Annotated in this window: 32 protein-coding genes, 4 pseudogenes and 2 riboswitches; of the genes and pseudogenes, 12 read left to right on the top strand and 24 right to left on the bottom strand. The window is 51.1% G+C overall.

What is annotated here, in order from left to right:
- From GSF01_RS29945 to GSF01_RS27330, 5 genes and pseudogenes are all read left to right on the top strand, one after another.
- Positions 1-221, top strand: a pseudogene (locus tag GSF01_RS29945) (IS110 family transposase); the annotation flags it as partial.
- Between the two features lie 252 nt (positions 222-473).
- On the top strand, positions 474-782 hold the full coding sequence (locus GSF01_RS27345; RefSeq protein WP_159888424.1) for a hypothetical protein: 309 nt from the start codon (positions 474-476) through the stop codon (positions 780-782).
- Positions 769-1,011, top strand: coding sequence for a transposase (locus GSF01_RS27340; RefSeq protein WP_235941765.1), 243 nt, complete (start codon positions 769-771; stop codon positions 1,009-1,011). The genes GSF01_RS27345 and GSF01_RS27340 overlap by 14 nt, the downstream gene beginning before the upstream one ends.
- Before the next feature lie 127 nt (positions 1,012-1,138).
- Positions 1,139-1,729, top strand: a complete 591-nt coding sequence (locus GSF01_RS27335; protein ID WP_159888430.1) for a bifunctional transcriptional activator/DNA repair enzyme AdaA — start codon at positions 1,139-1,141, stop codon at positions 1,727-1,729.
- Positions 1,713-2,249, top strand: a complete 537-nt coding sequence (locus tag GSF01_RS27330; protein WP_159888423.1) for a methylated-DNA--[protein]-cysteine S-methyltransferase — start codon at positions 1,713-1,715, stop codon at positions 2,247-2,249. Before GSF01_RS27335 ends, GSF01_RS27330 begins: the two co-directional genes overlap by 17 nt.
- Before the next feature lie 133 nt (positions 2,250-2,382).
- Here GSF01_RS27330 and GSF01_RS27325 read toward each other — a convergent pair whose 3' ends face one another.
- From GSF01_RS27325 to GSF01_RS27315, 3 genes are all read right to left on the bottom strand, one after another.
- On the bottom strand, positions 2,383-3,882 hold the full coding sequence (locus GSF01_RS27325; RefSeq protein ID WP_235941764.1) for a DHA2 family efflux MFS transporter permease subunit: 1,500 nt from the start codon (positions 3,880-3,882) through the stop codon (positions 2,383-2,385).
- A gap of 75 nt (positions 3,883-3,957) precedes the next feature.
- Positions 3,958-5,214, bottom strand: coding sequence for a Bcr/CflA family efflux MFS transporter (locus tag GSF01_RS27320; RefSeq protein ID WP_159888422.1), 1,257 nt, complete (start codon positions 5,212-5,214; stop codon positions 3,958-3,960).
- A 198-nt stretch (positions 5,215-5,412) separates the two neighbouring features.
- On the bottom strand, positions 5,413-6,195 hold the full coding sequence (locus GSF01_RS27315) for a helix-turn-helix domain-containing protein (protein WP_159888421.1): 783 nt from the start codon (positions 6,193-6,195) through the stop codon (positions 5,413-5,415).
- Positions 6,196-6,317: 122 nt separating this feature from the next.
- Here GSF01_RS27315 and GSF01_RS27310 point away from each other — a divergent pair, with 122 nt between their 5' ends.
- Positions 6,318-7,820 carry an alpha-N-arabinofuranosidase gene (locus GSF01_RS27310; RefSeq protein WP_159888420.1) on the top strand — a complete coding sequence of 501 codons (1,503 nt, stop codon included), beginning with the start codon at positions 6,318-6,320 and terminating at the stop codon, positions 7,818-7,820.
- A 12-nt stretch (positions 7,821-7,832) separates the two neighbouring features.
- Positions 7,833-8,105 (top strand): DUF6171 family protein, encoded by a 273-nt coding sequence (locus GSF01_RS27305; protein WP_159888419.1) that lies wholly within the window; start codon positions 7,833-7,835, stop codon positions 8,103-8,105.
- A gap of 76 nt (positions 8,106-8,181) precedes the next feature.
- Here GSF01_RS27305 and GSF01_RS30630 read toward each other — a convergent pair whose 3' ends face one another.
- The 13 genes and pseudogenes from GSF01_RS30630 to GSF01_RS27250 form a co-directional block, all read right to left on the bottom strand.
- On the bottom strand, positions 8,182-9,507 hold the full coding sequence (locus tag GSF01_RS30630) for a fibronectin type III domain-containing protein (protein ID WP_456238676.1): 1,326 nt from the start codon (positions 9,505-9,507) through the stop codon (positions 8,182-8,184).
- A gap of 3 nt (positions 9,508-9,510) precedes the next feature.
- A pseudogene (locus tag GSF01_RS30625) lies at positions 9,511-9,732 on the bottom strand (fibronectin type III domain-containing protein); the annotation flags it as partial.
- Between the two features lie 24 nt (positions 9,733-9,756).
- A pseudogene (locus GSF01_RS30620) lies at positions 9,757-11,892 on the bottom strand (cellulase family glycosylhydrolase); the annotation flags it as partial.
- Between the two features lie 334 nt (positions 11,893-12,226).
- Positions 12,227-13,528 carry an ABC transporter substrate-binding protein gene (locus GSF01_RS27295; RefSeq protein ID WP_159888417.1) on the bottom strand — a complete coding sequence of 434 codons (1,302 nt, stop codon included), beginning with the start codon at positions 13,526-13,528 and terminating at the stop codon, positions 12,227-12,229.
- Between the two features lie 201 nt (positions 13,529-13,729).
- Positions 13,730-14,566 (bottom strand): carbohydrate ABC transporter permease, encoded by an 837-nt coding sequence (locus GSF01_RS27290; protein WP_159888416.1) that lies wholly within the window; start codon positions 14,564-14,566, stop codon positions 13,730-13,732.
- A complete protein-coding gene (locus tag GSF01_RS27285) occupies positions 14,563-15,438 on the bottom strand; it encodes a carbohydrate ABC transporter permease (protein ID WP_159888415.1) in 876 nt (291 codons plus the stop codon). The genes GSF01_RS27290 and GSF01_RS27285 overlap by 4 nt, the downstream gene beginning before the upstream one ends.
- Positions 15,435-16,793, bottom strand: coding sequence for an ABC transporter substrate-binding protein (locus tag GSF01_RS27280; RefSeq protein WP_159888414.1), 1,359 nt, complete (start codon positions 16,791-16,793; stop codon positions 15,435-15,437). The genes GSF01_RS27285 and GSF01_RS27280 overlap by 4 nt, the downstream gene beginning before the upstream one ends.
- Before the next feature lie 174 nt (positions 16,794-16,967).
- Positions 16,968-18,491, bottom strand: coding sequence for a response regulator (locus GSF01_RS27275; protein ID WP_159888413.1), 1,524 nt, complete (start codon positions 18,489-18,491; stop codon positions 16,968-16,970).
- Entirely contained in the window at positions 18,466-20,313 is a 1,848-nt protein-coding gene (locus GSF01_RS27270) for a cache domain-containing sensor histidine kinase (RefSeq protein ID WP_235941763.1), read from the bottom strand. Before GSF01_RS27270 ends, GSF01_RS27275 begins: the two co-directional genes overlap by 26 nt.
- A gap of 344 nt (positions 20,314-20,657) precedes the next feature.
- Positions 20,658-21,815: a Ger(x)C family spore germination protein gene (locus GSF01_RS27265; RefSeq protein WP_159888411.1), complete on the bottom strand. Its 1,158-nt coding sequence runs from the start codon at positions 21,813-21,815 to the stop codon at positions 20,658-20,660.
- A 1-nt stretch (position 21,816) separates the two neighbouring features.
- Entirely contained in the window at positions 21,817-23,286 is a 1,470-nt protein-coding gene (locus tag GSF01_RS27260; protein WP_159888428.1) for a spore germination protein, read from the bottom strand.
- Positions 23,286-24,383: an endospore germination permease gene (locus tag GSF01_RS27255; RefSeq protein ID WP_235941762.1), complete on the bottom strand. Its 1,098-nt coding sequence runs from the start codon at positions 24,381-24,383 to the stop codon at positions 23,286-23,288. The genes GSF01_RS27260 and GSF01_RS27255 overlap by 1 nt, the downstream gene beginning before the upstream one ends.
- Positions 24,384-24,469: 86 nt before the next feature.
- Positions 24,470-25,315: an AraC family transcriptional regulator gene (locus tag GSF01_RS27250; RefSeq protein ID WP_159888410.1), complete on the bottom strand. Its 846-nt coding sequence runs from the start codon at positions 25,313-25,315 to the stop codon at positions 24,470-24,472.
- A gap of 118 nt (positions 25,316-25,433) precedes the next feature.
- On the opposite strand from GSF01_RS27250, the gene GSF01_RS27245 reads away from it, so the two are divergent.
- Together GSF01_RS27245 and GSF01_RS27240 are read left to right on the top strand one after the other, a co-directional pair.
- The gene (locus GSF01_RS27245) at positions 25,434-27,485 is read left to right on the top strand and encodes a beta-galactosidase (protein WP_159888409.1); all 2,052 of its coding nucleotides are present in this window, start codon (positions 25,434-25,436) and stop codon (positions 27,483-27,485) included.
- 239 nt (positions 27,486-27,724) lie between these two features.
- Positions 27,725-28,594, top strand: coding sequence for a helix-turn-helix transcriptional regulator (locus GSF01_RS27240; protein ID WP_159888408.1), 870 nt, complete (start codon positions 27,725-27,727; stop codon positions 28,592-28,594).
- A gap of 88 nt (positions 28,595-28,682) precedes the next feature.
- Here GSF01_RS27240 and GSF01_RS27235 read toward each other — a convergent pair whose 3' ends face one another.
- Together GSF01_RS27235 and GSF01_RS27230 are read right to left on the bottom strand one after the other, a co-directional pair.
- Complete coding sequence (locus tag GSF01_RS27235) at positions 28,683-29,360, bottom strand: rhamnogalacturonan acetylesterase (RefSeq protein ID WP_159888407.1); 678 nt, start codon at positions 29,358-29,360, stop codon at positions 28,683-28,685.
- Positions 29,361-29,474: 114 nt separating this feature from the next.
- Entirely contained in the window at positions 29,475-30,083 is a 609-nt protein-coding gene (locus GSF01_RS27230; protein ID WP_159888406.1) for an SGNH/GDSL hydrolase family protein, read from the bottom strand.
- Positions 30,084-30,123: 40 nt separating this feature from the next.
- Here GSF01_RS27230 and GSF01_RS27225 point away from each other — a divergent pair, with 40 nt between their 5' ends.
- Positions 30,124-30,846, top strand: a complete 723-nt coding sequence (locus tag GSF01_RS27225; RefSeq protein WP_159888426.1) for a MerR family transcriptional regulator — start codon at positions 30,124-30,126, stop codon at positions 30,844-30,846.
- Positions 30,847-30,933: 87 nt separating this feature from the next.
- On the opposite strand, the gene GSF01_RS27220 is transcribed toward GSF01_RS27225, so the two are convergent.
- The 4 genes from GSF01_RS27220 to GSF01_RS30135 form a co-directional block, all read right to left on the bottom strand.
- Positions 30,934-31,113, bottom strand: coding sequence for a hypothetical protein (locus GSF01_RS27220; protein ID WP_159888405.1), 180 nt, complete (start codon positions 31,111-31,113; stop codon positions 30,934-30,936).
- 491 nt (positions 31,114-31,604) lie between these two features.
- Positions 31,605-32,402: a transglutaminase-like domain-containing protein gene (locus tag GSF01_RS27215; protein WP_159888404.1), complete on the bottom strand. Its 798-nt coding sequence runs from the start codon at positions 32,400-32,402 to the stop codon at positions 31,605-31,607.
- Positions 32,403-32,416: 14 nt separating this feature from the next.
- Positions 32,417-32,504, bottom strand: a riboswitch (cyclic di-GMP riboswitch).
- 35 nt (positions 32,505-32,539) lie between these two features.
- Positions 32,540-32,627: riboswitch (cyclic di-GMP riboswitch) on the bottom strand.
- Between the two features lie 35 nt (positions 32,628-32,662).
- Entirely contained in the window at positions 32,663-33,346 is a 684-nt protein-coding gene (locus GSF01_RS27210) for a class D sortase (RefSeq protein ID WP_235941760.1), read from the bottom strand.
- 71 nt (positions 33,347-33,417) lie between these two features.
- Positions 33,418-39,327 carry an SdrD B-like domain-containing protein gene (locus GSF01_RS30135; protein WP_159888403.1) on the bottom strand — a complete coding sequence of 1,970 codons (5,910 nt, stop codon included), beginning with the start codon at positions 39,325-39,327 and terminating at the stop codon, positions 33,418-33,420.
- 199 nt (positions 39,328-39,526) lie between these two features.
- On the opposite strand from GSF01_RS30135, the gene GSF01_RS27200 reads away from it, so the two are divergent.
- Together GSF01_RS27200 and GSF01_RS27195 are read left to right on the top strand one after the other, a co-directional pair.
- The gene (locus GSF01_RS27200; RefSeq protein WP_159888402.1) at positions 39,527-39,943 is read left to right on the top strand and encodes a hypothetical protein; all 417 of its coding nucleotides are present in this window, start codon (positions 39,527-39,529) and stop codon (positions 39,941-39,943) included.
- A gap of 20 nt (positions 39,944-39,963) precedes the next feature.
- A pseudogene (locus tag GSF01_RS27195) lies at positions 39,964-41,075 on the top strand (IS3 family transposase).
- Positions 41,076-41,264: 189 nt separating this feature from the next.
- On the opposite strand, the gene GSF01_RS27190 reads toward GSF01_RS27195, so the two are convergent.
- Positions 41,265-41,930 carry an immunity protein Imm33 domain-containing protein gene (locus GSF01_RS27190; RefSeq protein WP_159888401.1) on the bottom strand — a complete coding sequence of 222 codons (666 nt, stop codon included), beginning with the start codon at positions 41,928-41,930 and terminating at the stop codon, positions 41,265-41,267.
- Entirely contained in the window at positions 41,900-42,541 is a 642-nt protein-coding gene (locus GSF01_RS27185; protein ID WP_159888400.1) for a hypothetical protein, read from the bottom strand. Before GSF01_RS27185 ends, GSF01_RS27190 begins: the two co-directional genes overlap by 31 nt.
- Positions 42,542-42,651 lie beyond the last annotated feature (110 nt).

The raw sequence follows: 42,651 nt of genomic DNA, 5'->3' as shown, positions 1-42,651 counted from the left end.
AGGGCAATACACATACAAAAGTAGCATTATGCGAGGCGGCATGGGCAGTCGCTCGTACTAGAAACAACCGCATATCTACACGATTTTGGAAGATCGCATCGAGGCGCGGTAAGAAAAAAGCATGTATTGCCGTAGCAAGAACCATTCTCGTCATCGCCTATTCCATGCTTAAGAACAAGGAAATTTATATAGAAGGCGGACCCGAACGACAAGCAAGATAACTGGTATATCCATAAGAATAGCCTTATACATGGACTCATAACATGGAGATCCCGGGCATCCTATTGCCTAAAAACACTTCCCCTGCTACACACCACCATAGCGCATTTTCACAGAAAAATCGTATAAAGAGGCACGTTTGACTGAACGAAGCGTCCGTCTTATATGAAAAATCATACAACTATCCCTGCCTATGATGATACTGAGCCGTCTTTGTACGAATCGTATAAACAGGCACGTTTGGCTGATAGAACATGTCGATGGAGAGATACCATGCCATTTCAATCGAAAAAAGACAAATTGCAACTGACGATGTAGAACAAGAAATGCTACTAAAGATCAGCCAGGCTAGAACGGAACAATACCAACGCGTTGAGCGGGCTCGTATGCTTCTTCACTATGCACACGGACTAGGCGTGGCCAAAATTGCCGATGCCTTGCAGACAACCGTCACCAAAGTAAACCGCTGCGTGGACCGCAGCCGCGATTTGTGGACTTTTTTAAAGAAATTCGATGCGCATTATCAACCTGAACTCCGTATCTATTTAGATGATCCTGGATAATCACTCAGCCCACATCTCCAAAGAAACGAAGGAAGACTTGGAGACGGGTCCGGGGCGTTTTGAATTTGTCTTCACTCCCAAGCATGGCTCATGGCTCAACGTGATCGAGTCGTTTTTTGCGAAGATGACAGAACAGGTACTTCGTCACACGAGCGTCAAGTCCAAAGAAGGACTGAAACAATGTATTGAGCAATATCTCAATAAAGTCAATGAGAGCCCCACATCCTGAAGGGGGAGATTAGGTTTCATTAATTCAGGAACATTCTACTAGACACAAGGAGGTGGTCTCGGTGATCACGGAGCATGACCGCGTACAGGGAGCCTTTATCCGGGAGAGCAGCGAATACGGTGAACCGATCGGTCCGGAGGAGCTGACTGCAGCGAAATGGAAGGCTATCGTGAGCAATGATTCCAAGTTCGACGGCCGATTTTTTTATGCCGTGAGGACGACCGGTATCTTTTGCCGGCCTTCCTGCAAGTCCAAGCCGCCCAAGCGCGGAAATATTTGTATCTTTCGCCATGCGGAGCAAGCTTTATCCGCCGGCTTTCGTCCTTGCAAAAGATGCAAGCCGACCGGGCAGCGCTTGCCGGACGAAGACTGGATTTCCGTAGTCACGGCTTACATTGACCGCTATTATATGCAGCCTCTGAACCTGGAGACTCTTGCGGATGTCAGCCATGGCAGCATGTACCATCTTCACCGGACCTTTAAGAAGCTGACTGGAATCACTCCCATGGCCTATATTCAGCAGAAGCGCATCGAGCACGCGAAGGAGCTGCTGAAGCACTCGACAGCATCCATCGCGGAAGTCGGCCGCCTAGCCGGGCTGTCTAATCTTTCCTATTTCATTACGCTTTTCAAGAAAGTGACCGGTCATACACCGGCCAGCTACCGTCAATTAACTAAACAGAACAGGGAGGAATCGACAAATGGAGAATCCAGCTGAAGCGGCCATTTATTGGTCGCTGCTCGAAGAGGGGGATTGGAGGCTGCACATGGCCGCCACCTCCGAGGGGGTCTGCTTTATCGGCTCGCAGCAGCAGCCCTTGGATGAATTGCAGCAATGGGCAGCAGCGAGGCTGCCGGGCCGAGCGCTGATCCGCGATGATGCCAGGCTCCAGCCCTATAGAGCAGAGCTCGCGGAGTACTTACAGGGAGCGCGCACGAGCTTCAGCCTCCCGTTCGATTATCGCGGTACGCCGTTTCAGCTATCGGTATGGCGGGCACTAGGCGAAATCCCCTATGGCCAAACGAAGTCTTATTCGGATATCGCCGAGCAGATCCGGCGTCCTGCCGCCGTCCGTGCCGTTGGGGCCGCCATAGGCGCGAATCCGATCCTGATTACCGTGCCGTGCCATCGCGTTATCGGCAAAGGCGGCGCCCTCACAGGCTACCGGGGCGGCATTCAGATGAAGGAAAGACTGCTGGAGCTGGAACGCGGGAATCCGGCCCTGCTTGCTCATTAGTAGGCTAGACGTTTCATCTGCGGGCAATAGCAAAGAGAGGACCTCCAGGTACTCCGGATACTCCGGGTACGGGGTCCTCTCCCTTCCTTCACTTTTGCGGGTGGCCATTCTTATTCACGCTGCTGGCGATTTCTTATCCATGCATAGGCGCGTGCTGTCCTCCCGCTTCCGGGTCTCCCTGCGGCGGAACAGCCCGCTTGAGCAGGAACGACGCAAACCAAGCGAGGACGACCAGGACGAAGGCCAGCAAAAAGGCGCTTTTCATGCCTGCGATCAGGGCCAGCACCTTGAGCTCGGCCGTCTCGGCTCCCCCCGCTTTCGTCAGAAAGCTGCCGGAGGTATTGGTCATAACCGTCACGAGCAAGGCGGTGCCTACTGCTCCGGATACCTGCTGCAGGGTGCTGATGATGGCGGTGCCGTGTGCATACAGCGCCGGCGGAAGCTCGTTCAGCGCGTTGGTCATGACTGGCATCATCAACATCGAGATGCCCAACATCAGCAGCGTATTCATGATCATGATCGTGCTGTAGGAGGTCGACAGCGTGATGAAGGCGAACTGCCAAAGCGTATTGGCGACGAGCGCAAGCCCGACAATAGCCAGCCACTTGGCGCCGAACTTATCGAACAGCCGGCCTGTGATCGGGGACATGATGCCCATAAGAATGCCTCCCGGCAGCATGACTAGGCCCGCTTCCAGCGGACTGTAGCCCAGTGCATTCTGCAGAAAGATCGGCAGCAGCATCATCGCCGAAAACATCGCCATCATGACGATCATCATAATAACCGTCGATACTCGGAATATCCGAAAAGTAAAGGTCCGCAGGTCAAGCAAGGGCTGCTTCAGCTTCAATTGCCTCCATGTAAACAAGCTCAAGGCGATGACGCCGGCAATGACGGGAAGAAGAACCTCGTTGCTGGACCAGCCTCCATGTCCCTCTCCCGCGCTGCTGAAGCCGTATACGATACCTCCGAAGCCAATCGTGGAGAGAAGAAGCGACAGCAGGTCGATCCTCGGATTCGTCGTTTCCGTCACATTTTTCAGCTTGAAATAGGCAAAAACGATGACGAATAACGCGACGGGAAGGACGCTGTAAAACAATACCCGCCAGCTGAAATGCTCCACGATAATCCCCGACAACGTTGGTCCTATCGCCGGAGCAAACGTAATGACGATACCGATCGTGCCCATAGCTGAGCCCCGCTTCTCGATAGGTACGACGGCAAATACCACATTGGTCAGCAAAGGAAACAGCAATCCTGTCCCCGCCGCTTGCAGCACTCTGCCGATGAATAGCATCGAGAAGCCAGGGGCAACCGCCGCTACGCAAGTACCCGCGAAGAACAGGCACATCGCCGACAGGAACAATCCTCTCGTTGTGAACCGCTGAATAAGAAAGGCAGTGACCGGGATCAGTACCCCGATCACCAGCAGGTAGCCTGTAGTCAACCATTGGGCTCTGCTCGGCTCAATCCCGATATCGGCCATGATTTTCGACAAGGCGACGTTCAGGAGCGTCTCATTCAGGATCGCTACGAACACGCCGAGGATCATCACCATGACGACCAGGAAATTGCCCTTGCTTCCAAATGTCCCTTCGGCAGGCTGTACGGCTTTTTCGTTAATAGTACTCACTTTCTTTCTCCTTTCTCCGTTCCAACAAGTCTGTACTCCCCACCTATCTTAGCATGCTGCCCAGGCTGTGATTTCTTATCGATTGCTGAATTGCGTGGTCCCGGCATGGCTCTCCGTACGCTTGGCCGGTTGCTTTGCCAGTCCGTAATAGGCCAGCAGAGAGAGCAGACTTGTCGCCAGGATGATCACCCCAAGAGGAACAGCGGTATGCTCGCCCGCGATGCCGACCAGTGGCGAAGTCACCGCACCCAATAAGAACGGAATCAGACCCAGCAGAGCGGCAGCGCTGCCCGCCATGCGGCTTTGCGTCTCCATCGCCAGGGAGAACGAGGCCGTAGCCGTCATCCCGATCGATGCGACGAAGAAGAAAAGCGGAACAACGAGAGCGAATAAAGGACCTTGGAGCAGCACGACAAGCAGTACAACCACACTGGCTGCAACCGATAGCCACAGCCCGATCGCAAGAAAACTGCGCTCGGATATCCGGTGAGCCAGCCGACCTACAACCTGCGAGCCGATAATGAGGCTTATTCCATTGGAACCGAACAGAAGAGCGAACAGCTGAGGCGAAGCCCCGTAAATCTTCTGATAAATAAAGGGGGTTCCCGAAACATACGCGAAAACGCCTGCTATCATAATGCCTTGAGCAAGTGCATAGCCGGCAAACTGCCGATCCTGCATCAGGGATTTGAAATTTCCGATCAGCTCCCTGATATTGCTGGAGACGCGCTTCTCCACCGGCAGAGTCTCTTCCAGCTTCCAAGCAGTCGCCATCACCAGCAAGAGACCGATCAGGCCAAGAAACAGAAATACCCCGCTCCAGGCCATGAACGCGATAACCCCGCTTCCGACGACCGGAGCGAGCAAGGGCCCGAGATTGCTCACGAGCATGAGCAAGGAGAAGAACTTGGTGAGCTCATGGCCGCTGTATACGTCGCGAACGATGGCCCGGGAAATAACAATACCGGCCGCCGCTGCGAAGCCCTGTATGAAGCGTACGGCTATGAAAAAGCCGATACTCGGAGCGAACGCACAGATCAGCGAGGCGCCCGCGTACAAGATCATCGCCAGCAGCAGAGGCTTGCGCCTTCCCATCACATCGCTCAAGGTTCCCATCACGAGCTGCCCCACGGCAAGCCCCAGCAAACACGCCGTCAGACTAAGCTGAACCAGCGAGGCCTGGGTGCCGAACTCCTCGGCAATCTCCGGGAAAGAAGGCAAATACATATCGATCGTAAAGGGCCCGAGGGCGGAAAATATCCCTAACAGCAGAGCAAATCGAAGCCGCTGCCGATTAGCCGCAGCGTCCCTTTTTAATGCATCATCTTTCATTTAGTTTGGTTCTCCCATCCATATTTTCTCTAGCCGACCTATTTCTTATCCTACCAGCATTGTTTAGAAAAGAATAGCTTTTATTTCGGAATTAACTAAAAATATACAAGCAAGATAAGCTTCCTGACTTCACCGCAGCGCGGATGGAGGAAACGGCGGCGGCGGACTTACAAGCCTGATCGAATATGCCGATGCTCATTAGCTTCTGGCCTTGTATTCGCTCGGGGTCATGCCTACAAATTTCTTGAACTGGCGCATGAAATGAGTGTCGTGATCATAGCCGCATGACTTGGCAATGGCCGAGACCGGGAGCGTGCTGTTGTCCAGCAAGTACTTGGCATGCTCCAGTCTGCCGTGGATCATGTCCCAAACGACCGAGCAGCCGAACAGCTCCTTGTACGTATGTTGAAAGTAGGACTTGCTCAGATTGACGCTTGACGCCAGCTCATCCACCGACAGATTGGCCTGAGGCGTGCTGTACAGCCGGTTGCGCAGCTCCGTAAATTGCTGGAAGTACCGGCTTGTTTTCTCCGGAGGCGCGGCGCCTTGCCGCCAGTTGCTTAATCTGGCCAGAAGGCTTCTCAGATCCAGATCCAGGATCTCCTCGCACAGCGGCCCTCCCATTCGGTTCAGACTCTGAATATCCATGATGCACCTGGAAATAAACAGCGGGTCGGCCGCTTGCACCGGCATATCCAGCGGGAACTCCAGACGGGCCAGCAGTTCGTCGAGGCCTTCGCCCTGGATATGAAGCCAATCGTTAATGAAGGGCTTCCCGGCTTCCCCGTATTGATGCGGCGTGGAGGGCTGGAACAGGACGAAAGAATGCTTCGCCGCCTCCATTCTCTGGCCGCCCACGATGATCTCGGAGCCGGTTTTGAAAAAAACAAACGCATAATTGCCCGAGCCCGAAGGCCGGTCGATGACCAGACCGTCTCGATGAATAAAATGGTAGCCGCAGCTCAGCAGTCGAATCTTCATAACTCTCCCCCCAAAAAGCACGATAGGTCAGTTTTTGGACAGTATAATGGATTGTCTGGAAACCCGCAACATCCTATACTTTTGCTGAACGAATAGCCCAGCAAAGGGAGTGGAGGCATACGATGGCTCATCAAGGCGTACTGAACGCGGATATCCGCAAAAGCCGCATCAACCGCAACATTTACGGACATTTCTCCGAGCATCTAGGCCGGTGTATCTATGAAGGGATCTGGGTCGGAGAAGACTCGCCCATTCCTCATACGGACGGCATGCGCAATGACGTGCTGGCTGCCCTCCGGCAGATCAAGATCCCCCTGCTGCGCTGGCCGGGCGGATGCTTCGCCGATGAATATCACTGGATGGACGGTATCGGCCCGCGCGAGGGACGCAAACGGATGGTGAACACGCACTGGGGCGGCGTTGTGGAGAACAATCATTTTGGCACGCATGAATTTATGAGGCTGTGCGAGCTGCTCGACTGCGAGCCGTACATCAGCGGCAATGTGGGCAGCGGCACCGTGAGGGAGATGTCGGAATGGGTGGAATATCTCACGTTCGGCGGTGAATCCCCGATGTCCGAGCTGCGCAAGCAGAACGGGCGCGAGGAGCCGTGGAAGCTGACCTATTTCGGCGTTGGCAACGAGAATTGGGGCTGCGGAGGCAATATGCGCCCTGAATATTATGCCGATCTTTACCGGCATTACCAGACGTATGTCCGCAATTATGGAGACAACAAGATTCAGCGGATCGCCTGCGGACCCGCCGATGACAACTACCACTGGACGGAAGTGCTGATGCGGGAAGCCGGACGTTACATGGACTTCCTCACGCTGCATTACTATACCATTCCCGGTCCGTCCTGGACGAATAAGGGCAGCGCTACCGGCTTCGCCGAAGGAGAATGGTTCGGTACGCTGGAGAAGGCGCTGCGCATGGACGAGCTGCTGACCCGGCACAGCGCCGTCATGGACCGATACGACCCGGACAAGCGGGTCGGACTCTCCGTGGATGAATGGGGAACCTGGTACGATGTGGAGCCGGGCACCAATCCGGGCTTCCTGTATCAGCAGAACACGATGCGCGACGCGCTCGTCGCCGCCCTGAGCCTGAATATTTTCCATAAGCATAGCGAGCGGGTGCGGATGACCAATATCGCACAGCTCGTGAATGTGCTCCAGGCCGTCATCTTGACGGAAGGCGAGAAGATGCTGCTGACGCCTACGTATCACGTATTCGATATGTTCAAGGTACATCAGGACGCGGAGCTGCTGGACCTGACGCTGGATTGCGGAGCTTATAGCTATGACGGCAAGGAAATTCCGGAGCTTTCGGCATCGGCTTCCCGGGACAGCGAAGGAAGGATTCATATCAGCCTGTGCAACCTGAACCATGCAGCCGGCTCCTCCGTATCTCTCGATATTCGCGGCCTGAACGGACAGCCTGCGCACCTGAGCATCAACGGAACCATCCTGACGGCAGACGTCATGGATGCTCATAATACATTTGACCAGCCGGAAGCTGTGAAGCCGCAGGACTTTACCGGTTATAGGCTGGAGAACGGCAAGCTGTCCGTCGAGCTGCCCGCCATGTCGGTCGTCGTGCTTGAGCTTACGCCCAAGCCATAAGCGGCGATGAGGATGCCTGACGATACGTTATGCAAGGGGTGCCGGCCCGAGCATCAAGTGACCGACGCGCAGATGGTACGGGTGCTGGCCTCGCCGGCATTTGCCCCGGAGCGCCGAGTGCCTGAGCCTGTCTATCAGGCGAGGCTGGAGCTCTGTCGCGCGTGCCCCAAGCTTCAAGGGGGAACAACCTGCGCGGTCTGCGGCTGTCTCATTCCCGTCTCAGCCTGGCTGAAGCAGCGCAGCTGTCCGCTCCCGGGCGGCGGTAGGTGGCAGGCGGAGGATTAAAGGTCAAAAACGCTTGGAGATGGGATATCTCCAAGCGTTTTTGACTTGCTAATGGCTGGACGACTGCGTATGGATTCTAGAAATTCAACTGAAAATTCGTAATGCTTAGCTTTCCGGCTGAAACCTGCTCGCCCGTACCGGGATATACTTTGAATGCAATCCCCCGAATGTCCGACAGGCCGGATACCTTAGCATTGTTCACCCAGGCGGTAGCGGCCGATTTCCAAATCGGGGAATGGAACGCATACGTAACGTCAACCGATTCGCCCGGACCCAGCACCCGTTCGGTCGTCAGGTCGGTATCGGTTTGACCGCCCGTCTCTTGCCATACCCATCCCCCTCCTGACCTTAGCACTAGCGAAACATGGATGGCTTTGGTGCCGGTGTTCGTTAATGTGCAAGAGACGCTGGAATACGGGGTCCAGTCATCGCCTACTCCGAGTCCAGGCTTCGTTTCCGTGGCCACACCAGCCGCGATCGTATCGCTTATGGAAGAACTGTAATTGACAAATATCGTTTCTCCGTCTAATCCGCTGGAGACATTCCCGGTGAAGGCAGAATCAACGTGATTCCAAGGATAATAGCTGGCCTTATTCGGACGGTTCATCTCTGCGATCGCGGCCGCATAAGCGTCGGCCGCCAAATCAAAGTCGATCGTATGCAATTGTAGGCTTCCTGCAAAACCGCTGCTGCCGCTTTGCACTCTGAAGATCATTCGATTGACTTCTTTATTCGCCAGACCTTCCAATGGAACCGCAGCCAAGACGGTCGTCTTTGCCGGAATTTTGATATACGGCCCAAGCTCTACCCATTCCCAAGCGCCGTCTTTCACGATCGGCTGCACTTGAATTTCCTTGGCGTTCGGATTCGTGATGACTATGTTCATCTTGTTGTATGAACGCCAGTTCGCGGGTGTGGCTGGATCGACTTGAAAACCGGGATAGTTTTCGGTCTGAAGATTAAACTTCATGTCCAAGCCGCCGCTAGCCAGCCTGGTAAGCGTCGCAACCGTACCGGATGCCGGTTTGTCAGCGCCGTTGATTCCAACGTACCAGGTCGTATAGTCGGCAATAATACCCGGCTTTATGGTCTGAACATTGGCGGGGTCACCGGTAGAAGCGGTTGCAGCATTACTGGGAGCCGATAAATTATTGGCATCATCAAACGCTTTTACCGTGAAAGCATAGGTCGTGTTACCCTCCAAACCCGATACGACATAGCTTGTTGTTGTGCTTGAGCCTGCAAGAACGCCATCCTTGTAAATATGATAGCCTGCCACCCCCACATCGTCGGTAGATGCGGTCCAGGACAGAGACGCGGTTGTGATTGCCGCTACAGCCTTCAGACCGGTGGGTGCCGTAGGAGGCGTTTTATCAAAGCTTTCCAAGGTAGTAATCTTCACCGGGTTGCTGGCATCCGAGATGTTGCCTGCGCCATCGATTGCCCTTACCGTAAAGTTATAGGTTGTACGGCCTTTCAGCCCTGTGACCGTGTAAGCTGTCCCCCGGCTGATGGCTGCCAGGCTTCCATCTTGATATACGTTGTATCCTGTGACTCCGACATTGTCTGTCGATGGATTCCAGCTGAGCGCAACGGATGAAAAAGAGGGTGAAGCGCCAACAAGATTGGTAGGCGCGGAAGGCTTCTGAGTATCGGCCGGACCGCCATAAACGGAGCTAATTCTGGATGTCGCCTTGATGCCATTCGGACCTTCAATAATGGCGCGTCCTTGTTCGGTATAACTCGTTCCTCCCCAGTCGTTAGACATATCGAGATATTCCAGACCCGATCCGTTACCTTTCCAGGACCATCCGAGATAACCTACGCCCTTCTGCTCGGAATAGCTCATTATGGTGGCCTCGTCCACATCGCCATTCGTATGCTTGATGCCGAATTCTCCGATGACGAGAGCTAAATTTTTATTCAATACCTGATCGATATTGTTTTTTACGGTGGCGGCATCGCCCCCAGCGTATTCGTACATATGAATGGAAAACATCGTATTTTGGAGTGGATCGGCATTAAATACTTGCGTTCCGTAGTCAAAAATCGATTGCGGGTATTGGCCCCATCCGGCTGAGTCGACCATAATGGTGTTTTTGATTCCGGCTTGTCTGAGCTTCGGAATTACGGATTTATACCCCTGTGCCCAGCGTTCTCCATTCCATTCGCCATACCATTCATTCGCGATGTTCAGGATGACTGTTTTTTCTTTTCCGATAAGCGCGCTTTTCATTTCGATCCAGTAGTTCGCAATATTCTCCAATACGGAGATATTGTTATCTCCCGTGCCATCATGTACTTCAAGGACAACGACCAATTTGTTTTGTTCCGACAACGTAATCAGATTTTGTATCGCTGACAGATTGTCTTTTGTCCATTGTTGACCGTCGGACAACACGATTCTGATCGTGTTCGCTCCGGTTCTGGCGATCGCAGGGATCGCCACCGCCCCCTGATCCTTAAACCAAGTGTGAGCGTGATTGATTCCTCTCATAACAAAAGGATTTCCATTGGCATCATAAAGAGTCGTGCCGTTAATATAAAATCCTCCTTCTTGAACAGGATCGGGCTCGGTCTTCACGATTAGGACATTGCTTTCTGCCGATAGATTGCCCGCGGCATCTTTGGCTCTTACCGTGAAGCTGTACGAGGTGCCCGCCGCGAGGCCAGTTACCGTATAACTGGTCGTGGCGCTCGAACCCGCCAAGGCTGCTCCGTTATAAATCTCATAGCCGGTTACACCTACATTGTCGGTTGACGCGGTCCATGCAAGACTTACCGTGGTGCTCGTCTTGGAAGGACTTTGCAGGCTCGTTGGTGGAGTTGGCGGCGTCGTATCTTCTACGGGCGTGTCAATCGGAGTGAATTTCCACTTCTGCTGGGCATTCCCATTGTCCGCCCACTGCTGAGCGTTCGCTCCGTCATGGGTATTGCCGCCGGCTATATCCAATGCTTTACCGCTTGCCTGCGCGATCAGCTTATAATATCCGCCACCGACGTCAATAATCTTCCATTGTTGACTTGATGAGCCGTTGTCCGTCCACTGCTGCACGCTGGCCCCGTCTGCTGTGGAGCCTCCGGCTACAGTTAGCGCTTTACCGCTTGATTGGGCAATCAGCTTATAGGTTCCGCTGCCGGCGTCAATCACTTTCCACTTCTGCTGGGCATTTCCATTGTCCGCCCACTGCTGTACTTTCGTTCCGTCAGCCGTAAAGCCCCCTTCTACGTCCAGATTTTTTCCGCTATGCTGAGCCGTAAGCTTATAAACGGTACCCGAAGTAATGCCCGTGGCAGCAGGAGGCGTGTTGTCTTCCGTTCCGCCTGCTGCGTACACCTCAAATTCCCAGAGGGAGTACCCGTAAGGGGTTGCCCGTTCCATGCCAAACATCTTTACATATCTCGCGCTAGTTGGGTTGAAAGTTAGGTTATCGATTCCTCCGTCGCCTGTCGTCGTGGAAAATACGGTCGTCCAGTTGGTATGATCTGTGGATGTCTGAATCTGATAGGACTTCGCATAAGCAGCTTCCCAGTTAAGCGTAACCCCCTTAATTTCTTTAGCTTGGCCGAGATCTACGGTGATCCATTGCTGATCGGAATATTGAGAAGACCATCTTGTCGAAGGATTGCCATCAATAGCGAATGCCGCCAGCTTGCTTGAATCTTCATCGGAGCTTGAACTTACCGATTTGATCATGGCTTCGTTCGTGAAAGCGCTCACAGGTAGAATAGGCAGCAAGCAAACTAGCATCCCGAACAAAAGCAAACTCGTTAAAAACTTTTTCATTCCTCAACCTCCATCGATTCTGAGTTACTTCTTGCGATTTTCAAGGAGATTTCCAACACCATCCATGTTCTGCTCTCAGCTTATTTATTCAAATTTCTATCCCTCCGGCGTAATACGGACTCCTCCCTTCCGACCTGGATTCGGGAAAGAAAAAAGAACCACAAGAACGTGCAATTCTATTTGTTATCGCTTTCAAAATGATCATAATGTTTGCCTAATCTATTTGATATGTACTAATTTGTTATTTATTGTTTGCAATTATGCTAAATTACCCGACAGAAAAAAAAGCCTTACAAGCGGTTTATTAAGCCGCTCATAAGGCTTACGGTTTTACTTACTTGACTACAGCTCTTGCTTCTTTCCAGCTCTTGTTCAAGGCATCGAGCTCCGTCTTCAGATCCTTGGCTTCCAGCACCTTCTGAATGTACTTGCCGCCGAAGAAATCAATTTTGGCGGTGTTGCCTGTATCGTTCCATTTGGAGGAGGTCGCTACATTTTCAATAAAGTTAGGGTTAAAGGATTTGTATTCTTTCAACTGAGCGAGGGCCGGCTCCTTGGATTTTTGCGGAGGAATGTAGCCCGACGCCTCTACATAGCCTGCTTCTGCAACCATGAACTCGATCCAGGCTTTTGCCGTCTCCTGATTTTTGCTCGCCACGCTAACGCCGTAGAAGTAGTCATAGTTCAGCGGAGCATTCAGCTTGCCGCTGTTGTCGTACGGGAACGGGAAGAAGCCGATGTCTTCGGATTTTGCTCCTGCGCCGATAATTTGATTGATGACCCAGTTGCCCAAGAAGTACATGCCCGCTTTACCCGTGGCAACTTCGCCTTTGGATGCTTCCCACACGTTGGAATAGAGGTCTTTCTCCACATAGCCCTTCTCTTTCAGGGTACGCACGATCGTAAAGCCATTACCGAATTCATTGTCCACTTTAAACGGCTCGTCGGTGTTAACCATTTCGTCCAAATAGTTAGCCTTGCCGCTCATGAACGGAACCAGTACTTCCCCCCATTGCTTCATCGGCCATTGAGCGCCATTGTTGATATAGATGGGGACAAGACCGGCCGCTTTCAGCTTCTCGCATGCGGCGTAGAATTCATCCAGCGTTTTCGGAATCGAGGTGATGCCCGCTTTTTCGAAAGCTTTTTTGTTATATACGATGCCCTCGGTGCTTACACCGGACACGATACCATAAATCTTGCCGTCATGCGCCTTGATATTTTTGAAATAAAGATCCCCGAGCTTGTCCACCGTATCATTGACGGGCGCGAAAAATTTGCCGAGATCCTGCGTGGCAATGTTGGAAGGAATCATAAGCACATCTCCGACATTATTAGCCGATAAACGAACGCGGATATCGCTTTCATAGTTCGTGATGCCTTCGAACTCAATATCCTGTACGCCAGGGTATTTCTTCTTGAAAGCCTCCTTGTATTTATCGAACGTACCGTCGTTAATAAGATCCGTACGGTTGGTCACCATCGTAATCTTGCCTTTAACCGTTTCATTCGCGCCTGCTGCTTGTTGTTTGTCCCCTTCCGGCGACACCCCGTTTTTGGTTTCCGTCGTTGCGCATCCTGCAAGAGCCGTTGCAGAAAGAGCTACCGCGAGCAATGTTCCTACTACTTTTTTCATTGGACTCCTACTCCCCTTGTCATCTTGTTATCGTTGTTATCGCTTACAAACCGATTGTATCCGAAATGACTAACGATTACATTGTGCTAGAATTATAATTCTTGTCTTCAGTTATGCTCTTTCCTCATGAACCTCGCCACGATAAAACAAGCTTCCATGCCGGCATCGGCAGGAAGCTTGTCAGTGTGAAGAGTTGGGGCCTTACTCTTTGACGGAACCGCTGGTTACGCCGGCATAAATGAATTTCTGCAGGAATAAGAACAGGACGATAGCCGGGATAAAGATTACGATAATCATCGCCGAGATATAGTTCCAGCTTGCCGCGTTAGGACCGACAAACTGGAAGATCGAGGTCGAGATCACCTGCAGCGACGATTTGGTCAAATATAAGAATGGGATATAAAAATCATTGTAAATGTAAATCGTTCGTAGAATGACGACCGTTACCGTGGCCGGGAGCAGCAGCGGAAAGAAAATATTCCAATAAATTCTGAATAGGGAAGCGCCTTCGAGCATGGCACTCTCATCCAGCGAATACGGTATATTCCGGCTAAACTGCAAATAGATGATGATCGAAATGACATCAGCTCCGAGATTCAGCAAAATGGGAGCGTGAATATTATTAATTAAATCGAGCGCGTTCATCAGCTTGTACGTAGCTACCTGCGTCGTTACAAGAGGTATCACCGAAGCCAGCAAGTAAGCGCCTATGATGGGTCTTTTTAGCCGGAACTCAAACCTCCCCAGCGCATAGGCGACCATCGTACCAAGAATGATGTTGCCGGCTACCGAGACCACGATAATGTACAGGGTATTTGGCAAGGCCGTGGATAATATTTTTGTTTTCTGAAAGATATACATATAGTTATCCAAGTTGAACCAATCCGTAGGCAGGGAAAATCGGCTTTGCAAAAACTCCTGCTTGCTTTTTAATGATGTGATAAAAATAGTATACGGAGGAAATAATACGACAAATGTTCCGATGAGCAAAGTTAAATAATAAAATGACTTGAGTGCCCTCGTCTCCTCGCCTCTCATAGCTTTTCCCCTCCCTTGAGCACGAGTCGCTGAAGCCCCACAAACATGAGAACGATAATCAGCATGATGACGGCCATAGCCGATCCTAAGCCAACTTCCTTGAACTGGAACGCAACTTCCACGGTTTTAATAATGAAGGTGTCCGTGCCATTGGCCCCCAGCATCATGATGTATGGAATTTCAAACGCTTCCAAAGCGCCGGTAAGGGTAAGCAGCAGCAGCAGCTCCATGACCTTGCGAATGCTCGGCAGCGTGATTCTCCAAAACTGCTGAAACGTAGATGCGCCGTCGATCCGGGCCGCTTCATATAGGTCATGAGGAATCGATTGCAGAGAACCCAGGAAGATGACCATACTGAGGCCCATGTATTTCCACATCGAAACGAATGCGAGAGCGTAGTTTACCACGTTTTTATTTCCAAGCCAATCCTGCTGCAGGCTTCCCAATCCGATGGCGTCGAGCAAAGCGTTTAACGTGCCATACTGGTTATTGTAAAGCGCTTGAAACATAAACACGATGGCTACACTATGCATGATATACGGCAAAAATAAGATGACCCGGAAGACGTTGCGCCCTCTTAGCTTCGAGTTCAGCACTACAGCAAAGTAGAGGGCGAACATCGTTTGGAGAAGGCCGCCTACAAAATAATAGATATTATTTTTAAGCACCCCGAAATACTCGATATTCGTTAATATTTCTTTGTAGTTGTACAGACCCACGAAGGTTTTGTCGGTCAATCCATCCCACTTTAAAAAGCTGTAATAAATCAGGTTAAGCGCCGGATAGTAGGAAAACATGCCTAAAAGTAATAAGGGGATCGTCAGAAACGAAACCAGTATGAGTGTCCTTTGCGATTTATAGCTCAAATTCACCTTTGTTCATCCCTTTCCTCTCTAACGGTGTTGATGCCCGACCAGTCTGTCATAGGGTTAGTTTCTGCACGGAGTTTACCCTCTTTCCATTTCTTATTCAGTTCCGCGAAGCTGCTTTTCAAGTCCTTGGCTATCGCTGCTCTCTGCAAATACTTTCCTTCAAAGAAATCTATTTGGGAACCATTCGCAATGGCATACCACAAGGGTGAGGTTGGCGCATTCTCAATAAGATGAGGCTCGTACGAATAAAATTCATCCAGCTGCGGAAGTCTCCCCGCTTTCGTAACTTGGGGAGGTATATAGCCTGAGCGGGTATCGTAACCCGATTCCTCCACCATAAAGCGAATCCAAGCTTTAGCTGTCTCTTTGTTTCGGCTGACTTTGCTTACGGCATAGAACCAGTCATTATTCAATAAGGCATGGTACTTTCCGCTATTGTCATAGGGAAATGGGAAGAATCCTATGTCCTCTGACCTCGCACCCGCTTCGATTAATTGATTGATAGCCCAGTTTCCCAGAAAGTACATGCCTGCCTTTCCCGTCGATAGATCACTCTTGGAGGCTTCCCAATTGCTGTACCTGAGTTCCGGCTCCACATATTCGTTTTGAATCAGGGTACGCAGAATGGTGATGGACTTGCCGAATTCGTTATCAAGCTGAAAGGGAGCGTCCAGACCGGTCATGTCATCCAGATAATCACCCTTCCCGCTCATCATCGTCGCCAATATCTCACTCCATTGCTTCATGGGCCACTGATCGCCATAATTCACATAGATAGGGATGATGCCGGCATGCTTAAGCTGGATACAAACGTTATAAAATTCGTCCAGCGTAGTCGGAGGCCGCTTGATCTTTGCCTTAGCAAACGCCTTTTTGTTATAGATGATGCCTTCGACGGAAACTCCTGAGACAATGCCATAAATATCCTGGTTATAAGCTTTGAAATCTTTAAAGTACAGCTGCCCCAGGCGATCGGCCACATCCCCTATCGGTTCAAAAAAATCGCCCAGCTGATTTTGGGCTATATTCCCCGGTATCAGCAGCACATCTCCAGCAGCGCCCGTCGTAATACGAGTCCTGATTTCGCTCTCGTAATTGGAGAGGGGCTCGAATATAACGCTTTCAACTCCCGGATACTTGGCTTTAAAAGCATCGGCATATTGCTGGAATGTGCCATCGTTAACCAAGTCGACCCGATTGGTCGTGACGGTGATCGTCCCTTTGACAGGGGAATCCGTCGATTGAAGCTCTTCGTGCTTCGCCGGTTCGGGGACGGACGGGATGTGACGGTTCTCCGCGGATTCGCAAGCGGTCAGCAGCGATATAGAGAAAAGCAGGATTAGTGTTTTTTTCATCTGTCAGCAGAGTCTCCCTAATCTCTAGTAGCCTAGCGTACCCCGGCAGGTCATTTGATTTCGTTATCAAGGATTAATTATAACGATTCACATATGCCTGATACATGTACTTATTCTGTATTTCTTGTCTTCATTTATACAAAATAAATAGCGAGAACGGAAATAGCCCTATCGCTAGGGCAATCTGATCGTATCTTTATATTCCTTGGGCGTAAGACCAACGATGCGTTTAAATAGCTTGTTGAAGTAGGCAGGATCCGGATAGCCCACCATCTCCCCCACCTCGTACGATTTCATCTCCGCATGGTGCTTTATTAATTCCTTTGCCTTCTCGATGCGTATGTTGATTAAGTAATCGGTTAACGTCTGCCCTGTTTCCGCTTTGAAAAACTTGCTCAAGTAGCTAGGCGTCAGGTACACCTGGTCCGCAAGCCGAGGCAGCTCGATATCATGCCGGTACTCCTCCGCAATGATTCTCTTGATTTTTTCTATCACGCGGTTCCCGGTTCCGCCCCGCATATCCTTCGCTATAGTAAGTGCTTCACTCACAATGCGGTTCAGGTGGTTTTGAATATCGTGCAGCCGAAGATGCCGGTTCAACGAGGCCTCGATTGCAAAGTCCGGACCGTAGTTCACTGCGGCAGCCTCCTTGAATTCCGGTACTTCATGGTGAATGAAGGATATCCATTTCGAGCATGCTTCGATCACCCGTTTTTTTTCAAGCTTTAATTGAGCTATCTCGGCAAAGGCTGCTTGCAGCTCATCGCGTATTTTTGTTACCTCCAACAGGTCCAGGTAAGGTTTAATCCTCTTTTCCAGCTTGCTCATGGTCATGGGCTCCGCGGCAGCAGGAACTTCCTTGTAGCCTATCGTTTGGGTTCGATAGGGTGAATAGATCGCATAGTCACACGCACGCAGCGCCTCTTGATAAGCCTCCCTCAGCTTCAGGCCATCCGCGACTGCAAGTCCGATTCCCGCCGACAGTACACCGCTAAGCCGACGCATGAGCGATTCGGCAAGCTCTTGGGAGCTTGCATGCCGCTCCTGCTCGGTCATAAGCCCATGCGTATATACGATGCATGCCTCGTATTCAGAGAACATAAGGACTTGTAAGAACGAACAGGCATGCTCCTCGTTCTCCCATGCTTCGATGTTCTTTCTATCCATCGGCAATTCGGATTTCACGGCTAGAACGGTGGCGAATTCATTCAAAAAATCCAGGGGCAAGCTTCTAAGCGCAGCTTCCGCTTCCTCAGCAGAATAATGGATGTCGAGCAACTTCTTCAAAGCTTCCGTTCGCTCGTTCTGTTGACGTCTTTGCACGGTTCGGACCGCTTCGTGCAGCCGCTCCAGGGCGCTGTACAACTCCTGTTTGTTCACCGGCTTCAGCAAATACTCGCTAACGCCAAACCGCAATGCTTGCCGCGCATACTCGAACTCGCTGTATCCGCTTATCACGACGAAAGCGAGCGCAGGCTTTATGTGCTGAAGCTGCTCAATCAGCTCAAGCCCGTTCAATGCCGGCATCTGGATGTCTGTGATCACCACATCAACCTCCAGATGAGTCAAATTCTGAAGTGCATCCATGCCATTGGCAAAAGAGCCGACGATTTCATAATCAGCGCTGGCTTTCATGATCACTTTGCTTAATCCAAGTCGAATACGCTCTTCATCATCCACGATCGCTATCTTGAGCATACAAACGCTCCTTTCCTTCCATTCTTTGCACCCTGAGGCATACCTGCGTCCCCTCTCCGGGAACGCTGTCGACTTCGAGCCCGTAGGCTTCTCCATAGTATAGCTTCAGGCGTTCATTCACATTTCGAAGCCCAATGCTTCGCTTATTTCGCTGTTGTCCTTCTGCCGCCGGGCTGATCAGTGACATTCGCAGCTTGTGCAGAACCTCCGGCTCCATGCCGAGTCCGTTGTCTCGGATCAAGATGCCGATATCGGAGCCTGTGACCTGGAAGGATACTCGAAGGATCATAGCCGGCTTCGAAGCATCTTGACCATGAAAAATCGCATTCTCTACGATAGGCTGCAAGACTAATTTGAGCAAGTGAAGATTGCGATAGTCCCCGTAAGGCTCAATGATCAGCTGAAATTGATGCGGGTACCGGTAATCTTGAAGCTTCATGTAATTTCTTATGTGATCAAGCTCTTCTTCCAAGGTTACAAACTCCTTGCCCATGGAGATGCTATACCGTAGCAGCTTGCCCAAAATTTCTGTCATATCCGCTACTTCCTCATCGTCGTTATATTCCGCCGTCATCCGAATCGATTCCAAGGTGTTATAGATAAAATGTGGATTGATCTGGGATTGAAGCGCATCCAGCTCCGCTTCCCGCTTCCGCTCGCCGATCAGCTGATTTTCATGAATTAAATCCTGAATCCGCTCCAGCATCCGGTTAAATTGATTGCCAAGCCGTCCAATCTCATCGTCAACCGTTATCGGATACCTGACATCGAGCTTGCCTTGCTGGACCACTCTCATCAGATTAATCAGCTTCCGCAACGAGCGCGTGACCGCAAACGATAGAAAGATCGAAGCAGTTAATGCTACACCGATCGTAAGAATCGCGGAGAAAAAGGCTAGCCTTTGATTCCGTTCTACATCCTTCGTCAGTTCTTTCAAGGGGACGGTGATCAGCATTTTCCATTGGGTTCGCTCTAAGGCCACGTACACCACAAGCGACTGAACCCCGTCAACTTCCTCCTCGAAGCTTCCTTGCTGGCCGTTAGCCTTATGCAGCCACTTGGATTCCGGGAGCTGACGGGCGATATAAGCGCGGTCGCTATCATAGATAACCATATTATGTTGATCCACGATAAAGGTTTTCCCTCTCGTGACCTTATCTAAGCTGCTCACGAAACGCTCGATTGTACTCATGTTTGCATCCACAACAATTAATCCGATCGATTGATAGGCGTCATTAAATACTTCGCGAACTACCGAAAAAACAAAGCTTCGTCCCTTCGTATTGCTAATGATCTCTTCCGTCGCGATTAGCGCAGGCAGCCCTTTTTGCTCCTCGACGGCTTTTTTCCATTGTTCATAGCGGGTTTGAATGTCCGTCCGATATCCGTTCTTGTACCGATAATAGGCATTCCCATACTTATCGAAGAGATAGACCGAGGTAGTTTCCTGTTTAATATTGTTTAAAAAATTGATGCTGGCCTCAACTTTCTGCCTGATGTCAACTGAAGTCGGCGTTATGGGATTCATGGGAGAGGGTTCCATAGCCCCGGCTTTCCTGCTTGAGCGCTCGGCCTCATAATAGCCATTGGATAGCTCCAGATTCTCCTTGATTTCGGTCACATAAGCGGGAATCGTTGAAAGCTGCTCCATATCTTTAATGTACTCGTCAAGCCTTCGCATCATTTCATTGGATACTTCCATGACATACGCGATCGTATTGTCCTGAAGAGACTTATTTGAATTTTTATTCGTTACATATCCCAATAGGGATATGGGAATAATAATCAACACAATAAAAATAATAATCAGCTTCATTTCCATCCGGAGACCAGCCAACGTCAGGTACCTTTTCCATCTTGAAACAGCACTTGTTAGTTTTCGCATAGGATGGCAGCCTCATTCTCTAGAAAAATGTACTACGAACTAACCTGTAAGCGGTTACCATCACTATCATACCTAGTAAAGACAAGTCCTCCTATGTCTTCGCTTGTGATTTCTTGTTCTGATTTGTTCTATTGATAGGCATGACCTAGAATATGTGAATGATAACTTGATTAAAGCACAAATCGCATGGGGCTTCCACCCTGAACTGCCAAAGCTGTCCCGCAGATCAGCCAAGACCTCGCGGAACAGCTTTCGACTAGCGGACGAACGCAGGCTGTCCCTTAGCCCGGCGACTCCCTGTATCCTTTATATTTACCGGTGTTTGTCATGGTTACCTCGACTTTGATCTTGCCTATGGTGTCTTTATTTAAGACCAGAAGCTCCTGGCTCTTCAGCCTGTGCCAAGTTTTTGAATCTTTACGGTAAAGCACCCCGTACAGATTATACACATCCGTTTGCGTCGACATCCCCTTTAGATAGGTGTTCATGATCTGTTCGGCCATCGTCTTTTCCGTTAACTGCTTCAATTCCGGGATGGTGCTCTCCTCGATTATCGCCTGTACATAGGCTTTCGCCTTAACCTCAATATCGAAGCGGGCCTGATTGTTGACTACGACTGGCCGGATTCGGTATCTGGGCTTTTGGATGATGAGGGAAGCCTTGGGATGCTGATCATTGGGTACGATAATCAGCGAACGCATATTATTATCCTGAACCCAGCGCTTCCCCTCCAGGTCTCTTTCGGAGAACCATTGAACGGATTTATTTTCACGAATAAAATAAGCTCCGTTGGTTTGAAACATGGGCTTAGGCTTCTCATCCTCCCTCCAATATTTCTTGGTGATGGTCAGGTCCGGCATAGTAGCGGTCACGCCTTCCTCGTTCAGCTCGGCGATGAATTTGAATCCGTACTGGGGCGTGATGTATGATCTTTGTACGTACAGTTGCTCCGGAGTATCCAGTATCGTGTCCAAAGGTGAAAGATTTAAGAGCGATTTCTGCTTAAGCACATCGATCATAGAGTCTTTGGTGGCGTAGAGCATGATGTTGTACCGAACCTCGCGATAGCGATTGATGGCCTCGTAGGCTTCCTTGATCCTGGGCTGCAGCTTAAGCAGCTCCTCCGTTATCACGATGGCCCTGACATGCCCCCAAAACATACGGATCTGAGAAGTCGCCGATAGAATGTTTAACGCTTCGTTCATCGTTCTTCCTCTCCCGGTGCCGATCCAAACCGGTACATTTTTCCCGGTCTCCACCGCTTCCATCTTGGCCACATTGACGAAGTTCAGGATCTGGGCATAGGCAATGAAATGCCCATCCTTATAATCGAGTCCGATCGCGGTCACATAGGCCAAATTTTGGATAGGCTTCGAGTCCTTACAACCCGCCCCTGCCAACAACAAGCATATAGCAAGCATACGAATCCAGGTGTTCACATTACCCTTCTCCTTGCCTGTCTGAGTCTATGGGGTTCAATTCCTCAGGTCTTTGTTTATACTTGTTCCAGGGTAACCGGAATAGGGCTCCTGGAATTTCTTTGAAGATAGGCGGAGAGAACGGCGACATGTAGGGCACTCCAAATGAAGTCAGCTGGCCCATATAGCCGATCAGAAGAACGACGCCGAGAATCAACCCGTACATCCCAAGCATGGCGGAGATAAAAAAGAGCAAAAACCGAATGACGCTTACCGAGGCGCTTAACGATTGATTGATCAAGGTCGACCCCGCGATCGCTGTGATGGCCCCCACCACGACGACACTTGGAGAAACGAGGCCCGCCCGGATGGCCGCATCCCCGATAACCAATCCGCCGATAACCGTGAGACTTTGTCCGATCGAGCTTGGCAGCCGTACTCCCGCTTCCTTAAAAATTTCCAGCAGGACCAATAAAATAAACAACTCTACGTGCCCGGTGAAAGGAAGGCCCAGCCGCGAGGATGAGATGGTGGCCAACAGACGAAACGGAACCTGATCAGGGTGAAACGTGGATAGCGATACCCAGATCCCGGGCAGCAGCACGGATAAAGCAAAGCTTATAGCGCGGATCATGCGGGCGAATGAAATATATTGGAAGTCGAAATACAAATCCTCCGGTGATTTCAGAAGCAGAGCGAACGTAGCGGGACCGATAAGAACCATCGGATTTCCATCCACGATAAGGACGAATCGGCCTGCGAGCAAGCTGGAAACCGCTTTATCCGGCCTACCCGTATAGTCAAAAAGGGGCAGCAAGGAATATTTGTAGTCGGATAATTTCTCCTCCAGCTGGTTGATGCTGTAAAGCCCGTCTATATCGATAACGCCTAATCTGCTTTTTACCTTACTCAAAATTTCCGGGGAAATGATGTCTTCTATGTAGAGGAGAGCGAGCTTCGTCTGGGTCCTTCTCCCCAAAACCCAATCCTCAATGTAAAGGGAATGGCTCCTTAGCCGTTTTCGTATCAAAGCAATATTCGTCATAATATCCTCGACAAATCCGTCCTTGGGGCCCTTAATGGATATCTCGGTGGTCGAGCCTTCGGGTGTTCGCTGAGGCCGCTTGCTAAGGCTCATTCGGAATAAGGCGGAAGTCTGCGTAAAAAGCAGCAATAAATCCCCTTGGAACACCCATTCGGATATTTGGGCAGGAGTTGCTTCCTCGACCCACGCCAGCGGAAGGGCGCCGGTAATGTGATCGGATACCAGTAGAGAAAGCCTGCTATGTCTATACATAACCTCAAGCTCCGGAAGAATGGTTTTGCTTATTTGGCTGCTATCGCATAAACCCTCGCTAAATAGCAGGACAACCTCCGCGTGCTCATCCTCACCGAGCTGATAGCTTACGATGTTCACATCAACGGAATGAGGAAATAACGTTTGAAATTTCTCTCGACTCCACTGCTTCACAGCTGCCCCGTTATTTCGCATCAAACCGCCGCCTCCTTCTTCTTAGACTTAGCAAATAATGAAATCGCTAAACAAACCATGACCGTCACGAACCCCGTCACCAAGGAGATAGGAAAATATATCGAATACATCCATATATATGCAGTATAGGCTTCTATAGGCAACATAGAGAGGACCAAATAACTCAGGACGAGATACAAAACAAGCCGTTTGCGCGCTGCTTCCTGTTTAAACGGCAGCATATCCCCGATTAGAAACATAGCAAAGCCGACCCGGACCACGGCTCCGGAAAGCCATTGGAACACGGATAAAAAATCGACATGCTCAATATTTTGGCCTAATTTCACCAGCCTCCACTGCTCGTAGGGAGACGTCATCTGCTTCGCCGCTTCTTCGTATCCGAATTCGGTAATTCCTCCGATTACGGGACCCAAGGTGATATATACGATAATGGCCGCAAGCAGCAGGAGCTTCCAGACCTTAGGCTGGGATTTTATCCGGTGCTGAACGGTCAAGATCATGGCAAGCTCCATGTACCCGCCCCACGCATAAAGCATGCCATGAAAGACGGGGAGCCAGCCTTTCTCCAGGATGGGCTGCAGGTAGCGAAAGTCTTTCTCAGGCATATTGGCCGAAGCCACAAAGTATCCCAACACAATGACAATCGGAAGCAGCATTCCCGAGCTTATGGCGATCATCCGCAAACCGGATCTGGCAAAATACCAGGCTACGGCACACAACACGAGCACTAGGGACAGCTTCGGCGTCTCCGGCAAATAATTGGTCACCGCCCAGGTCGTCGTATGAAAGACAGTGGTTCCTCCGATCGTGTACAGCTGGAGGAGGAACGGGGTGACGATAATCCAGGATATCAAAGGCGTCGTTTTACTAGCCAGCCAGGGCTGCAGCTTCTGAGCGCCGGATCTTCTCATAAAAATATGCAGCAGAGCATACCAGGGCAGAAACAAGACGCCGCCCAAAATGACGGAAATCCAGGCATCCCGTCCCGCTGCCTGAAGAAGCATAGGATTAATAATGACGTGATTACTAAGACCGCACATCAGCATCATAACCATGCCTATTTGAAGGAAGCTCACCTTGCCCGTACTCGCACCCACCGGAACAATCACCTTGCTCGCTTCATATTTTTCCACTCGATGCTATTGTTCCATGAGATTCCAGAATTATGCATGCTTGCCGGCGATCAAGAGCCCGAAGCCGTTCCCGTGCCGTACAGCTTCCTGTAGGTGTCCGGCGTCATGCCTTCCTTCTGGCGAAACGTCGCCACGAAGTGACTCGCATCACGGAACCCGACCGCTTCTCCGATGCGGCGTACCGTCCAATCCGGACGCGATGGAAGCCATTCCTTCGCCTTGCGGAGCCTCAGTTGAATTAAATACGCATAGGCCGTCTGGCCGAACAGCTCGCGAAATCGATCATTTAGCTGCCTTTCGCCTATGCCAAGCTGCGCTGCCATCTCCGCTAGTCCGATCCCCGGGTTGGCGAATTCCTGCTCAAGCCAGTCCAGCAGACCTTGAATCCTTTCCAGTCGTTTCGACATGGATGGTCGGTTGTCCGTACGGGCATCGGTCCGAAGCAGCGTTAGAAATCGGTACAAATCCGCCGAGTATTGCCAGCCTGACGGATCGCCGCCTGATTCGGCGAACGCCAGCATGTTCTCCAGCTGAGCGGTTATCCGATCATTGCCCGCTTCCCATTGGAAACGTTCGGCCATGCCCCAACCGAGCGACTGCACGAAGCTTGCGGCCATGCTTCCGTGAAAGGTGATATACCCGGTCTGCCACCGGCCGCTTCTGGCCTCATAGCGATGAGGCGTCCCCGGCAACAGAAGAACGCCTGAACGTTCCGTCATCTTCCAGGTTTGACCGTTCGTCGACAGCTCGCCTTCGCCTTCCAGTGTCAGAAGCCAGTGGAAGTAAGGGTAGCCCATTGGCCGCTCCAGCGTCTCTTGGTCGGGATTCATTCCGATCGTTTCCAGCTGCAAGGGCAGCAACTCAGCCGGGAAGGCGGGAACTACACGGCGCATCATAGAAAACCTCCGTATTTTTATATATGAATTCGGTATTTTTATATAGGATCCAGTAATCTTACGTCATAAAATAAAGGAGTCTAATGCAGTTTTATCATATAAGGTGAGGTGCCACAAGATGATTAACGCAAGCAAACCGAAGATTTGGTATGGCGGCGATTACAATCCCGATCAGTGGGAGAAGGAGATTTGGGACGAAGATTTGCGCATGTTTAAGCTTGCCGGCATCGATGTGGCGACGCTGAACGTCTTCGCATGGGCGAACAACCAGCCCGACGAAGAAACCTACAGCTTCGACTGGCTCGACGAGATGATGGACAAGCTTCACGCGGCTGGAGTCGGCGTCTGTCTCGCGACAAGCACGGCGGCCCACCCCGCCTGGATGGCGCGCAAATACCCCGATGTGCTTCAAGTCGATTTCCACGGCCGTAAGCGCAAGTTCGGCGGGCGTCACAATTCCTGCCCGAACAGCCCGACCTTTCGCAAGTATTCGGTTCGAATGGCGGAGAAGCTAGCGGAACGCTATAAGGACCATCCGGCTCTTCTAATCTGGCATATCAACAACGAATACGGCGGCGCCGGGAATTGCTACTGCGACAACTGCGAAGCGGCTTTCCGTCAATGGGCGAAGGCGCGTTACGGTACGCTGGACGCGGTAAACCGCGCTTGGAACACCGCGTTCTGGGGCCATACGTTCCACGATTGGGAGGACATCGTCTTGCCAAGCGGGCTCAGCGAGGAATGGGTCGGGGCAGGTGGGAGGACGGAGACGAACTTCCAGGGCATCTCGCTCGATTACGTGCGCTTCCATTCCGACAGCCTGCTCGAGTGCTACAAGCTTGAATACGAAGCGGTCAAGAAGCATACGCCGGATATTCCCGTCACCACGAATCTGATGGGCGCCTTCAAGAAGCTCGACTATCATAAATGGGCGGGGCACATGGATGTCGTGTCCTGGGACAACTACCCCCGCTTCGATACGCCGTATAGCTACACGGCTATGATGCATGATCTGATGCGCGGCCTGAAGGACGGTCAGCCGTTCATGGTGATGGAGCAAACCCCGAGCCAGCAGAACTGGCAGCCTTACAACTCGCTCAAGCGTCCGGGCGTGATGCGCTTGTGGAGTTACCAGGCGGTGGCCCGAGGCGCGGATACGATCATGTTCTTCCAGCTTCGCCGCTCGATCGGGGCCTGCGAGAAATATCACGGAGCCGTCATCGAGCATGTCGGCCACGAGCATACGCGCGTGTTCCGCGAATGCGCCCAGCTCGGCGCGGAGCTTGGAAAACTCGGCGAATCGCTCCTGGATGCCCGAGTCAAAGCCAAAGTCGCCATCGTATTCGACTGGGAAAATTGGTGGGCGGTCGAAATGTCCAGCGGCCCGACCATCGCCCTCAAGTATGTGGAACAAGCTCATAAGTTCTACGATGCCCTATATCGTTCGGGAATCTCGGCGGATGTCGTCAGCGTGGAAGCCGACCTCGGCTCCTACGACCTTGTCATCGCACCCGTCATGTACATGGTGAAGCAGGGCGTGGCCAGTAAGCTTGAAGCCTACGTCGAAGCTGGCGGAGCGCTCATCACGACTTTCTTCAGCGGCATCGTCGACGAGAACGACCGGGTCAAGCTGGGCGGCTATCCTGGCGAGCTGCGGAAGCTGCTCGGCCTATGGGCGGAAGAAATCGACGCCTTGCTTCCCAGCCAGCGGAACCGGATCGTCGTATCGGACGGCACTCCCGGCTTGAAGCCGGAATACGTGTGCGGCATGCTCTGCGACCTGATCCACTCCGAAGGCGCCGAAGTGAAGGCTGTTTACGGCGACGATTTCTATCGCGGCATGCCGGCGCTTACCGTCAACAAGTTCGGCGAGGGCGAAGCCTGGTACTTGGCGACGAGCCCGGAAGAAGCGTTCCTGCAGGACTGGCTGTCGCAGCTGTGCGCCTCCCGCGGCATTCGCCCCCACATTGCCTCGACACCGGATGGCGTGGAGACGACGCTCCGCTCCAAGGACGGTCAGGACTACCTGTTCGTGCTTAATCACAACGAGACTGCCGTTACGGTCGACCTGGGCGAGAGGTCCGGTATCGATCTGCTGACCGATCTCAAGATGCAAGGCGGCAAAGCGGAGCTTGCGGGCCACGATGTGTGGATCTTGAAGCTTGATTAGCCGTCGTATTCTTGAGAGCGGCAACAGCAAACCTAAGCGCTGCTGTACGGGGCGAACATGAAGAGAAGAGGCGTCGCTTGAGCGGCAGCCTCTTCTCTTCATGTCATGGCGTCACATCGATTGGCGGCCGGCTTCCTTTATCACTATCGATCCTACCGCCCGAAGTTTGGAAGGACAAACTTATCGTTGTGTTTTATACTATAACAAAATTGACTTTGTAGAGGACGGGTGAGGATCCGATGATAGAGTCTTCTTCCTATGCATTTCGTCATGAGGATAGATCGATCTTGACGCTCGATTCTATGGGGTGGCAGAAGATTCGAAGTTCGGAGTACAGCTTTGCGGGGGACGAAAGACCGGACTGCGGGCATGTTATTTTTCAGTATACGCTTAGCGGCCAAGGCTATATCGATTACGAGCATCAACAGATAGCCTTACCGAAGGGCTCCGCCTTTCTTGTCAAAGTTCCAAGCAGGCACAGATACTATTACCTTGAGCAGGAAGAGCCTTGGGAGGTCATTTGGCTGAATCTGCGCGGGGACGAAGCGAGCCGCATCTGGGATTTAGTCCTGGAGCAAGAGGGGCCTATCCTTCGCAGAGAAGCAGACTCTCCCTTGATTCACAGCTTCTGGAAGCTGCTGCGCTTGATTCAAGAGGAGAAGGTGACCGACAAGTACCTGCTGTCTGTCCACGTGTACGAATGGCTGCTGACTTTGGTCAAAACGAGCAGGGAGCGCGGCAAGGAAATCAGCGAAAACTCAAGCACGACGATTCAAAAGGCTAAGCGATTCATGAAGGAACAGTATGCCTTGCCGTTAACCTTGGACATGCTCTCCGAGTATTGCGGGATCAACAAGCATCACCTATGCAGGCTGTTCCAGAAGTCCGAGCAAATCTCTCCGCTTGCCTATCTGCGAGATCGAAGAATGGAAGCGGCCATAGCCTTGCTCCGAACCACGGACCTCCCGGTCCACGAGGTCGGTAAACAATGCGGCTTCGAAAGTCCCAGCTACTTCGGCAAAGTATTTCGCGAGTATATGTCCATGACACCGAAGGAATACCGAATGAAGGAGCTGGAATTCCCTTATAATGCCGTCTATTATCAATAACCCTGGTGGCCAGACTTACCCATCCCAAAGAAACCCAACCTGTACACAGGCGACAGGCCGGATTATCTATGGACTGATGCTGTATCGGTCAGCTGGTCAGCTGCTTGTCGAGCAGATTAAGCTTAGTGATCGCATCGGCAATCAGACGCGCGACAGCCTCTGCGCCCTTCTCATTCAAATGCGTATTGTCTTGAAGCCCTTCCGGGTAGTTCGGGGACTCGCCCGGACTTAGCCAGGTCAGCCATTCTTTGGATTTGGCGTCGCCCATTTCCTTGAAAGCGGCGGCACTTCTGCCACATAAATCAATGAAAGGCACCTGTTCTCGAACGGCCAAGGCTTCCATGGCTCTCGGATAATCACCGTGTGTGTTGATCAGCAAGCCATCTGCATCAAAATGTCTGCGGCATAGCGGCGAGATAAGGACCGGATGAGCTCCCCGCGCTCTTGCCCCATCGATATATTGCCGCAAATATTGAGGGTATGTGCTCCAAGGAGAGGTATGCCGCTTGGCATCCTCCTTGCTGTCATTATGTCCGAATTGGATGAATAAGTAATTGCCCGGCTTGATGAGCTCTAAAATTTCCTTCAATCTCTCTTCCTCGATGAAGCTTTTCGAGCTTCTCCCGTTCACGGCCTTATTCACAACTTTCGCATAGCCGGGAATGAACAAATGAAGCTTATTCCCCCATCCCTGCATAGGATACGATTCTGCGGAGTAATCCGCCATCGTTGAATCCCCTGCCAAATAAATGGTTATTGTACTCAAATCTAAGTCACCATCCCTATTATAATCACAAACAATCCGGTTCTCCTGTAGCGGAGCCGATCCCTCTAATCGTACTTCATCAGGGCTTCGGCAACAATAACTTGACTATCTCTTTCAGCTATAGCGTTCCAAGCATCCGGCTAGGAAAGCGGCTTGCAGGCGGCATACTTCCTCTGTAAAATGCACATGGTCACGATAAGCGGTTGTGCCGAAGGCCCGGGTGAACGAATACAGATCAAGCCTAGGAACCTCATGATGAGTCATTATCTCATCCGCTATCGCATTGTAGGCCACAACATCTTCATGGTAACGATGAAACGAGGCCATCCTGGAATTATGTAGGTCCTCCACAGCATCGGTTGTACGAATCCAGATCAGGGCTTGCGCCATGTCTTGGGCGATGTGAACGATCTGTTCAAGGTTAACCCGGTACTGGGTCTGCGGTACTTGCTTCTCGCCGGTGACCGGCTCGGTCTTGATATCATGCAGCCCGCAATTGACCAGCAGCAGGTCATAGCGCACCCCTTGGTCCCGCTCTCTTTTCAAATATTCGAGAACCATGCTGCTATCCCCTCCGTTGGCACCGACGGGGTTGTCCAAATCCTCCAGAGCTTCCTTCTCTCCACGCTTTCGATCATAGTGGAATCGATGTTCGACCATCTTTTTCAAATAGGGTCCATACTGGATCGAAATACTGTCCCCTACTATAAATAACCTTCTCATTTCTGTCTCCTTCTTGTGACGCGAAAGTCTTAAGTGATATATTCCCGGTAATAGGGATGGTTTCCTTCTTCGCTACCGCGAGAGCAAAAGTTGCGATTCCTCCGAGGTAAGCGAAGCCGGATACCGATTGTATGGAACGAAAGAGTTGGAACGTTTGCAAGAGATTTTATTTTTCAGAGAATTGGATTTCTCCTTAGATCAAATTAAGGAAATGCTGGAGCATAATCCGGACCGGCTATCCATCCTTTCACATCAGGAGAAATTGATATTTAGCCGCAAGCATAGACTGGATGCCATCGCTCAAACCTTACGTAAATCCATTGAGTGTGTACGAGGAGGGAAAACCATGGATAGTAAAGAAATGTTCAGGGGTTTTGAAAACGCGGAAGAGTGGAACAAAGCGCTGACCGAGCAAAATCACTATTTAAACGAAGCTTATGGGATGGAGCCTCTCGAGGCTGCCCCGGCGGATGTTCAGAAATTAAATGAACAAGCGGAAGAAGCTCTAGCCTTCATGAATCAAATGGCGGCGTCTTTGAGAGAAGGCATAAAGCATAACGATGAGAAAGTAGGAAATTTGATTCGATGCCATCTTGAGTTTTTGAATAAACACGGGCATCAAACATCAGCTCAAGATTTTACTGTACAGACTCGTTTTTTTCTAAATGATGACTTTCATCTTGAGATGCTCGAAAATCAGCAAAGCGGGTTGGCTTATTATGTATCAGCAGCGGCAGAGTCTTTCGCGGCAACGAATCAATAAGGCACAACCCGTTGACGCAAAAAAGCTTGTGTGTTCCTTTTGAGGGCCACCAGTTTCTTTTGCTTTAAGCCCAAGCCGCAATAAAGACTAATCAAGTTCATACTTGGCAAAAGGTAAATCCCACATAGCCCCAACAAAATCCCCATCGGTTTTATTCAATATTTCTTTTTCAATGATTTGGAAGATAATGGTCTCCCCCCACTCATCCTTTGCTTTTATCCCCTTTGAAGCCAAATATTTTTGTCCGGCTTCAATCCCTATGAACAATTCGACATCGTAACCTTTTTGTGGCAGGCACCCACAACTAACCTGCTCTTCACGTAGAAAAAGCAGCTGGAATGACCGGCTGCCCTTGTCTAGGTGGTTACTATTCGCGAAAAGTCCATATCAAAAGGACCTAGCAGAAACTTTCCGGCTTATTGCCGGTTGTCCACGCCAGTTATTCGTTTTAACGAACAATAAGGAGGCTGTCGATTCATTGTGGACGGCAGCGCAGTTAAGTAAAGGCTGATCGTAACGGACACCACAGTCGCTATTTCACAAAAATGGGGCCTGTTCAAATTGTAACGGACACAGACGACCTTACTTACGTCAAAACCGCATAGAATGGGCGCAAATGCACCAAATAGCGTCATCTGAGTCCGTTAGATTTTCAATATCGCGAAAATACTGCAAATAGAGACGCTGAGGTCCGTTAGCGAAAGCAGAACGTTTCAACTTAGTTACTCACAATGAATCGACAACCTCAATAAGGAGTGTTAATAAACCTTGGAAGCTATATAGTCGCCCGCGTTTTTCTCAAAGTTCCGGTTGCCTGTGCTCGCATCGACAGTCGTATCGATAGTCAGCCATTCTCCATCTATCAAAATCTCATTCCATGCGTGGTATTTCTTGACATTCTTCGACTCTCCTATGAGCAGCTTGGCCGGAATGCCTATGCTTCTGTTCATGGCTGCGAACAAGGAAGCATAGTCGTAGCAGATGCCTTTTTTATAGGCAAGCACCTGCCCAAGATCAGGGATATAGCCGTTTTGTACGTTGGTCGCCAGCTCGTCGTCGTATGCGATATGGTCCACGATATACGCATAGATGGCTTCGGCCTTCTCGCGTTCCGTTTCTTTGCCATTCGTCAGCTCCAGAGCCATGTCCTTAACCGTCTCCGCTTCGGTCCAATTCACATTCTGGATCGAATGCAAATAGACATCCGAGTTATCCTCCAATTCGAGCTCCAGCGTCTCGCTGTGTACCAATTTGTATTTGGTTCCCGTTACTTGCTGAAGAATGGAAATTTTGTATTCCCCATTATCGAGCTGCAGCGGGAAAAACTCCTCTTTCCCTCTGGCGGCTAAATCATACGTGTAGTTGACCCCGTCCTTGCTGACCATCAGCTTCGTCCTCGTTGCCGTGGCCGCCTCGTAGACGATGCCGAACAATCCTTTCTCCAGCTTCCCGGCATCCAGCCATGAGGCGGATTCCCCCTTGGCCCCCCAAGCGGCGTCCGGCAAGCAGACCATCATCAAACATGCGGCCAAGCTTATACTCATCCATCTGCGCATACATACAAACTCCCTTCGATAGCTGGCTGCCATACTTCTAATGAAGGGTAGGCCCTTTAGCTTTGCGCCCCTGACTTTCGAACAGGTTTGCCGTTTGTCGGTGATAAGTTCTTGGAACAAACAAAAAAAGCAATCCATTCGGTATCTGGTTGCCGTGCTCCGGGATGGAGGGTAGGCCCTTTAGCTTTGCGTCCTTATCTTTCGATAAGTTTGCCGTTTATCGTGTATTGCTCAGTACCCGCCTAGATTGTACGGGGGAGTTAATCCTGCTTAGCCTGTACGATGAGCCGATGGGTCGGATTCACAATCGGATCGCATGTGATTAAAGTGAGAATCCGCTCCTTGTCGCTGCGCTTCAAAACGGAAATGTCCGTGGGCTCCACCCGCAGCGTGCGGAAGACAGTATAGGTCGCCTTCCGCTCCTGTAGTTCCACTACGATGGTATCGCCTGCCTCCAGCTCATTCAGACGATTAAACAGCCGCCCCTTTGTTTTGACCCGATGGGCCGCGATAGCGGCATTACCGGTCTCGCCAAGCGGAGAGGTTTCGGTCATATGGGCTGCAGCGAATCTCATATTCTTTTCAGTCGCCCCCTCCAGAACCGGGAGCCGGAGGGCGAGCTTCTCGATCGACAGCACGGCGATTGCCGGTTCGTCAGGGACGCTCCCGGCCGGCGGCCCCGAGGAAGCCTCTGCCTGATTGTGCTGCTCTGCAGGTCCCAAGGGCTCTGGCTCGTCATCTTCTCCTCCGGAGCTGAGCAAGCTGGATAAGCGCTCATTTTCCGCCTCCATCCGCCTATCGGCTGCCGCTTCGGCGGTCGCGAAGCTTTGTTCGGTTGAAGCGAGCAGACTGCTCTCCAGATAGTCCGCCTGCCATTCCATCGCCTTGGGCAGCAGAATCAAGCAAACTCCCGCCGTCATCAATAGATAGCTCCAGATTCTCATACCTAACCTCTCCTGCCTGTGTGATGCCCGGAGCAATCGGGGGCGGCCGGTTCATCCGGCAGCCCCGCTCCTCATGCGCGCCTTGCGCGCCGTTTTCTCAACACCGCTCCCAGCATAAACAAGCCAAGACCCGTCAGCTGCAGAAGCAGGTGGCTCTCTTCACCGGTTTTGGGCAAAGCCGCTACATTCGGCAGTACCGCCTCAGACTGCTGCCCTTCTTCGCCTTCAGCCCGATCAAGAGGAGTTTTTTCAACATCAATGTCAATGAGTATTTCTTCTTCGTTGCCATTCTCATCGGTCACGATAATCGTGAACCCATCCTTGCCGGTGTACCCCGGCTCCGGCGTGTAAACCCACTTGCCGTCATCCTCCAGCGTCACCTGGCCGTGCTCGGGCTGCTTGCCGATAGACGGCTTGCTGCCCGGTGGCACCTGAACCGCGCCGCCGGTTGGCGTATTCACGCTCGTGACGATCTCCTCCGTCAGTCCAGGCTTAGCCGGCTGCTCAGGCGTCACGGGAGTTAACGGCGTTCCGGGATGTACCGGAGGCGCGGGTGTAACCGGTGTACCTGGGTTAACTGGCGTTCCGGGATGAACTGGCGTACCCGGGTTGGCCGGAGTTACCGGAGTGCCGGGATTGCCCGGTCCGGGCGGAGTGCTTTCGTCAGGCTCCGACACCAGACCAAGATCGATCGTCAGATCCTCCCAAACGCTAGACTCTCCGATGGTAATCCGCTCGGTGTAGCCGTCGATCCGTCTGTTCGAATCGAGCTCCTCAGAAACGCCATCGGCGGCTTCCCGGGTAGCGATGTATCCGGACGGGATTACGAATTCGACATAATAGTCCCCGCCCAGCAGTTGGTCGAACAAGTAGTAGCCCGGACGGCCGTTGCTGTCGTCGGCCGTTACCGTTTGCTTAAGCATCTGCTTGGCTTCGTTGTACAGCCTTACGGTAACCCCGTTGCGTCCCAGCGTCTGCTCCTCATCCTGCGCTCCGTTGCCGTTCGCATCATACCATACGTAATTGCCGATGGCGCCCTTCGCAATCAAGCCCAGATCGATCGTATGATCTACCCAGCCGGCTGTCTCGCCGATCGTGATCAGGCCGGTGAAGCCTTGGGCATCCGTTGCGTTTGAATCCAGCTCGGTCTGCGATCCTTGAACTTCCAGCGTCTTCGTATAATCGGCAGGAAGAACGAACTGTACGTAGTAATCGCCTGCGATCAGATCATCGAAAAGATAGTAGCCCGGACGGCCCTGCGCGTCATTCGAAGTCATCGTGACGGCGAGAGGGGCTCCCGTTCGGTCAGAGCTGTAGAGCCTGACCTCTACTCCATTGATTCCGAGGGATGCGTCCTCATTCTGAAGGCCGTCCCTATTCTGATCCAGCCATACATAGTTGCCGATTTCACCGCGAGGCACGAGCCCGAGATCAATCGTCAGATCGTTCCAGTTGCCTGTCCCAATCGTGATTTTCTCCGTGAAGCCCGCTGCATCCGTCTTATTCGAATCGGTCGCTTCGCCTGATACGTTCGCCAGCGTGACGCCGTAATCGGCCGGAATGACAAATTGAATGTAATAATCACCGGCCGGCAATCCCTGGAACAAATAATAGCCGGGCTTGCCATCCTTGTCTCTCGTAACGGTCTGAGCTAGCGGCGTTCCGCCTGGCGAAGCGTACAGCTTCACCGTCAAGCCGTTGATCCCGGTCTCTTCAGGCGATTGCACGCCATCCTCATCGCGGTCCAGCCACACATAGTCGCCAATGGAACCACGGGGCGACGTAATAACCGGCACTTCATGGGTATCCGTGCCCGTAGGCGTCTCATCGGGCTTTACTACGACCGTATTCGTCAGCTTGGAGCCGCCAAGGTCGGCAGCCGAGACTTGATACGTGTAGGTAAGCTCCCGCGTCTCGCCTGACTTTAGCAAAGCAATCGGCGCAAGCCCCGTCACCTTAGAGTCCGTGATGACCAGATTATGCAGGTCACGGCTTCCCGTATTGGTGATTGTCACGACATAGTCGATCCAGGTTCCCGCTTGAGAGACGGACAAGGCGCTGCTCTTTTTCTTGACGTCCAGAGCGGCTGTCGGAATGCTCGCCTCCTCCTTCAGCGGCACAGGCGACTCATTGAAATAAACGATCGCTTGGTTCACCAGATCGGTCCGATCGATATCCGAGGCCGTTACTGTGTATTCCCCTTCGAGCTTCAGCGTCTTGCCCGGGTCCAGGCTCTTGACCGTCAGCGAAGGGGACGATCCCGAATTATCAATACCCGTGATCACATCCGGGCGGTTATGCGAATTTCCGTTCAGCGGTATTTGCTGGCCTTCATAGACGAGGCTATGGAACACGAACCCCGCTTGCTGACGATCCAGCTCATCTGTCAGCCTGATATTGTGCAGCGTGACGGAAGATGTATTCGTGAAGCTCACGCTGTAGCGCACCTTGTTGCCCGCCAGCACATATTCCGGCGATGGCGTTGCTGTCGCCGTCCCCTGCTCCACGCTTTCTATCTTCTTCACCAGAGTTGCCCCCGGATAGTCCGAAGACGCTGCGGCTTCGATCAGCCCCAGATCGATGGTGCGGTTCTTGCCCGCTGCCGGCAGTTGAATCTTCTCGGTCCGATAAGGCGTGTAACCGCCTACCGGGCTGCCTTGCATGACTTTATTCGAATCCCGGTTCTGCGTATGGCCCGGATCCGGGCCTAGCGCTTCCGCAATTGTCGGCTCATAATGAGCAGGCAGCATAAACTCCACTACGTACTCCCCGGCGTCCAGTCCCTGGAACAAATAATAGCCCGGATTGCCCTGCACATCATAGCCCGTTTTGCTGGAGCGGTAAGGAGTCGTATCGCCTGGGCGATACAAATTCACCGTAATGCCATTGATGCCCGACTTCTGGTTGTTGTCGCCCGGATAGCTTTCGTTCTGCGTGCCGTCCCGGTCGCTGTCAAACCAGACGAAGTCGCCAATCTCGCCAAGCGGAACGTTCGTGTTGGCCGGGTCGATGATGAAGCCGACCTTATTCGGTGCGGTCGGCAGCATTTTGCTGCCCTCATCGTTGCCGGTAGCCCCTGCTTCCGTCGCTTGGATCGCGAAGGAATTCCAGGCGATGGCGTCGGTGGGAGCGCCTACGGGAGCGTCCATCTTCCAGTCCAGCACGATATACTCTCCCGCCGCAAGTCCCGCTCCTCCATTAATATTCGTGATCTCGAAGTAAAGCGAGCGGATGTCGCTCAAGTCATCGCTGTTGTATTGCCGCTGGGACACCCAGCCTGGCTTCGCAGCGCTGCCGTTGTCAACCACATCGAAGCGGACAACCCGCTCCTGATCGATCGACTTGCTGTAATACGTCTCCAGGTTAAAGGTAACGGTCTGCGCGCCGGTCTCCGTCGTCGTGTAGCTGTAGCTTCGCGGACCGGAAGACAGGACCTGGGACAGGTTGGGCCTCCACTGCGAGCCTCTGCTCTCATACGCGGAGCCGGTTCCCCAATCCGTACGCACGGCCTGGTCGCCTACATGCGGGAGAATATCAAGCACACTGATCTTCCCGAGCCTGGTGTTGCCGCTATTGCGGATGACCAGTTTGTAATCGGCGTTGCCTCCCTCATAGGTGACACTATAATAAGGGAATTCCGTATATTGCGGCTGCTCGCTCGTATCGAACGGCTGATCGGCTAAGGCCGGCGCGCCGACGAAAGTGCCGTCCAATTCATTAAGCTTAATCGGAGCGAGGTCGCCCCGGTTCCACTTGGTAGATTGGACGACCGTTGCTTTCTTGACCGGGACAACTGCCGAGGCATGCACGAAAAACTCGTCGATCCCAGGCGTCGGGTCAAATTGCAGGGTCGTATCCTTAATCGGCGTATTGTGCTTCATCCATTCGGCAAATGTGTTGGGGTCATGATGAACCTTATCGCCGCTGTGCCAGAACTGTACAGACGGATCCGCCGTGGTCATATAGAAATCATTGCGGTACACGGGGCCATCCGAGCTCTTAGGCGTTCCCGCCTGTACCTCGCCTTTGTACTTGAGCTGGAAGCTTGTATCCGGTGCGAAGCTGGCCGGGTTGCCTGCATCCCACGACCATTTGACCAGCGTTCGGCCCGTGCCGTTGAAGTTATTCGTCACGATCTCCACATTCGGGCGGCTCGTGCCTGTCGGCGCGTTCACCAGCTCGAACGACTGGGCCAGCGTCTGGTTGGCGGACACATAATAATTGAACCGTTCCGGCAGCAGGTCGTACAGAACCGGATTGACATACGGACCTGTCGCCTTGACATCATTGTTGACCGTTAAAACGAACGGCACGATATCCAGCGGCCTGTAGCTGCCCGAGACGGATTTTCCCGCGATCAGCCACGGCTTCTCGTCATTGATAAGGAAGCTGGCGGACTCGGTTTTACGAGGCTGAGCCGTCTTGCTCCAGACGCCAGCGGACGCTTCAGTCAGCGCCTGGTAATCCAGGTAAACGCTGTTCGTGACCGTATCTCCATGCTGCAACGCCGCTCCGCCTCCATGTGGTACAGCCAGCACAGTGCCGGCTACGACGATGCCATCGATGCTTTTACCGACTGCAAGCGAGTCATACTTCCACTGCAGCTTCGTAACGTACTCGCCGGCCGTCAAAATAATATCTTTGGCCGGGCTCATGCCGCTGCCAGACTGACCGATCTTGATGGTGCCGCCTACCGTCGCATTTCCCGTGTACTCGATCCAAGTTCCGCTGTTATTCGTCTCGTACAAAAATTTACTCCAGGCCAGCGAAGGCATCTGGATCGATTCGTAATTCATCTGGGGAGGAAGCGGGTCTGTAATCACCACATCATACAGCGGGCTGTTCACCTTCGGATTCGCGGATGTCCGTTTGTTATCCACTCCGCCTATCGTGAACTGCTGCTTCTGCCCGGGAGAACGGTAAGCAAACTTCTTATCCTTGGTCAAGCCGGGATCGCCGGATACCGGTTGTCCCAGCAGAGTACCGACCGAATCCGAAACCTTGGGCATACTGCCCTGACCGCCGTCTACCGAGTATGTATCCATCGTTACCGTATTGGTCAAGGTAAGCGGTGATGCGGTCGGATGAACATAACCGAAGTCATCGGGGTACGTGATTTTGACATCGGCCTCAAATTTCTGACCTTGGCTCAGCGAGATGTTCTCCCATACGATCCGATGTTGGCCCGGGTCATAATAGGCGTTCTGTGCAGAGCCCTGCGTCCAGGTTACCCATGCCTGAGGCACTTGAGCAGGAAGGTTGTCATAGAAGAAGGGTACATTCAGCGTGCCGTTGGCCGTATTGCCGGCCAATACGCGCTTGATGCCGACCTTGTAGGTGACAAGACCGCCGGTAATCGGAACGGTGCCGTCGCTAAGCGACTGCGTCTTGTAGGCCTCCCACTTGTCATAGGTCGCTTCAATGACCGTGCCTCCACCATTGCCTCCTCCCGGGTTTGTCGGAGGTGCATCGGGATCTGCCTGAATCACGACCTCGGCTGTCGCCTGGGCAGTCGTCGTGTTGCCATCCTCATCGGTAACCTCTACCTTAGCGATATTCGTCGTCGTGACCGGCTGGTTCACCCATGTATGGTCCGCTTTCACGCTAATGGAGAAGGATAACGAGCTGCCTGCCTTCAGCAGGCTCGGATTCGTGACCTCCCGGACCAGCGTCTGGCCTTGAATCGTGTCCCAGTCACTGTCCTCGTTCTCCATAATCACGAATTGCGCGGGGACCACATCGGTAATCTTGATGCTCTCCACCCCGACCGCCGTCGCACTGGCAACCGCAAACCTCAGATTATAGGTAAACGTGTCGCCTACGGACACCGTTGCTTTGCTGGCGCTCTTGGTGAAAGTAAAAGTTGGGGCTGCCGCATAGCCGGACATCGCAAACGGCTGCAAAATCATCTGCAGCAGCAAGGACCACATAAGCAGGAAGGACACTCTGCTCAGGGGTTTAGACTTTCTGCGAAGTCTCATTCTCTAGTAATCTCCTCTCTATTTGTTTAGGACGTTCCCTTTCCATCATAAACCCAGGTCCTAAACAAAATCTGAACAGAAGGAGATCCTCGGCCGCTGTGGGAGGGGCGGTGTTGAGGGGTGGGATTCTTCAAAGTACAATGCATATATTTATATTTTTATAGTGTTTTTGATATGAATTTAACTATATTTAGAAGGTATGAATAATGAAGAAATTTTTTTGTCTGCAACTCTTATTTTTACTTTAATGGGGTCATCCACGGTCTTTGCCGCGGGGAGTGAGCCGAATGATTCCTTTGCAACTGCCGATCCGCTTATTTATTATAAACTGGGTAAAATAAGCTCAGCCACAGATGTTGATTACTACAAGTTATCCGGTGCATTTATGAGCGGAAGCTATACTTTCAAATTGTCCGTCCCCACTCTAGCAGACTTTGATTTATATCTTTATGAAAAAGTAGGAAGCAGTTATCTTCTTCGTAAATCCTCTACGTATGCTTCATCTACCCATGAATCTATCACCTATAACTTTGATTCCTCTAAAGAATATTACTTTCTGGTAAAAGGCTATAATGGGAGTACATCCGAATATTATTATATTTTAGAAAGGCAGTAATGGAGTCAATGGAATGTTTTATGTTCTTTAAAACCAAGTCCCATGACTTGGTTTTTTCTTGCTACATATGGGGTCTGGTTCAGCTGTATGAGAATGGAAAGTCTAGAGTATCCATTGCAGAAGAATATGATTTAACTGCCTCTGCACTGGATCGCTGGATCATGCAAGCCTACACAACAGGTTCCTTTTCAGAGAAGGATAATCGCTCTCCGAAGAAAATGAGCTTTTCGCACTGCGAAAACGACTGTAAATGGTGGTCAACATTTAAAAGCAAGCAGCGCTGATCATGGGACGCAAGTATATGTCATCAAGCGAAATCGTGACAAATACTCGGTATCAGCAATGTATGCCGTCCTGCAAATCTCTCGAAGTAGGTACTATTATGAAGCCAAAGAACGCCGTCAGGAAGATGACATGGAGGGACCTATTGTAGAGATTTTCGAGAAGAACCGAGGAGCATACGGCACCAGAAAGATTAAAGCCAAACTTCGAACGCGGATTTGTCGTGTCGAGACGTCGAATTGGATGCATTATGAAAGCTCAAGGCCTTGTTTCTACATACACCTTTGCTGAGTACAAGCCCCACAAAGCCGCATGTAATGATTCAGCGCAGCCAAATGAACTAGGACGCAAGTTTCAACAATCTGAAGTAAAACGAGTCGTTGTAAGTGATCTAACATACGTTAAAGTCAAACAGATGGCACTACATCTGTGTATTTGTCGACCTCTTTATTCGAGAGATCATTGGCTCTAGTGCAGGTCCGAAAAAGGATGCATCGCTAGTCTCACGTGCCTTTGCTTCTATGCAGGGAGATCTGCGCCAGATTCAATTATTTATACGGACCGCGGCAGTGAATTCAAGAATAAATTAATTGATGAGACAATTGCTGAATTACAAATTGGTCGTTCTCTTAGCATGAAGGGCTGTCCATATGATAATGCTGTTGCTGAAGCCACATTTAAGATTATGAAGACCGAATTTATCCATCAGTTTCAGTTTCAAAGTTTAGGACATCTCGTACTAGAGCTGCTTGACTACATAAATTGGTATAACAATCATCGAATTCATGGAATTTTTGGCTACCTGAGCCCAGTTGATTACAGTCGCTCACCCCTTAATAAAGCTGTCTGATTTAGTTTTGACTACCCAATTTATGGAAATTTTGGCACAGGGCCGACGAGGGTTAAATTTTTTCAAACCTAATATAGTCATCCATTCGGCACTGGGTGGGGTCTTTATTTCAGCCGCCGCGCAATGATAAATGAAAAACCACAACGCGAGGATTAGTCGCATTGTGGTCAGCATATAATAATGGGCATTTCATTTTAAGGTGTTCTCATCAAACCATATATCATTCTCTGTCTCATTAATGTAAAATCGGAATCCAAAAGGCAGAGCAAAGTACCTCAATAAATCAGGACGATTAAAAGCTACATGATAGAAATGAACTTTCATTAACGAATCTGTATCTCCGTCATACAAGTCTGTTGTTACCCACCATCCAGTCATATGCTCCGGTGAAGGATACCTTACAGCATCAACCCCTAAACCTTCATATACCCCTTTAGATATTACAATATTCTGCCCAAAAGTTGGAAATGAAGGGGTTACGCCGTAATTACTGCATTCGTCTTCTTGTTCAATTCTTACCTGTAAAGCATATTCAACCCCTTCAACAAATCCGTTCCCTTGCCGCTCTGCTTCCCACACATCCAATGTCGAGTCAGAGAACATAACAAACTTCAAAAGCCAAGAGTGGTACGAAATCGTTTGTTCGGGGATTATCTTAGGCTTGCTGTCTAAAAGATAATCAACTAAATACTTTAATACTTTATAATATTCTTCAATTTCCTTGCTAAAAGAAGCAACTCTCAATTCAAAGCCTAACTTACTTTTTAATCCATTCGTTACTAAATGAACTCCGTCGTTTTCAATTGATATTCCTCTAATCGATTTCACGGTATTAGTCCTTTCCGTTTCATCCAACTAATAATTCCCCCCTGCTGAGAACTACAACTTTTGCAGTGAGGATATAACTCTTGTGGTGATCCATTTGGTACTGTGGCGTTTGGCGGTTGATGGTCAGGAATGAAATTACCACTTTTTGTACCTGGGTCAGTAGAACCGCAAGTATGACAACCTGTATCGTTACCTATTTCATTTACTTTATCCCGCTCATCCTTCGTAAAATCTCGTCCTTTGCCCCTAGCAGGAACAGATTTGCTTGCATGTGGACCTGGTTTAAGTACACCCATCTTTGATGAACCTGGTATTAGCCTATCTCCTATAATACCAATTGCGAAGCTAATTTCCCAATCTTTTTCAGCCTGTATTAATTTTTGAACAGCCCAATCGGCTTTTCCAGCGGAATTTTCCTCAATATCACTTGTCATCGTTGCAAGTCCAAACAGATACTTAAACTGGTTATTATCCTCGTCTGCAAAGATTTCCCTAAAATATGCACCCATCGTACTTCTATTTTTCCAGTATACCGCTGAACCAATACCACCACTTGTAGCTTCTCCTACTAACTCTTTGATTCTAGCAGGTGAATGACCACTTGGGTCAATATTAACTATATAGAACGCAAGTAACAAACGAACAAAATCACGCTAACCACCAAATCGGGTAATGAATAGTAAAAAAACCGGTGGTGATGGAAATGAGTACCGTAAAAATCGAGCAACTCAATGTGTCCATGAGAGAA

It is taken from the genome of Paenibacillus puerhi (assembly GCF_009846885.1).
Taxonomy (GTDB): domain Bacteria; phylum Bacillota; class Bacilli; order Paenibacillales; family NBRC-103111; genus Paenibacillus_G; species Paenibacillus_G puerhi.
This window is presented reverse-complemented; position numbering and strand designations above follow the sequence as displayed.

What these genes read in the sequence shown, in the direction of transcription:
- GSF01_RS27345 (WP_159888424.1), top strand. Translation starts at nt 474, where the DNA reads ATGTCGATGGAGAGATACCATGCCATTTCAATCGAAAAAAGACAAATT.
- GSF01_RS27340 (WP_235941765.1), top strand. Translation starts at nt 769, where the DNA reads ATGATCCTGGATAATCACTCAGCCCACATCTCCAAAGAAACGAAGGAA.
- GSF01_RS27330 (WP_159888423.1), top strand. Translation starts at nt 1,713, where the DNA reads ATGGAGAATCCAGCTGAAGCGGCCATTTATTGGTCGCTGCTCGAAGAG.
- GSF01_RS27320 (WP_159888422.1), bottom strand. Translation starts at nt 5,214, where the DNA reads ATGAAAGATGATGCATTAAAAAGGGACGCTGCGGCTAATCGGCAGCGG.
- GSF01_RS27315 (WP_159888421.1), bottom strand. Translation starts at nt 6,195, where the DNA reads ATGAAGATTCGACTGCTGAGCTGCGGCTACCATTTTATTCATCGAGAC.
- GSF01_RS27310 (WP_159888420.1), top strand. Translation starts at nt 6,318, where the DNA reads ATGGCTCATCAAGGCGTACTGAACGCGGATATCCGCAAAAGCCGCATC.
- GSF01_RS27305 (WP_159888419.1), top strand. Translation starts at nt 7,833, where the DNA reads ATGCCTGACGATACGTTATGCAAGGGGTGCCGGCCCGAGCATCAAGTG.
- GSF01_RS27295 (WP_159888417.1), bottom strand. Translation starts at nt 13,528, where the DNA reads ATGAAAAAAGTAGTAGGAACATTGCTCGCGGTAGCTCTTTCTGCAACG.
- GSF01_RS27290 (WP_159888416.1), bottom strand. Translation starts at nt 14,566, where the DNA reads ATGAGAGGCGAGGAGACGAGGGCACTCAAGTCATTTTATTATTTAACT.
- GSF01_RS27280 (WP_159888414.1), bottom strand. Translation starts at nt 16,793, where the DNA reads ATGAAAAAAACACTAATCCTGCTTTTCTCTATATCGCTGCTGACCGCT.
- GSF01_RS27275 (WP_159888413.1), bottom strand. Translation starts at nt 18,491, where the DNA reads ATGCTCAAGATAGCGATCGTGGATGATGAAGAGCGTATTCGACTTGGA.
- GSF01_RS27270 (WP_235941763.1), bottom strand. Translation starts at nt 20,313, where the DNA reads ATGGAAATGAAGCTGATTATTATTTTTATTGTGTTGATTATTATTCCC.
- GSF01_RS27260 (WP_159888428.1), bottom strand. Translation starts at nt 23,286, where the DNA reads ATGCGAAATAACGGGGCAGCTGTGAAGCAGTGGAGTCGAGAGAAATTT.
- GSF01_RS27250 (WP_159888410.1), bottom strand. Translation starts at nt 25,315, where the DNA reads ATGATGCGCCGTGTAGTTCCCGCCTTCCCGGCTGAGTTGCTGCCCTTG.
- GSF01_RS27245 (WP_159888409.1), top strand. Translation starts at nt 25,434, where the DNA reads ATGATTAACGCAAGCAAACCGAAGATTTGGTATGGCGGCGATTACAAT.
- GSF01_RS27240 (WP_159888408.1), top strand. Translation starts at nt 27,725, where the DNA reads ATGATAGAGTCTTCTTCCTATGCATTTCGTCATGAGGATAGATCGATC.
- GSF01_RS27230 (WP_159888406.1), bottom strand. Translation starts at nt 30,083, where the DNA reads ATGAGAAGGTTATTTATAGTAGGGGACAGTATTTCGATCCAGTATGGA.
- GSF01_RS27215 (WP_159888404.1), bottom strand. Translation starts at nt 32,402, where the DNA reads ATGCGCAGATGGATGAGTATAAGCTTGGCCGCATGTTTGATGATGGTC.
- GSF01_RS27210 (WP_235941760.1), bottom strand. Translation starts at nt 33,346, where the DNA reads ATGAGAATCTGGAGCTATCTATTGATGACGGCGGGAGTTTGCTTGATT.
- GSF01_RS30135 (WP_159888403.1), bottom strand. Translation starts at nt 39,327, where the DNA reads ATGAGACTTCGCAGAAAGTCTAAACCCCTGAGCAGAGTGTCCTTCCTG.
- GSF01_RS27200 (WP_159888402.1), top strand. Translation starts at nt 39,527, where the DNA reads ATGAATAATGAAGAAATTTTTTTGTCTGCAACTCTTATTTTTACTTTA.